This is a genomic window from uncultured Jannaschia sp. (genome assembly GCF_947494025.1).
GTDB lineage: Bacteria > Pseudomonadota > Alphaproteobacteria > Rhodobacterales > Rhodobacteraceae > Jannaschia.
This window is the reverse complement of the sequence record NZ_CANLTQ010000001.1, coordinates 610,750-664,643: the sequence shown is the minus strand read 5'-3', so window position 1 is coordinate 664,643 and position 53,894 is coordinate 610,750. Positions and strand designations below refer to the sequence as shown.

56 protein-coding genes (1 of these 56 running past the window's edge) are annotated in these 53,894 nt (G+C 69.7%); 26 read left to right on the top strand and 30 right to left on the bottom strand.

Features of this window, described 5'->3' with window-relative positions; translation table 11 throughout:
* The first annotated feature begins 164 nt into the window (after positions 1-164).
* The 3 genes from Q1B08_RS03325 to Q1B08_RS03315 all read left to right on the top strand — a co-directional run bounded on the left by Q1B08_RS03325 (position 165) and on the right by Q1B08_RS03315 (position 2,539).
* The gene (locus tag Q1B08_RS03325; protein ID WP_299814921.1) at positions 165-494 is read left to right on the top strand and encodes a DUF2794 domain-containing protein; all 330 of its coding nucleotides are present in this window, start codon (positions 165-167) and stop codon (positions 492-494) included.
* 111 nt (positions 495-605) lie between these two features.
* Positions 606-890 carry a peptidase gene (locus Q1B08_RS03320; protein WP_299814630.1) on the top strand — a complete coding sequence of 95 codons (285 nt, stop codon included), beginning with the start codon at positions 606-608 and terminating at the stop codon, positions 888-890.
* Positions 891-919: 29 nt separating this feature from the next.
* Positions 920-2,539 carry a DUF4139 domain-containing protein gene (locus tag Q1B08_RS03315; RefSeq protein WP_299814627.1) on the top strand — a complete coding sequence of 540 codons (1,620 nt, stop codon included), beginning with the start codon at positions 920-922 and terminating at the stop codon, positions 2,537-2,539.
* A gap of 13 nt (positions 2,540-2,552) precedes the next feature.
* Here the strand turns inward: Q1B08_RS03315 and Q1B08_RS03310 are convergent, their stop codons facing one another.
* Complete coding sequence (locus Q1B08_RS03310) at positions 2,553-3,203, bottom strand: carbonic anhydrase (RefSeq protein WP_299814624.1); 651 nt, start codon at positions 3,201-3,203, stop codon at positions 2,553-2,555.
* A 147-nt stretch (positions 3,204-3,350) separates the two neighbouring features.
* On the opposite strand from Q1B08_RS03310, the gene Q1B08_RS03305 reads away from it, so the two are divergent.
* The 3 genes from Q1B08_RS03305 to Q1B08_RS03295 all read left to right on the top strand — a co-directional run bounded on the left by Q1B08_RS03305 (position 3,351) and on the right by Q1B08_RS03295 (position 6,060).
* Positions 3,351-3,737, top strand: a complete 387-nt coding sequence (locus Q1B08_RS03305; protein ID WP_299814621.1) for a hypothetical protein — start codon at positions 3,351-3,353, stop codon at positions 3,735-3,737.
* Between the two features lie 83 nt (positions 3,738-3,820).
* Complete coding sequence (locus Q1B08_RS03300) at positions 3,821-5,215, top strand: leucyl aminopeptidase family protein (RefSeq protein WP_299814618.1); 1,395 nt, start codon at positions 3,821-3,823, stop codon at positions 5,213-5,215.
* Positions 5,212-6,060, top strand: coding sequence for a C40 family peptidase (locus tag Q1B08_RS03295; protein WP_299814615.1), 849 nt, complete (start codon positions 5,212-5,214; stop codon positions 6,058-6,060). Before Q1B08_RS03300 ends, Q1B08_RS03295 begins: the two co-directional genes overlap by 4 nt.
* A gap of 191 nt (positions 6,061-6,251) precedes the next feature.
* Here Q1B08_RS03295 and Q1B08_RS03290 read toward each other — a convergent pair whose 3' ends face one another.
* On the bottom strand, positions 6,252-7,274 hold the full coding sequence (locus Q1B08_RS03290; protein ID WP_299814613.1) for an aspartate-semialdehyde dehydrogenase: 1,023 nt from the start codon (positions 7,272-7,274) through the stop codon (positions 6,252-6,254).
* A gap of 106 nt (positions 7,275-7,380) precedes the next feature.
* Here Q1B08_RS03290 and Q1B08_RS03285 point away from each other — a divergent pair, with 106 nt between their 5' ends.
* Positions 7,381-8,205, top strand: coding sequence for a VPLPA-CTERM sorting domain-containing protein (locus tag Q1B08_RS03285; RefSeq protein WP_299814610.1), 825 nt, complete (start codon positions 7,381-7,383; stop codon positions 8,203-8,205).
* Positions 8,206-8,263: 58 nt separating this feature from the next.
* Here the strand turns inward: Q1B08_RS03285 and Q1B08_RS03280 are convergent, their stop codons facing one another.
* Together Q1B08_RS03280 and Q1B08_RS03275 are read right to left on the bottom strand one after the other, a co-directional pair.
* Positions 8,264-8,908, bottom strand: a complete 645-nt coding sequence (locus Q1B08_RS03280) for a Rho termination factor N-terminal domain-containing protein (RefSeq protein ID WP_299814607.1) — start codon at positions 8,906-8,908, stop codon at positions 8,264-8,266.
* Positions 8,909-8,983: 75 nt separating this feature from the next.
* Entirely contained in the window at positions 8,984-10,144 is a 1,161-nt protein-coding gene (locus tag Q1B08_RS03275; RefSeq protein WP_299814604.1) for an MFS transporter, read from the bottom strand.
* A 107-nt stretch (positions 10,145-10,251) separates the two neighbouring features.
* Between Q1B08_RS03275 and Q1B08_RS03270 the strand changes: the two genes are divergently transcribed.
* Positions 10,252-11,325, top strand: coding sequence for a glycosyltransferase family 4 protein (locus Q1B08_RS03270; RefSeq protein ID WP_299814601.1), 1,074 nt, complete (start codon positions 10,252-10,254; stop codon positions 11,323-11,325).
* Here Q1B08_RS03270 and Q1B08_RS03265 read toward each other — a convergent pair.
* The 5 genes from Q1B08_RS03265 to Q1B08_RS03245 form a co-directional block, all read right to left on the bottom strand.
* On the bottom strand, positions 11,271-11,978 hold the full coding sequence (locus tag Q1B08_RS03265; protein WP_299814598.1) for an HAD family hydrolase: 708 nt from the start codon (positions 11,976-11,978) through the stop codon (positions 11,271-11,273). The two genes, Q1B08_RS03270 and Q1B08_RS03265, sit on opposite strands and share 55 nt — an antisense overlap.
* 133 nt (positions 11,979-12,111) lie before the next feature.
* Complete coding sequence (locus tag Q1B08_RS03260) at positions 12,112-13,008, bottom strand: esterase-like activity of phytase family protein (RefSeq protein ID WP_299814595.1); 897 nt, start codon at positions 13,006-13,008, stop codon at positions 12,112-12,114.
* Positions 12,981-13,841, bottom strand: a complete 861-nt coding sequence (mepA, locus tag Q1B08_RS03255) for a penicillin-insensitive murein endopeptidase (protein WP_299814592.1) — start codon at positions 13,839-13,841, stop codon at positions 12,981-12,983. The genes Q1B08_RS03260 and mepA overlap by 28 nt, the downstream gene beginning before the upstream one ends.
* Entirely contained in the window at positions 13,838-15,172 is a 1,335-nt protein-coding gene (locus Q1B08_RS03250; RefSeq protein ID WP_299814589.1) for an MFS transporter, read from the bottom strand. The genes mepA and Q1B08_RS03250 overlap by 4 nt, the downstream gene beginning before the upstream one ends.
* Before the next feature lie 59 nt (positions 15,173-15,231).
* Positions 15,232-15,789 (bottom strand): acyl-CoA thioesterase, encoded by a 558-nt coding sequence (locus Q1B08_RS03245; RefSeq protein ID WP_299814918.1) that lies wholly within the window; start codon positions 15,787-15,789, stop codon positions 15,232-15,234.
* 149 nt (positions 15,790-15,938) lie between these two features.
* Between Q1B08_RS03245 and Q1B08_RS03240 the strand changes: the two genes are divergently transcribed.
* The 3 genes from Q1B08_RS03240 (at position 15,939) to Q1B08_RS03230 (ending at position 18,077) form a co-directional block, all read left to right on the top strand.
* The gene (locus Q1B08_RS03240) at positions 15,939-16,232 is read left to right on the top strand and encodes a YggT family protein (protein ID WP_299814587.1); all 294 of its coding nucleotides are present in this window, start codon (positions 15,939-15,941) and stop codon (positions 16,230-16,232) included.
* 50 nt (positions 16,233-16,282) lie between these two features.
* On the top strand, positions 16,283-17,191 hold the full coding sequence (locus Q1B08_RS03235) for a D-amino acid aminotransferase (protein ID WP_299814585.1): 909 nt from the start codon (positions 16,283-16,285) through the stop codon (positions 17,189-17,191).
* A gap of 175 nt (positions 17,192-17,366) precedes the next feature.
* Entirely contained in the window at positions 17,367-18,077 is a 711-nt protein-coding gene (locus Q1B08_RS03230; protein ID WP_299814584.1) for a Crp/Fnr family transcriptional regulator, read from the top strand.
* Here Q1B08_RS03230 and Q1B08_RS03225 read toward each other — a convergent pair.
* Entirely contained in the window at positions 18,074-18,691 is a 618-nt protein-coding gene (locus tag Q1B08_RS03225; protein WP_299814582.1) for a sensor histidine kinase, read from the bottom strand. The genes Q1B08_RS03230 and Q1B08_RS03225 overlap by 4 nt on opposite strands.
* Before the next feature lie 481 nt (positions 18,692-19,172).
* Between Q1B08_RS03225 and Q1B08_RS03220 the strand changes: the two genes are divergently transcribed.
* A complete protein-coding gene (locus Q1B08_RS03220; RefSeq protein WP_299814580.1) occupies positions 19,173-19,844 on the top strand; it encodes an SDR family oxidoreductase in 672 nt (223 codons plus the stop codon).
* Positions 19,845-19,938: 94 nt separating this feature from the next.
* Here Q1B08_RS03220 and Q1B08_RS03215 read toward each other — a convergent pair whose 3' ends face one another.
* The 3 genes from Q1B08_RS03215 to Q1B08_RS03205 all read right to left on the bottom strand — a co-directional run bounded on the left by Q1B08_RS03215 (position 19,939) and on the right by Q1B08_RS03205 (position 23,077).
* Positions 19,939-20,742 carry a lytic murein transglycosylase gene (locus tag Q1B08_RS03215; RefSeq protein WP_299814577.1) on the bottom strand — a complete coding sequence of 268 codons (804 nt, stop codon included), beginning with the start codon at positions 20,740-20,742 and terminating at the stop codon, positions 19,939-19,941.
* Between the two features lie 77 nt (positions 20,743-20,819).
* Positions 20,820-22,274, bottom strand: coding sequence for a cobyric acid synthase (locus Q1B08_RS03210; protein ID WP_299814574.1), 1,455 nt, complete (start codon positions 22,272-22,274; stop codon positions 20,820-20,822).
* 17 nt (positions 22,275-22,291) lie between these two features.
* Positions 22,292-23,077, bottom strand: coding sequence for a lysophospholipid acyltransferase family protein (locus Q1B08_RS03205; protein ID WP_299814571.1), 786 nt, complete (start codon positions 23,075-23,077; stop codon positions 22,292-22,294).
* A gap of 149 nt (positions 23,078-23,226) precedes the next feature.
* On the opposite strand from Q1B08_RS03205, the gene Q1B08_RS03200 reads away from it, so the two are divergent.
* A complete protein-coding gene (locus tag Q1B08_RS03200) occupies positions 23,227-24,132 on the top strand; it encodes a zinc-ribbon domain-containing protein (protein ID WP_299814568.1) in 906 nt (301 codons plus the stop codon).
* 70 nt (positions 24,133-24,202) lie between these two features.
* Here Q1B08_RS03200 and Q1B08_RS03195 read toward each other — a convergent pair whose 3' ends face one another.
* Both Q1B08_RS03195 and lysA read right to left on the bottom strand, forming a co-directional pair.
* Positions 24,203-26,722 (bottom strand): TIGR02302 family protein, encoded by a 2,520-nt coding sequence (locus Q1B08_RS03195; protein ID WP_299814565.1) that lies wholly within the window; start codon positions 26,720-26,722, stop codon positions 24,203-24,205.
* 33 nt (positions 26,723-26,755) lie between these two features.
* The gene (lysA, locus tag Q1B08_RS03190; RefSeq protein ID WP_299814562.1) at positions 26,756-28,030 is read right to left on the bottom strand and encodes a diaminopimelate decarboxylase; all 1,275 of its coding nucleotides are present in this window, start codon (positions 28,028-28,030) and stop codon (positions 26,756-26,758) included.
* 212 nt (positions 28,031-28,242) lie between these two features.
* On the opposite strand from lysA, the gene Q1B08_RS03185 reads away from it, so the two are divergent.
* The 3 genes from Q1B08_RS03185 to Q1B08_RS03175 all read left to right on the top strand — a co-directional run bounded on the left by Q1B08_RS03185 (position 28,243) and on the right by Q1B08_RS03175 (position 32,460).
* Positions 28,243-29,889 carry an electron transfer flavoprotein-ubiquinone oxidoreductase gene (locus tag Q1B08_RS03185; RefSeq protein ID WP_299814560.1) on the top strand — a complete coding sequence of 549 codons (1,647 nt, stop codon included), beginning with the start codon at positions 28,243-28,245 and terminating at the stop codon, positions 29,887-29,889.
* A 92-nt stretch (positions 29,890-29,981) separates the two neighbouring features.
* Positions 29,982-31,664, top strand: a complete 1,683-nt coding sequence (locus Q1B08_RS03180) for a tetratricopeptide repeat protein (protein ID WP_299814557.1) — start codon at positions 29,982-29,984, stop codon at positions 31,662-31,664.
* A 1-nt stretch (position 31,665) separates the two neighbouring features.
* On the top strand, positions 31,666-32,460 hold the full coding sequence (locus tag Q1B08_RS03175; RefSeq protein ID WP_299814554.1) for a 4-(cytidine 5'-diphospho)-2-C-methyl-D-erythritol kinase: 795 nt from the start codon (positions 31,666-31,668) through the stop codon (positions 32,458-32,460).
* Positions 32,461-32,464: 4 nt separating this feature from the next.
* Here Q1B08_RS03175 and Q1B08_RS03170 read toward each other — a convergent pair whose 3' ends face one another.
* The gene (locus tag Q1B08_RS03170) at positions 32,465-33,457 is read right to left on the bottom strand and encodes a polyprenyl synthetase family protein (protein WP_299814551.1); all 993 of its coding nucleotides are present in this window, start codon (positions 33,455-33,457) and stop codon (positions 32,465-32,467) included.
* A gap of 66 nt (positions 33,458-33,523) precedes the next feature.
* Here Q1B08_RS03170 and Q1B08_RS03165 point away from each other — a divergent pair, with 66 nt between their 5' ends.
* Positions 33,524-33,739: a DUF2007 domain-containing protein gene (locus tag Q1B08_RS03165; protein ID WP_299814548.1), complete on the top strand. Its 216-nt coding sequence runs from the start codon at positions 33,524-33,526 to the stop codon at positions 33,737-33,739.
* Positions 33,740-33,872: 133 nt separating this feature from the next.
* The gene (locus tag Q1B08_RS03160; protein WP_299814545.1) at positions 33,873-34,046 is read left to right on the top strand and encodes a DUF465 domain-containing protein; all 174 of its coding nucleotides are present in this window, start codon (positions 33,873-33,875) and stop codon (positions 34,044-34,046) included.
* 91 nt (positions 34,047-34,137) lie between these two features.
* Here Q1B08_RS03160 and phbB read toward each other — a convergent pair whose 3' ends face one another.
* The 5 genes from phbB to Q1B08_RS03135 all read right to left on the bottom strand — a co-directional run bounded on the left by phbB (position 34,138) and on the right by Q1B08_RS03135 (position 38,375).
* On the bottom strand, positions 34,138-34,863 hold the full coding sequence (gene phbB, locus Q1B08_RS03155; protein ID WP_299814542.1) for an acetoacetyl-CoA reductase: 726 nt from the start codon (positions 34,861-34,863) through the stop codon (positions 34,138-34,140).
* A gap of 17 nt (positions 34,864-34,880) precedes the next feature.
* Positions 34,881-35,732 carry a patatin-like phospholipase family protein gene (locus Q1B08_RS03150; protein WP_299814539.1) on the bottom strand — a complete coding sequence of 284 codons (852 nt, stop codon included), beginning with the start codon at positions 35,730-35,732 and terminating at the stop codon, positions 34,881-34,883.
* 38 nt (positions 35,733-35,770) lie between these two features.
* Positions 35,771-36,946 carry an acetyl-CoA C-acetyltransferase gene (locus Q1B08_RS03145; protein ID WP_299814536.1) on the bottom strand — a complete coding sequence of 392 codons (1,176 nt, stop codon included), beginning with the start codon at positions 36,944-36,946 and terminating at the stop codon, positions 35,771-35,773.
* A gap of 167 nt (positions 36,947-37,113) precedes the next feature.
* Positions 37,114-37,947: an EAL domain-containing protein gene (locus tag Q1B08_RS03140; protein ID WP_299814533.1), complete on the bottom strand. Its 834-nt coding sequence runs from the start codon at positions 37,945-37,947 to the stop codon at positions 37,114-37,116.
* 149 nt (positions 37,948-38,096) lie between these two features.
* A complete protein-coding gene (locus tag Q1B08_RS03135; protein ID WP_299814915.1) occupies positions 38,097-38,375 on the bottom strand; it encodes a DUF6476 family protein in 279 nt (92 codons plus the stop codon).
* Here Q1B08_RS03135 and Q1B08_RS03130 point away from each other — a divergent pair.
* From Q1B08_RS03130 to Q1B08_RS03115, 4 genes are all read left to right on the top strand, one after another.
* Positions 38,374-39,378 (top strand): RluA family pseudouridine synthase, encoded by a 1,005-nt coding sequence (locus tag Q1B08_RS03130; protein ID WP_299814531.1) that lies wholly within the window; start codon positions 38,374-38,376, stop codon positions 39,376-39,378. The genes Q1B08_RS03135 and Q1B08_RS03130 overlap by 2 nt on opposite strands.
* Positions 39,379-39,611: 233 nt before the next feature.
* Complete coding sequence (gene rpoH / locus Q1B08_RS03125; protein WP_299814528.1) at positions 39,612-40,508, top strand: RNA polymerase sigma factor RpoH; 897 nt, start codon at positions 39,612-39,614, stop codon at positions 40,506-40,508.
* A 22-nt stretch (positions 40,509-40,530) separates the two neighbouring features.
* Positions 40,531-40,800 (top strand): DksA/TraR family C4-type zinc finger protein, encoded by a 270-nt coding sequence (locus Q1B08_RS03120; protein WP_299814525.1) that lies wholly within the window; start codon positions 40,531-40,533, stop codon positions 40,798-40,800.
* 70 nt (positions 40,801-40,870) lie between these two features.
* Positions 40,871-41,848 (top strand): Gfo/Idh/MocA family oxidoreductase, encoded by a 978-nt coding sequence (locus Q1B08_RS03115; RefSeq protein ID WP_299814522.1) that lies wholly within the window; start codon positions 40,871-40,873, stop codon positions 41,846-41,848.
* Positions 41,849-42,149: 301 nt separating this feature from the next.
* Here Q1B08_RS03115 and Q1B08_RS03110 read toward each other — a convergent pair whose 3' ends face one another.
* Complete coding sequence (locus Q1B08_RS03110; protein ID WP_299814520.1) at positions 42,150-42,797, bottom strand: 50S ribosomal protein L25/general stress protein Ctc; 648 nt, start codon at positions 42,795-42,797, stop codon at positions 42,150-42,152.
* 156 nt (positions 42,798-42,953) lie between these two features.
* On the opposite strand from Q1B08_RS03110, the gene sseA reads away from it, so the two are divergent.
* The 3 genes from sseA to Q1B08_RS03095 are packed head-to-tail and all read left to right on the top strand — an operon-like array spanning position 42,954 to position 46,645.
* Positions 42,954-43,805, top strand: coding sequence for a 3-mercaptopyruvate sulfurtransferase (gene sseA, locus Q1B08_RS03105; RefSeq protein WP_299814517.1), 852 nt, complete (start codon positions 42,954-42,956; stop codon positions 43,803-43,805).
* A complete protein-coding gene (locus Q1B08_RS03100) occupies positions 43,805-44,989 on the top strand; it encodes an amino acid aminotransferase (protein ID WP_299814514.1) in 1,185 nt (394 codons plus the stop codon). Before sseA ends, Q1B08_RS03100 begins: the two co-directional genes overlap by 1 nt.
* A 24-nt stretch (positions 44,990-45,013) precedes the next feature.
* Entirely contained in the window at positions 45,014-46,645 is a 1,632-nt protein-coding gene (locus tag Q1B08_RS03095; RefSeq protein WP_299814510.1) for a thiamine pyrophosphate-binding protein, read from the top strand.
* A gap of 304 nt (positions 46,646-46,949) precedes the next feature.
* Here Q1B08_RS03095 and pgeF read toward each other — a convergent pair whose 3' ends face one another.
* Genes pgeF through lgt form a run of 3 tightly spaced genes read right to left on the bottom strand, consistent with a single transcriptional unit; the run spans position 46,950 to position 49,632 of the window.
* Positions 46,950-47,690 carry a peptidoglycan editing factor PgeF gene (gene pgeF, locus Q1B08_RS03090; protein WP_299814507.1) on the bottom strand — a complete coding sequence of 247 codons (741 nt, stop codon included), beginning with the start codon at positions 47,688-47,690 and terminating at the stop codon, positions 46,950-46,952.
* Complete coding sequence (locus Q1B08_RS03085) at positions 47,687-48,736, bottom strand: SAM-dependent methyltransferase (RefSeq protein ID WP_299814505.1); 1,050 nt, start codon at positions 48,734-48,736, stop codon at positions 47,687-47,689. The genes pgeF and Q1B08_RS03085 overlap by 4 nt, the downstream gene beginning before the upstream one ends.
* Positions 48,733-49,632, bottom strand: a complete 900-nt coding sequence (gene lgt, locus Q1B08_RS03080; protein ID WP_299814503.1) for a prolipoprotein diacylglyceryl transferase — start codon at positions 49,630-49,632, stop codon at positions 48,733-48,735. Before lgt ends, Q1B08_RS03085 begins: the two co-directional genes overlap by 4 nt.
* A 95-nt stretch (positions 49,633-49,727) precedes the next feature.
* Between lgt and Q1B08_RS03075 the strand changes: the two genes are divergently transcribed.
* A complete protein-coding gene (locus Q1B08_RS03075; protein ID WP_299814501.1) occupies positions 49,728-49,982 on the top strand; it encodes an accessory factor UbiK family protein in 255 nt (84 codons plus the stop codon).
* Between the two features lie 35 nt (positions 49,983-50,017).
* On the opposite strand, the gene Q1B08_RS03070 is transcribed toward Q1B08_RS03075, so the two are convergent.
* The 5 genes from Q1B08_RS03070 to Q1B08_RS03050 form a co-directional block, all read right to left on the bottom strand.
* A complete protein-coding gene (locus tag Q1B08_RS03070) occupies positions 50,018-51,037 on the bottom strand; it encodes a beta-eliminating lyase-related protein (protein WP_299814498.1) in 1,020 nt (339 codons plus the stop codon).
* A complete protein-coding gene (locus tag Q1B08_RS03065) occupies positions 51,037-51,516 on the bottom strand; it encodes a YcgN family cysteine cluster protein (RefSeq protein ID WP_299814495.1) in 480 nt (159 codons plus the stop codon). Before Q1B08_RS03065 ends, Q1B08_RS03070 begins: the two co-directional genes overlap by 1 nt.
* On the bottom strand, positions 51,506-52,423 hold the full coding sequence (locus tag Q1B08_RS03060; protein WP_299814492.1) for a bifunctional riboflavin kinase/FAD synthetase: 918 nt from the start codon (positions 52,421-52,423) through the stop codon (positions 51,506-51,508). Before Q1B08_RS03060 ends, Q1B08_RS03065 begins: the two co-directional genes overlap by 11 nt.
* 73 nt (positions 52,424-52,496) lie before the next feature.
* On the bottom strand, positions 52,497-53,369 hold the full coding sequence (locus tag Q1B08_RS03055; protein ID WP_299814489.1) for a TIGR01459 family HAD-type hydrolase: 873 nt from the start codon (positions 53,367-53,369) through the stop codon (positions 52,497-52,499).
* Positions 53,370-53,448: 79 nt separating this feature from the next.
* Positions 53,449-53,894, bottom strand: partial view of a Hint domain-containing protein gene (locus tag Q1B08_RS03050; RefSeq protein ID WP_299814486.1) — the 3' portion only. It continues 301 nt past the right edge of the window; 446 of the gene's 747 nt are visible here — the last part of the coding sequence; the start codon falls outside the window, past its right edge; it ends in the stop codon at positions 53,449-53,451.

Here is a 53,894-nt window from a genome sequence, read left to right as displayed (position 1 = left end):
GATCTGACGTGCCGGAATGGCGAATCCGGGGAGGGACCGCGGTCGGGTCCGGATCATTTCGGGGCCGGATCGCGGCAGGGTGAACGTCGCGCTAACGGGGCCGCGGCCGGATCGGGGCGAATGGACGCTTGAATCGCCTTCCCGCCCGCGCCACCTTCGTCGGGATGAACGCACCGACGCCCTTTCCGCAGGTCGAGACCATCTACTTCCACCGCTCCGAGCTTTCGGTGATCCTGTCGCTCTACGGCCGGTTCGTCGCCGCGGGCGAATGGCGCGATTACGGGATCTCCTCCCTGAAGGAGGTCGCGGTCTTTTCCGTGTTCCGCCGCACCGCCGAGCAGCCGATGTACCGCATCGAGAAGCGGCCGAAGATGGCCGCGCGACAGGGCGTCTATTCCGTGATCGGCATGGACGGGCGCGTCCTGCGTCGGGGGCACGACCTGAAGACCGTCCTGCGCGTGCTCGAGCGCAAGCTGATCCGCGCGGTGGACTGAACGCCGTGCCGCCTCTTGCCCGAACTGCGATTTGGCGATAAGGGCAGAACGGAGCGGATGGCAGGGATGATCCGTTCCTTTCAGGCATTTGAACAGACGGGGCGGCCACGAATGGGCGCATCACGGTCCTTTGCCGGCGGCTTCGAGCCGTGGCTGACCCGGCACGAACAGAAACTGAAATGGCTGGCCGTCTATCTCGGCATCGCCAGCACGATCGCCATCGTCCAGGACTGGGATCCGTGGCCCATGCTTCTGGGCCTGCCCTTCTGCGTCATCTGGATGCTGTGCGCCTGGCTCCACGGGGAGCGGCAGCTCAAGTACCTCAACGTCCTTTTCACCGGCCTGTATCTCTACGGCCTCGTCCGCTGGGTGATGCTGGCGGGTCCGGGCGTCTGATCGAAACCCGCCATTCGGAATCCTGCTCCATGCGTCTCGCACTCTTGCTCCTGTGTCTGCCCGGCTCCGCGCTGGCCGACGACATCCTTCTGGCCGCGCCCGCGACGGAGGCGGTGATCTTCGCGAACGGCGCCTCGGTCACGCGCGTGGCCGAGGCGGACCTGCCCGCCGGCGCGCACCGGCTTCTCATGCCGGTCCTGCCGGTCCTGCCGGGCGCGGACGGGCCGCCGCGGATCGAGCTGTCGGGCGCGACCCTTGGCCCGCAGGGCACCGCCGTCGCCGGGTGGATCGACGGGCGGGACTTCTTCACCCCGAGGCAGCGCGCCGCCTACGACGGCTGGATCGCCGCCCGCGACGCCGCCGAACGGGCCTCCGACGAACGGGTGGGCGCGGCCGCCGGGGTGGAAGCGGCCGAGACCCGGCTCGACTTTCTCCGCTCGATCTCGGGCGCGAACGTGACCCGGCTCGAGGCGTGGTCCGTCACCGAAACCGCGCAGACCATCGGCGAGGCGGTCGCCGGCGCGCAGCGCGACCTCGCCGCGGCGCGCGACGCCGAGCGAAACGCCCGCCGCGACCTCGAGGATGCCGATCGTGCCGAGGATCAGGCCCGCCGGGATTTCGAGGCGACCGGCGCGAATCTCGGCCCTGTCTCGCTCCTGTCGGTTGCGGTCACACTGGACGTGCCCGGCACGGTCGAGGCGACCCTCACGCAGTTCGCGCCACAGGCCGGCTGGACGCCGCGCTACGACGCCACGCTGGACGAGGGGATGGGCCGCGTGACGCTCGCGCGCAAGGTCGAGCTGTTCTCGAATGTCGGCCTGCCGCTCGCGGACGTGACGCTGCGCCTGTCGACGGCCGATCCGTTCGCGCAGACCGCGCCGCAGGAGGTCCTGCCGGACCTCGTCGTCACCGGCGATTTCCCCGTGCCCGAGCCGCGCGGGATGGCGCCCGAAGGCGCGGCGCTCGACGCGATGCGGCTCGCCGAGCCGGCCGCGGAACCGCTGCGCGCGGCGGCCGATACCGACGGGCCGATCGTCGCCTACGATTACCCCGGGCCCGTGGACATTCCCGTCGAAGGTCAGCGCGTCACGCTGCTTCTCGACACGATCGACTTCGACGCGCGCATGTTCAACCGCGCGGCCCCGCGCACCGACCGGACCGCCTTCCTGATGGCCGGGTTCGACAACAACACCGAGGAGCCGCTGCTGGCCGGACCCGTCGCGCTTTACCGCGGCGCGGAAAAGGTGGGCGAGGCGTATCTGCCGCCCGTTCCTGCGGGCGACGGGGCCGAACTCGCCTTCGGCCCGCAGGAGCATCTGCCGCTCGAATTCGTCCGCGCCGGGAACGAGGTCGGCGATCGGGGCGTGTTCCAGACCTCGGGCTACCGGCAGCAGGATCTGCTCTTTCGCATCCGGAACCTTTCGGGCGAGAGCGAGACGGTGGAGGCGCGCTACGCGCTGCCCCATGACGAGGCCGAGGACATCGAGATCGTCGTCGATGCCAGGCCGGAGCCCGCCGCCACCGGCGTCGAGGATCGTCGGGGCGTCGCGGAATGGACGCTCGACGTGCCGGCGCGCGGCGAGGTCGAGGTCGAGATCGACGTGAGCATCGAGTGGCCGGAAGGCAAGACGCTGATCTGGCGTCCCTGACGGGCCCCGGGCGTCACACCTCCACGAAGCGGTCGGCCCGGGCGTCGTAGACCTCGAGCGCGCCGCTGGTGATGTCGTTCCACATGCCGTGCAGGGCCAGGTCCCCGGCCTCGACCGCGCTTGCGACGAACGGGAACGTCATCAGGTTGTCGAGCGAGGTGAGCACCGCCCGCCGCTCCAGCGCGCGCAGCCGCTCCTCCCGGTCGGCGATGTCCCTGACCTCCTCCCAGCCGGGACGCAGAAGGTCCATCCAGCGCCCGACGAAGCTGCCGGGTTTCTCGAGATCGGGGGCATGGCCCGAGCACATCGCCTCGCAGCCCTGCACGCCGCCGCATTGCGAATGGCCGAGCACCATGATCTGCGAGACCTTGAGCGCCGTCACCGCGTATTCGATCGCCGCCGAGGTGCCGTGGCGCAGCCCGTCCGGCTCGCAGGGCGGGACGAGATTGGCGATGTTGCGATGGATGAAGAACTCGCCCTGTTCCGCTCCGAAGATCGAGGTGACGTGGACCCGGCTGTCGCAGCAGCTGATCACCATGGCCCGTGGGCGCTGTCCCTCGGTGGCGAGGCGGCGATACCACGCGGCATTCTCCGCGAAGGTGGTGGCCTTCCAGCCGTGGTAGCGTTGGACGAGCGATCCGGGCAGGGGCCGAACGGGTCTCATGGGGCCTCCGAAGCTGAGATTTCTCTCGCAATTACTCTGAAATACGGAAGGAGTTCGAGCGATTTCTCGCGTGCTTCTCCTTGGAGGGGTCACGCTTTTGCCCCGGTTCGCGGCGACCTAGGGGCCAACCGAGATACGGAGTCCGCCATGCCCGCCGCCATCGCCCTGAACCCCGCCGAGCACATCACCTTCGATCGCGATCGCCTGTTCCGTGTCTGCGACGACAAGGGGATCGATGCGGAACACTACCTGATGAACGCCCTGACCGAGATCGAGTCGCTGGTCGAGGTCGCCGAAACGCAGGCGAACGACGCCGAGGGACTGGCCCGCACCTGTTCCCGCCTTATGCGTCGGGCGGGCGAAATCGGCATGGTCACGGTGGAAGATGTCGCCCGGTCGGTGATCGACTGCCTCCTCGAGGGCAACCAGTACGGGCTGCGCGCCTGCCATGCGCGGCTCGTCCGGCTCGGCCGTCCCGGCGCGATCGCGGACTGGAGCTTCGCCCGCGCGATGCAGCCGGACGGCGCCGCCTGAATTCCCGCGATTCCGGCGGACCTTGCGGCAAGCGGTGTGGCCGCTAGAGTGGCCGGCGCCGCTGACCCGCATGCCGAGGACCGATGCTCTCCGATGACCTTCCCCGTTTCGCCGATCCCGACACGCGCGCGATCCCCCTTCGCATCCTGACCTCCACCGCCCTCGACGGCTGGCTCGCCCGTCAGGAGGGGGCCGTCCGGGACTGGGTCGCGGCGAATGGGTTCGAGGCCAGGGCGGGGCAGATATTGCGGATGCCCGCGCCCGACATGAGCGTGGCCCGCGTCCTCTTCGGCATCGGCGGCGCGAAGGACCGGGCGCGCAAGCGGTTCCTCGTTGCCGAAGCGGCCGCGAAGCTCGACGCGGGCACCTATGCGCTCGATGGTGAGATGACCGCCAACCAGATGGAGGAGGCCGCGCTCGGCTGGCTCCTCGCGTCCTACAGGTTTACCCGGTACGCCGGAAAACCACGCGGAGCGGCCCGTCTGAAGGCGCCCAAGGGCGTCGACGCCGCACAGGTGGAGGCGATCGCGGCGGGCGAAATCCTGACCCGCGACCTCATCAACACCCCCGCGAACGACATGGGCCCGGACGAACTCGAGGTTTCCGCCCGCGCCCTTGCCGACCTGCACGACGCGCGGATCGAGGTGACCAAGGGCGACGAGCTGCGCGCCGGGTTTCCGCTCATCCACGCGGTCGGCCGCGCTTCCACCCGCGCGCCGCGTCTCATCGACATGCGCTGGGGGGACGAGGGGCCGGCGCTGACGCTCGTGGGCAAGGGCGTGTGCTTCGACACGGGCGGGCTCAATCTCAAGCCCGGCGCGTCGATGGGGTTGATGAAGAAGGACATGGGCGGCGCGGCCACCGTGCTGGGCCTCGCTCACATGATCATGGCGACCGGCATGAAGCTACGCCTGCGCGTCCTGATCCCGGCGGTCGAGAACGCCGTCTCCGGCGACGCGTTCCGCCCGGGCGACATCCTCACGGCACGCAACGGCCTGACGGTGGAGATCAACAACACCGACGCGGAGGGGCGGCTGGTGCTCGCCGACGCGCTCGCCCTCGCCGCCGAGACGCCGCCCGACCTCATGATCTCGATGGCGACGCTGACGGGCGCCGCGCGGGTCGCGGTCGGCCCGGACCTCGCCCCCTACTACACCGATGACGACGCGCTCGCGATGGCGCTCAACCATGCCGGGCACCGGGTGCGCGATCCGCTCTGGCGGATGCCGTTCCACCGCCCATACGAGGCGATGATCGAGCCGGGGATCGCCGATCTCGACAACGCGCCCTCGGGCGGGTTCGGGGGCTCCATCACCGCAGCCCTGTTCCTCGACCGCTTCGTGCCCGACACGATCCGCTACGCGCATTTCGACATCTACGGCTGGAACCCCGCCGCCGCGCCGGCCCGGCCGAAGGGCGGCGTCGGGCAGGGGGCGCGCGCGATCTTCGACTCGCTCACGGACGTGCTCGCTTCATGAGCGAAGCCGATCCGCGCATGATCCCGGCAAACGGTCATGCCGCGGCGAGCGAGCTGCGCGGCAAGGTCGAGGCGGCCCGCTACGTCAAGGGTACGATCCGCACCGTGCAGCAGCCGCTCGTCAACCTGGCGGCCAGTCCGCGTAGCGACCGGACGAGTCAGCTTCTCTTCGGCGAGGCGTTCCGGGTCATCGACGAGCGCGACGGCTACGCCTTCGGGCAATCGGCGCGCGACGGCTATTGCGGCTGGGTCATCTCCGGCGCGCTCGCCCGGCAGGAGGCGGCGACGCACTGGGTCGCGGCGCCGGCCACGCATCTCTATCCCAAGGCGCGGCTGAAGGCCCCGGCAGAGGTGGCGATCTTCTTCGGCAGCCAGGTTCGCGTCTCCGCCGATCTGGGCGACTTCCAGCGGATCACGACCGGCCATTTTGTGCCCACGGGCCATCTCCAGCCGCTCCGCGCGCGGTTCGGCGACCCGGTGGGCGTGGGCGACACGTTTCTCGGCACGCCCTATCTCTGGGGCGGATGCTCCCGCTGGGGGATCGATTGCTCCGGCTTGGTGCAGCAGGCGCTCATCGCCTGCGGCATCGACTGCCCCCGCGACAGCGACCAGCAGCAGGCGATCGGGCGCGCCCTCGACGCGGAGGAGCCGCTGCGGCGCGGCGACCTCGTCTTCTGGCAGGGCCATGTCGGCATGATGTCCGACGGCGCGACCCTGCTTCACGCCAACGCGCACCACATGGCCGTCGCCTACGAACCGCTGGCGGAAGCCTGCGCCCGCATTCGCGAGAACGACCCGACGGGACGCGGCGACATCATCGCGCGCCGCCGCCCGGAGGCGCGCTGAAGCTGAACGGAGACACCAGGTCCGGCAAGGAAGCGGTCGCTTCGGAGAGGGCAGGCCTCGTCCGGATCTGGGGGCCGTCCGGTCCTGTATCCGGTTTGATCGGTCGGCGGACGTGAGCGATGGAGGCATCCGCCGCCGCGACCCGAATGCTCGGACCCGCTTCGACGATCCCGGGACGCTGCCGCCCTGCCTCAGCCCTTCCGAAGAACGCGCGTGCCGAGCGTTTCGGCGATCTGCACCGCGTTCAGCGCGGCGCCCTTGCGGAGGTTGTCGCTGACCACCCAGAGGTTGAGGCCGTTCTCGACGGTGGAATCCTGCCGGATGCGGCTGACGAAGGTGGCGAAGTCGCCGACGCATTCGACCGGCGTGACGTAGCCGCCATCCTCGCGCTTGTCGACAACGAGCACGCCCGGCGCGGTGCGCAGGATGTCGCGCGCCTCGTCCTCGTCGAGGAAATCCTCGAACTCGATGTTGATCGCCTCGGAATGGCCAACAAAGACCGGCACGCGGACGCAGGTCGCGGTCACCTTGATGCTCTTGTCGATGATCTTCTTCGTTTCCACGACCATCTTCCACTCCTCGCGGGTGGAGCCGTCCTCCATGAAGCTGTCGATATGGGGAATGACGTTGAAGGCGATCTGCTTGGTGTAGACGCTCGGCGCCCGCTCCTGGCCGGGCACGTACATGCCCTTGGTCTGGTCCCAGAGCTCGTCGATCGCGTCCTTGCCGGTGCCGGAGACGGATTGGTAGGTGGAGACGACGACGCGCTTGATCCGCGCCCGGTCGTGCAGCGGCTTCAACGCCACCACCATCTGCGCGGTGGAGCAGTTCGGGTTGGCGATGATGTTCTTCCTGGAATAGCCCTCGACAGCCTCCGGGTTCACCTCCGGCACGACGAGCGGCACATCGGGATCGTAGCGGTAGAGCGAGGAATTGTCGATCACGACGCAGCCGGCCTTCGCGGCCCGTGGCGCGTGGATCTTGGTCGCCTCCGAGCCCACGGCGAAGAAAGCGATGTCCCAGCCGGCGAAGTCGAACTGTTCGAGGTCCTTGGTCCTGAGGGTCGCGTCGCCGAAGCTCACCTCGGTTCCCATGGACTTGCGCGAGGCCAGCGCCGCGATCTCGTCCACCGGGAACTGGCGCTCGGCCAGGATGTTCAACATTTCACGGCCCACATTGCCCGTGGCGCCGCAAACGACGACCTTGTAACCCATTTCTACGTCCTTCGCTTGGTGCGCGGTCCCTAGACCACGGGCATGGCGAACGGAAGGCCACGCAGAATCATCCTCACGCTTGACTGAGACTGGTTCGGATCACAGAATGGTTAACGAAGTGCTTGATCGCTTCGTGTTTGTTTTTGTGTTCGGGAATGGTCTCATGAAATTGTCACCTGTACTTTACCTCTTTGCCGGGGCGTCCTTTGCCGTAGCCGCGTCTGTTGCGAACGCCGCAGTCGTTCGGATCGAGGAATCAAGCTTTCTTTCGGGCGCGGGCCTCATCACCTTTTCAGAGTTTGGCCTCGACACCGTGAACCCGACCTATGCGCCGGCCGATTATGGCGGCGATAGTGCGTCGCCGACCGTCGGAACGGGCGGGTATTTCGTCGGACAGTCGCTCAGCGCCGACGCAGCGACGGATTGCCCCGGCGCGGCCGCGACCGCCTGCATTGTCGGCACGCCGTCCGGCCCCCTTGCGCTCGACGGGGACGCGCCGACTACGTTCATCGCCGAGGACGGCGCGACACCCACCAGCCCGACCCTGAGCGGGCGGCCGTTGTTCAACGGTCCGATCGCCCTCCTCTTCAGCGAGGACCAGTACGGCGTCGGCTTTACAGCCGGCTTCTTCGACGCGGCTATGTCAACCGGAATCACCGCCTTCGGCCGGGACGGCACTCTGCTCGGGACGGTCCTGAACGAGGGCCGAGGGATCGAGTTCCTGGGCTTGGTCTCCGAAGATGCCGACATCGCCGGTGTGTTTCTCGACCTCGTCGGCTCGGAGCCTGCGGGCTTCGTTATCGACAACCTCCGCTTCGGGAATCGTGGGGACGTGGATCCGGGTCCGAGCCCGGTGCCCCTTCCGGCAGGCTTCCCGCTCATGCTCGCAGGCTTGGCCGCGATCGGCGTCGCGGGGCGCAAGCGTCACTGAATCCACCTGGGACAGGGGGCCGGCGGCGTCGAGGTCGGCGGCCGGTTCCCTCCCGACGTCAAACTTTCTTGGCCAGCGCCTCGACGAGATCGTCTTTCGACATGTCGGACCGGCCTTCGAGGTCGCGGGCGCGGGCCATCTTCATCAGCTCCTCCTTGGTCCGGTGGGACAAGGCGGCCTCCGAGCCGTGGCCGCGCCCGTTCTCGTCGGTGGCGTTCTCGATGGCATCCAGCAGCTCGTCCTTCGACATCGCGCTGCGACCCTCGATGTCTAGGTCGCGGGCGCGCGCTCCCAGCATCTCCTTCGTGGGGCCGTGCGCCTTGATATGCGCGACCTTCTCCCGCACGTCGTCGGGCTGGTCCACGAACTGGTCGTCGCTGCCCTGTTTCTTCCGGGTCGAGCGAGCATATTCCTCGTCGGTCAGGAGCATCCGCACCTTCTTCGGCAGGTAGCGCTCGCCCGTGTTGCCGCTTTCACCGCCGGATTTGGTGCCCCAATCCTCTTTGGTCCATTCATGGAGGCTGGTGTCGTCCTGGTCCGGCCCGTCGTCGTCGTAGCCGCCGCCGCGTTTCTTGTATTCCTGCACCGCCATCTGCGCCTTGTGCGCGGACCATTGCCCGGACTCGCCACCCTTGTCGCCTTCGGTGATCTCCGTCTTGACCTTCTCCCAAAGCTCGGGGTCGGTCCGCTTCGCATCGGTCATGACATCCTCCGTATCTCGAAAGGAGAACGAGGCGGGAGACGATCCGGTTCGCGGCTGCGGCGGGGCGACGCGGGGTCAGTCGCGGCTGTCGGGGGCGAAGGCGTAGACGGCGCAACCCGCCACGAGCGCGAGCGCGAAGGTCGCGAACAGGACGCGGTAGGCCGCCGCCCCGCCGCCCGCCGCCTCGAAGAGCGGGCCGGTCGCGAACTGCATGATGCCGACGCCGCCGATGGAGCAGAGGTTCAGGAAGGTCACGCCCCGTCCCACGAGATGCGGCGGGAAGAACGCCCGTCCGTGCGCCATCGACATCGCGTAGCTCGACCCGAACGCGCCGATCGCGGCGAAGAGCGCGACGGTCGCGGCAAGGGGCGGCACCGGAACGAGCCACAGCGCGGCGCAGGCGGCGGCACCAAGGAGGTTGCCGCCGATCACCACCCATTTTCGCGTGCCGAGCAGCCGGTCGAGGGGGCCGTAGAGCAGGTTGCCGAGGATCATCGCGACCCCCATGGCGAGCGTCACCGGACCCACCAGCGCCGCCCCGTGGAACTCCGCGATGTAGGGTCCGGCCCAGAGCCCGCGAAGCCCCGCGGCGGGGGCGTAGTTCACGAGGAGCATCGGCGCGACGAACCACATCGCCGGGATCCGCAGGACGTCGAGGAGCGAGCCGCGCGCCGGTCCCGTGAGCGCGTCGGGGTCGCGAACGAAGACCCAGCAGCCGAGAGCGGTCAGGATCGTGATCCCCGCCAGGCCCCAGAGCGCCCCGCGCCAGCCGATCGCCTCCGCGGCGAGGCTCAGCGGAACGGACGCGGCGATGTTGCCGAGAGATCCCAGACCCACGAGGACCGAGGCCAGTGTGGCGAAGACGGCGGGACGATAGACGCGGGCGAAGATGTAGTAGCTCGCCATCAGCACCGGCGCGCAGCCCGCGCCGATCAGGGCCATCGCCACCGTGATCTGCCAGGCGGCCCCGGCCGTCGCGAAGATCACCGCGCCGCCGCCACCCGCCACGCCCAGCATCGCGGCCGACGTCTGGCGCGGCCCGAGCCGGTCGAGCGCCATTCCCACGGGGATCTGCATCGCCGCGAAGGACAGGAACCAGATGCCCGAGGCGAGGCTCAGATCGGTCGGCGTCAGGCCGAGATCCGTGAGCAGGTCGGGCGCCAGGACCGCGAGAAAGGCCCGGTAGAACTGACTGAGGATGTAGGCCAGAAGCAGAAGGGCGAGACCGCGTTTCATGGCCGGCCCGTGGCACGGGGGCCGGAGGGTCGCAAGCGGGATCGACAGGGCGGTTTGCCGGGGGGGCGGAACCTGCTTTAAGCGCGGAATCTGATCGGGAGGCCCGTATGACCGAGGTCGTCGTCACCAACCTGAACCCGCGCTTCACCGGCGTCTCCTCGACGGCCGCCCGGCTGATCCCGATTCAGGCGGCGCAGTTCGATCTGGCGCTGGCGGGCCATCCGCTTCCCGGCTGTCCGAAGCCGGTCACGCTCGCGCGGGCGCGGGCGCTGACGCGGACCCCGCCTCCCGACCGGCCCTTCGCGATCTGGCACGTGCGGCGCAACAACGAGATGCGGGCGGCGCTCTGGGCGCGCGACGTGCTGCGCCTGCCGATCCGGATCGTCTTCACCTCCGCCGGCACGCACCGGCATTCGGCGCTCCCGCGCTGGCTGATGGGGCGGATGGACGCGCTGATCGCGACGATTCCGGCGGCGGCCCGGAACAAGCCGCATGTCCGGGCCGTGGTGCCGCACGGCGTCGACTGCCGCGTCTGGCATCCGGCGAAGGACCGCGCCGCCGCCTGGGCCGCGACCGGCTTTCCCGGCCGGCGTGGGGTGGCGGCCGTGGGCCGCGTGCGGGAGTCGAAGGGGACGGATCGTTTCGTGGAAACGATGCTGCGCGTGCTGCCCAAGCACCGCGACGTCACCGCGCTCGTCCTGGGCCTCGCACGCCCGCAGGACCGCGCGTGGCAGGACGACTTGCGGGCGAAGGCACGCGCGGCCGGTCTGGGCGACCGGCTGCTGTTTCCCGGCGAGATCCCCGCGCACGACATGCCCGCGCTGATCCGCGCCTGCTCGCTCACCGTGCCGCTGCCGCGCTATGAGCCCTACGGGATGACGCCGCTGGAAGGCATGGCCTCGGGCGTGCCCTTCGTCGGCTCGCCTACCGGCGCGTTCAGCACCTTCGCCGCCGACGGCACCGCCGGGATCGTCGTAGAGGAGGGGAACCTCGTCGATGACGCGGCGGCGGCGGTGGACACGCTGCTCGCCAATCCGGACTGGCTGGCCAAGATGGCCCGACGGGCGCGGGAGCGGGCGGTGGCCTTCCACTCGATTGAGACCGAGGCGGCCGGGATCGGCGCGGTCTACGAGACGCTCTGGGAGGAGGGCCGGAGCGCGCGGGCGCGCATCGCCTCGTAACACGGCAGCGCCGCGGCGAGGAGGTCGTCGCGCCGGACTTCGGGGAGCGGACCTTCCGGCCCGGCGAAACCCGTCGAGCGATGCACGGCGTTGTACCAATGCGCGGCCCAGACGCCGTCCGAGGCATGGCCGCCCGCGGGCCAGGCGAGCATCGCCTCGGAGAAGTCGAGGCCGATCTCCGCGCAAAGACGCCCCAGCATCCCCCGCGGATCGTCGCGCAGGTCCGCGGTGTCGAGCACTACGCCGCCCAGCCGGTCGTAGAGGCTGGCCTGCGCGGCGAAGCCGATCGCGTCCTCGTCGATCTCGTCGCGCTTCTCGTTGTAGCTCGCGATCACGCGGGCGGGATGGCGGATGAGGTGGACGATGGCCGCCCCCTCCGCCCAGTCGAGCGACATGCCGGGCATCATGTGGTGCGCCATGTGCTTCTGATACACATGGGGCGATCCCTCCCGCGCGCAAAGCTCCGCGACCTCGGCCGGATCGACGGGCTGGCTCGAAAGGATCGCGTCCCGCAGCGGATGCCGGAGGCCGGTGGCGGCGAGAAAGGCCGCATAGAACGGCTCGTCCATGACGTCGCAATCGGAACGGTTCCCGAAGGCGTACATCATGGCGGTAGACAGGTTCCGGGGGCCGGACCAGGCGACGATCCTCATGCGGGCCTCCTTTTCGAGACGTCGGCGTTCTGGAGTCGGCCCTAGAGGGTTTCGTCCGCCGGCGCCACGATCCTTTGCGCTCGAACGATCGGTGCAGACGGGGACGGAGGCGCGACCGTGGACCCCTCCGGGGTCAGCCGTCGTCCTGTCGGAGCAGGTAATCGACGAGCTCGGTCCGCTGAAAGCGTGGCATCTGGTTGTCGTCCGAGATCATCGTGACGCGCAGGCGGCCCTCCGCGTCCTGCCATACGTCGATTCCCTCGAGGTTGTCGTGCTGTCCCAAGTGGCTTTCGAGCTCCGTCCGCTCGTCGCCGCCATCGAGCTCCACGCTGCGGACCCGGGTCCGGAACCCGATAACGGCGAACTCGCGCTCGAGCACGTAGAGCCGTCCGTCCGGACCGATATCGGCGCCCGAGACGAGGTAGCCGCCCCGCCGGGGAAGGGCGAAGGGCGTCGTCCATTCCCCGTCGGCGAAGCGGAACACGGGGAACGGGCGGCGCAGGTCGCCCGTCTCCTCGGGGATCGCGTAGAGGGCGCCCGACGCGTCCGCGGCGAGCGCCTCGATGCCCGCATTGTTGTCGAACGATCCGAAGTCCGGCGGAACCGGCAACGGGACCGGCACGCCGTCCAGGCCGTCGAAGCGCATGATGCGGTGCCGTCCCTCGTAAGCGACGAAGAAGGCGCCTCCGGCCTCGGCGATCGATTCCGCGTCCCGTCCCCATTTTTCGGCCGCGCGACGCCGTCCCGCCTCGGGTGCGAGCGCGCCGCTCGACGTCACCGTCACGCCCGACACAACGCCGTCGACGTCCCGCGCGAGCGTGCCGCGGATCCAGCTGCCCCGGTCCGACAGCGTGACGAAGCCCGGCCCCTCCGGCGCGAGCCAGAGTGCGGAATAGCCGCCCGCGTCGCGGAACGGCGGGGTCCAGACATGGCTGCCGAGATGCTCGCCGCCCGCGACCGGCCCCGAAAGGAGCCAGGCAGCGATTCCGAGGGCGGTGCCGATCAACGCGACGACAGCACCGTGCGACATTGCGTCGGCAGATCAGCCAAGTCGAGGTCCCGCCGGGGCGTGGCGGGCGGCGCGTTCGGATCGGGCGGCGGCGGGTCGAGGATGTTGCTCACCCATTGCAGGGCGTCCGCGCATCCGTCGCCCGGCGGCGGCGGCGCCTGGTCCTCGCAGCTCGCCGCGCCCGGCGGGCAGGCGATGCGGACATGCATGTGGTAATGGTGCCCCCACCACGGGCGCACCTTCCGGAGCCAGGACCGGTCCCCCGTCTCGTCGGCGCACATCCGCACCTTCGCGCCGGGGAAAATGAAGATGCGTGCGGTGCGCGGATCCTGCGCGGCGCGCTTGACCAGTTCGTGCTGTCCCCGGGTCCAGTTGCCGTTCACATAGGCGCCCTCGCTCCGGCGCATCGACACGGCGGACAGATCCTCGCGCGCGCGCGGCGACAGGCTCATGTCGGTCGCGGGATAGAGCCAGATGTCGGCGTCGAGCCCGATCTGGTGGCTCGCATGGCCGGACGTCATCGGGCCGCCGCGCGGCTGGCTCATGTCGCCCACGTAGATGCCGCCCCAGCCGATCCGGTCCATGTGGCGGGCGACGTCCTGCACGAGGTCGACGAGGTCCGGATGGCCCCAGTTGCGGTTGCGCGACAGCCGCATCGCCTGCCAGGACGGCCCTGTCTCGGGCAGTGGCACGAGCCCCGCGGCGCAGCCTCGCGAATAGCCGCCGAACGGCTCCGCCGGTTGTTGCGAACCGGCCCGGACGGCGCCGAATGCGTTCTTGGCGAGCTGCGCGGCAGCGGGCGGTGCGGCAACGACGAGGCACAGGGCGAGGTAGCAGGCGAGGGACCGGATCATGCGGTGACTCCTTCGGGTTCGACCCAGACTAGCAGGATCAGGCCGGCGGTGAAGAGGGCCACGAGGGGCAGCACGCCGATTTGCTGCGACCCGGAGGCGAGCGTGGCCACGCCGATCAGGAACGGCGCGAGGAAGGACGTGGCCTTGCCCGCCAGCGCGTAAAGCCCGAACCCCTCGGTCATGCGCGCGGGGTCGGTCTGGCGCACCAGCATCGTCCGGCTCGCCGCCTGCAGCGCGCCGCCCGCCCCGCCGATCGCCGCGCCGAGGAGGTAGAACGCGATGTCGGGCAGGGGCGAGCCCTCCGGCACCGGCAGGAACAGCACGGCGTCCGGCGTCACCGTCACCACGAGAAGCGTCACGGCGAGGAGGACGGAGATGCAGGCCGCGATCACCGGCTTCGGCCCGCGCGCGCGGTCGGCCCGCCCGCCCGCCCAGGCGAAGATCGCGCCGGTGATCGCGGCGAGGATGCCGAAGACGCCGATATCCACGACCGACCAGCCGAGCACGCCCGCCGTGTAGATGCCGCCAAAGACGTAGAGCCCGTTCAGCGCGTCGCGGTAGAGCATGGAGGACAGCAGGAACGACGCGAAGCTGCGTCGGGCCGGCAGCGCCCGCACCGTGTCCCGGAGACCCCGCAGCGCCCGCCCGAGCGGCAACGCCTCGCCCGGGGGGCGCCGAACAGGGCGGACCCAGAGGAAGAAGGGCACCATGAACACGATGTACCAGAGCGCGGTGAACGGCCCGACGAAGCGCGTGCCTTCCCGCGTGTCGGGGTCGAGCCCGAACACGGGCGCGATGCCGATCAGCGTCGTGCCGGCTTCGGACTCGGCGAAAAGCGTCAGCATCACCAGAAGCGACAGCACGCCGCCGACATATCCCAGCGCCCAGCCGGAGCCCGAAATCCGGCCGATCTCCTCGCGCGGGCCGAGGCCGGGCAGCATCGCGTTGGTGAAGATCGTCGCGAACTCCATGCCGAGGAGCCCGAGGCCGAAGACCGCGAGGATGGGCCAGACCGTTTCCGCCCCCGGCGCCGCGAACCAGAGCGCCCCGGCGCCGAGGACGTAGAGACCGGAGAACAGCCAGATCCAGCCCAGATGCCGCCCCGACGCATCCGCGAGCGCGCCCAGCACCGGGGCCAGCACCGCGATCGCCGCCCCCGACAGGGCGATGGCGAAGCCCCAGGCGGATTGCGCCGCGACCGGGTCGTCCATCACCGCGCTGGCGAAGTAGGGACCGAAGACGAAGGTCAGCAGCAGCGTGTTGTAGGGTTGCGACGCGAAGTCGAACATCATCCAGCCGCGGACGCGACGCCTCGGCGCGATGTCGGTCATGGCCGCCCTCCGGATCCCGGCGCGACCATTCCCGCGAATGGCCGCGAGCGCAACGGGCCTCAGCCGATCCCGCGCGGAACGGGCGGGGCCGGTTCCGGCGGCCAGGGCCGGTCCCCGTCCGCCGCGATCCAGGCCGCGACCCAGGGTGGCAGCGATGGCGAGCCGCCCGCGACGCCCATCGCCTCGACCACACGGGCGGGCGCGACGATCCCCCCGGGCGAGGTCACCGCGGTCCGCAGCAGCGCCTGGGAGCAGCAGGTGCCGCGGACCCACATCGACTGCACCATGTAGACGAAGCGGTCGTCCCAGCCGACGCTGCGGGTGCGCATCTCGATCCGGTCGAAGACCCGCACGCGTCGGCGGTAGCGCACGCTCGACCCCGCCACGGTCAGGCCCCAGCCCCGCGCCTTCAGGACCGGCATGAGGCCGACCCGCGCCCCCGCGCTCAACCGCCCGAGATCGTAGAGGGTGAGCGTCCGGCCGTTGTTGAGCTCCATCCACGGGTCGATGTCCCAGGGCCAGCAGACATGATGGGAGACATGCTCCCCGGTCAGGCTCAGCGGCCCGTCCTTGCGGTGACGGAACATCTGCCAGGCGAGGCGTACGAACGGATACATGACCCCGCCCATCGCCCGGCCGGCCGGCATCGTCAAGCCGCGTGGCCGGCGGCCCCCGCTGGCAGGCGCGTGGCGTTTACGCTTTCCGCGTCCGACGCTTGAAGCACCCGGCCGGCGCCTCTAGATCGAGGCGAACCGAGGGAGACCGCATGGACCTGCTCATTCGCATCGCGTTGCTGCTGCTCGACGTGGCGTGGTTCTTCGCCATCGCGCACATCATCATGTCGTGGCTGATCAACTTCAACGTGCTGAACACGGGCCAGCCTATCGTGGCGTCGCTCTGGGACGGGCTGAACCGCATTCTGGAGCCGGCCTACAGCCGCATCCGTCAGGTGCTTCCGAGCACCGGCGCGCTCGACCTCGCGCCGCTCGTTTTCCTGCTCGCGATCATCATCATCCGCATGATCCTGCAGGAGGCCGCGATCAGCGCCGCCATGCGCTGAGGGTTCGCTTGCCCTTGCAAATGACGTCTCGCTGACGGCACCCTCGCGGCATGAACACCGAGACGGACCGGATCGGCACGCACGAGGCCGAGGAAGACGAGCGCAACGCGAACATCCTGATCTGGGTGAACGGCCGCCTGACCCCGCGGGCGGAGGCGACGGTCTCGGTCTACGATTCCGGCTTCATGCTGGGCGACGGCGTGTGGGAGGGGCTGCGGCTCTACGAAGGGCGCTGGACGTTCCTCGACGAGCATATCGCGCGCCTGTTCGAGGCGGCGAAGGCCATCGATCTCGATATCGGCATGACCCCCGATCAGGTGATGGACGCGCTGGAGGCGACGCGTGCGGCGAACGCGATGACGACCGACGCCCATGCCCGGCTGATGGTCACGCGGGGGGTGAAACGCCTGCCGTTCCAGCATCCGCGGCTTTCGACGCAAGGCCCGACGATGGTGATCATCATGGAACATTCGCGTCCGAGGATCCCACGGCCCGTCCGGCTCGCCACCGTGCCGCATCTTCGCGGCCTGCCGATGACGCAGGACCCGAAGCTGAACTCGCATTCCAAGCTCAACTGCATCCTCGCCTGCATCGCCGCCGAAAAGGCCGGCGCGGACGAGGCGCTGATGCTCGACGTGCACGGCTTCGTGAATACGACCAACGCCTGCAACTTCTTCATCGTGCGGCGCGGCGAGGTTTGGACCTCCACCGGCGATTACTGCATGAACGGCATCACCCGTCAGAAGGTGATCGACCTGTGCCGTGCCAACGGCATCCCGGTCTTCGAGCGCAACTTCTCGCTGGTGGATGCCTACGGGGCCGACGAGGCGTTCCTGACCGGCACGTTCGGCGCACAGACGCCGGTGGGCGAGATCGACGGCCGGGTGATCGGAACCGGCCGGATCGGCCCGGTGACGGAGCGATTGCGCGGATTCTACAAGACGCTCGTGATGCCCTGATCGAACCGCACGCAACCAAAAGGCGAAGCTTGTGCGATTTCGCACATAGTTACTTTAGATATCGCAATATCTGTTTATAAATAGTTTGGTCGGACACCGGACAGACGATCCCAGGGCGTGTCCGTTTGAGAGACCTCGCGTCGCGCTCTTGCCCCTTTCGGACCAAGAGCCTCCCATGACCAAGCTGCCGATCTGCCCGAACGGGCAGAACTGTCTTATCTACGCCATGTCCACGGAGGATCGCGACGCGATCGAGCCGCACCTGAAGATGACCGGGCTGGAGCAGCAGCAGGTGCTCGAAATCGCGAACGAGCCCATCGAGACGGTCTATTTCCCGACCTCGGGCATCGGCTCGATGATCGCGCTCGGCGGTCAGGGCCGCAAGATCGAGGTCGGCCTCTTCGGTCGCGACGGCATGTCCGGGACGGCCATCGTCATGGATACGGGTCAGTCGCCGCTGGAGATCGTCATGCAGGTCGGCGGGCAAGCTCTCGCGATCGAGGCCGAGCGGCTTCAGGAGCTGATGGAGGCGCGTTTCTCCATCCGTCGGACGTTTCTTCATTACGTCCAGATCCTGGCGACGCAAACGGCGCAGACGGCACTCTCGAACGGACAAAGCAAGCTGGAGGAGCGCCTCGCGCGCTGGCTGTTGATGTGCCACGACCGGATCGGCGGCGACCAACTGGAGCTGACCCACGACTTCCTGTCGATCATGCTGGGCGTCCGGCGGGCCGGGGTGACGGTCGGCACGCACCTGCTCGAGGGCAAGGGGCTGATCCGTGCGACCCGGGGCGTGATCCGGGTGCTCGACCGCGACGGCCTCGAGGAACTGGCCGAGGCGTCCTACGGCGTCCCGGAGCGGGAATACGAGCGGGTCATGGACTAGCGCCGCGATCCGTGAAGCGGCAGGTCGATCTCGAAGGTCGCGCCGGCGCCCGGTCGGACGCGGATCGTTCCGTCGAGCCGCTCGACCGTGGAGGTCACGATCGACATGCCCAGACCGGGATGACCGTCCAGCGCGAACCCTTCGGGCAGACCGGGGCCGTCGTCCCGGACGCGGAGGCGCAGGATCGTCGATCCGTCCCGAACCATGTCGACGGTAACCTCCACCGGCCCGTCGCCGTCATCGCCGTGCTTGACCGAATTGATCGCCAGCTCGGTCACGATGATGCCGATCTGCACCGCGGTCGCCGCGGGTGCCATTGCCTGAGCCGCATTGATCCGGATACGCGCGCCCGTCGTCGCCTCGATGTCGGATCGTATTCCCTCCAGATAAGTCGCCGCATCGACGTCCTCATCCGGCGCGAGGCGCGACAGCGCCCCGTGCAATCGTCCCATTGCCATCAACCGAAGCGACGCCGCCGTGAGCGCGGCCCGAGCGGAGGCCACGTCGTCGATCCTGCGGCTTTCGGCGCGCAACATCGCGGCCGCGAGTTGGAGGCTGTTGGCGAGGCGATGGTTCGACTCGGCCCGTTGCACCTCCTTGGAACGAGACGACATCGCGTCAGGCTTTTCAGATGCCCGACCGCCTTCACGAGCCGGGTCATGATCGGTCTCAAACATGGCAGGCGCACATCGCGGTAATGTCGAGGATGGCCTTACGGTATCAGAGAATTAACGCCCCAAAACGGTCTGTGCGTCACCGTACATTGGAAAGCCGTCGCGCACCGAGATCCGGTAAGACGATCAGGACGTCGTCGTGGGCAAACCCTTTGGGCCTTCGGCGAACGCGCAGGTCCCCGCGAGGGAGTCGGTAGGCCACGTGATGTGTTCGACGCGTCCGACGGGCCCTCGCCGGCGATGCGCCTACGATCCTGCGAGGCCCGTATCCGCGCGAAGAGACTGTCCAGGGCCCCGCAGGTTCTCGCGGATCCGTCGTCGTCGGACGCCGCCATTTGCCGACACGTCGCAACTTCGGTCGGGAACCCGCGTTGTCGCCACGTGGGCCGCGTGCGCCCGCGTCCCATGAGAAAGGCAATACATGACCGGCAAGACCATGTTCATCACCGGCGCCTCGAGCGGGATCGGCGCCGCGACCGCGCGGGCCGCCGTGAAGGCCGGCTGGAACGTCGGGCTTTTCGCGCGCAGCGCGGACAAGATAACGGCGCTGACCGAGGATTTGGGCGAGGCGGCGCTCGCCCTGCCCGGGGATGTCACCCGGCTCGACGAACAGCAGGACGCGTTGCAGCGCCTTGCGGACCGGTTCGGCGGCGTCGACGCCGCCTTCGCCAATGCCGGCACGGGACTGGAGGTGCCGGGCACCGAGAACGGCGACCCCGAGGCATGGCACCACCTCGTCCATATCAACATCCTGGGCGTGCTCTACACCGCCAAGGCCGCCCTGCCGCATCTGAAGCCGCGGAAGGGACACATGCTGATGACGGGGTCGGCCGCGGGCCGGCGCTCCATTGCCGGCTCCGTCTACGGCGCGTCGAAATGGTTCGTGCACGGCTACGGCGGCAACCTGGCGGAGGAGATGTCGGAATGGGGCGGCCGCTGCACGATCATCGCGCCGGGCATGGTCAACACGGGTTTCTTCGACGAGGAGAAACCCGACAAGATCCAGCCGGACGACATCGCGGAGGCGGTTCTCTACGCCGTCTCCACGAGCGACAAGGCTTCCGTGCGAGAGGTGTTCGTCATGCCCGCCTGACGCGCGGCGGGCGTTCCCGCCGCCCTCGGCCGGAATGCCCTCTTCGCCATGTATCCGAGCCAGGCGTCCTCCGGCCTGCAGGATCGTCGCAGCCTCAGCCGATGCGCGCCGCCGAAAGCGCGATGGCCTGCTGATAGACCGTCGCAGCGTTCCACTCATTCAGGATCCGGAAGTTCGTCGTGCCCTCCTGGAACGGCTGGCCGGGTTGCCAACCCTTCTGACGCAGGAAGTTCGCCGTCGAGGCGAGCGCGTCGGCCATGTCGTAGAAATCGACCCGCCCGTCGCCGTTGCCGTCCACCCCGTAGCGCAGCGCGTTGCCGGGCAGGAACTGCGTATGTCCGAGTTCCCCGTGCGCGGCGCCGTTCTGCTCGGGCGACAGCATGCCGCGATCGACCATCGACAGCGCGGCCAGCGCGTGCGGCGTGAAGAAGTCGCTGCGCCGGCAATCGTAGGCCACCGTCAGGATCGAGGAGACGACGTTCTCGGACCCCATGTTATTGCCGAAGCCCGTCTCCATCCCGTGGATCGCGAGCAGGATGCCGGCCGGCACGCCATAGCGCGCCTCGAGGTTCTGGAAGAAGGCACGATTCCGGTCGAGCCGCCGGTTCGCCTGCGCCGCGAACCCGTCGAGCGAGCCCAGACGGATGCGGATGAAGTCGTCCAGCGCGTAGTTCACGCCGGTCTGGTTACGGTCCGCCTTGATGGTCCGCGTGGCGTAGCGCGCGCCCGCGAGCGCCCGCAATCCGCGCTGGCCGATCCCGGCGGCGGCGGCCTCCTCACCGAATGCCCGCTTCCAGTTTTCCCATCCGCCGGCATCGTTGCCGCATTGAGCCGAAAGAGCTGGCGTGGCGGCGAAGGCAAGCAGGGCGGCGGCGCGGAAAAGCGGGGCGCGGAACATCGGGACGTCTCCTGGGAGGGGGGCAGGTCGGCGGGACCATAGGTCGCCCGCCCCCATACGGCAACAACGCCCCGGCGCTATCGGATAACGCGTGCAATCCGCTCGATCCTGTCCATGTCGAGCGAGCGGGCGAGGTGGTCGGCCAGCCGGTCGAGCGTGGCCTCGACCCCGGCGCCGTAATCGGTTGCGCGCATCGGGGCGCCCAGTCGGGCAAGAAAGGCTGCGCGGAACGCGTCGCCGGCGAAGAGCCCGTGGAGGTAGCAGCCCCGCACCCGTCCGTCCGGGCTCGAGGCGCCCACCCGTTCGCCCTCGACCTCGAGCCAGCCGCGCGCCGTGTCGGGGCCGGCGGTCTGCCCCATATGGATCTCGTAGCCGACGAGGTCGGCGCCGCTCGCCACATCGCGGGCGGCGACCCGCGCAAGGTGCTTCTTCGGGGCAAGCGCCGTGTCCACGTCGAGCAGGCCCAGCCCCAAGACCGTGGCGGGCGGCCCCTCGATGCCGTCCGGATCCGACAGGCTACGTCCGAGCATCTGGTAGCCGCCGCAGATGCCCAGCACGTGACCGCCGCGCCGGTGATGCGCCGTGAGGTCGATGTCCCAGCCGTTCGCGCGGAACGCTGCGAGATCCGCGATGGTCGATTTCGATCCGGGGATCAGGATCAGGTCGGCGACGGGCAGGGCGCGGCCGGGCGGGACGATCTCCACCGAAAGGGCGGGATCGGCGGAAAGCGGATCGAGGTCGTCGAAATTGGCGATCCGGCCCAGCTGGGGCACCGCGATGCGGAACGCGCCGTCGCGGGGGCGGGAGCGGATGTCCAGCACGTCCTCCGCCGGCAGGCGCCACGCCTCCTCGAACCACGGCACGATACCGAGTCCGGTCCAGCCGGTCCGCACGGTGATCTCCCGCATGCCGTCCGCGAAGAGCGTCGCGTCGCCGCGGAACTTGTTGACGAGGAATCCCTCGATCCGGGCGGCGTCGCCGGGGGCCAGGACCGCCTGCGTGCCGACGAGCTGCGCGATGACGCCGCCGCGGTCGATGTCGCCGGCGAGGATCACCGGCAGATCCGCCGCCCCGGCGAAGCCCATGTTCGCGATGTCGCCCGCGCGCAGGTTGATCTCCGCCGGGGAGCCGGCCCCCTCCACGATCACGAGGTCGCAATCCTCCGACAAGCGCCGGAAGCTCGCGAGACAAGCCTCCAGAAGGCGCGGCTTGAGCTTGGCGTAGTCCCGCGCCCGCACCGTCGCGAGCCGCTGGCCCTGCACCACGACCTGCGCGCCGATCTCGGTCTCGGGCTTCAGGAGGACAGGGTTCATGTCCACCCGCGGCTCCACCCCGCAGGCCAGCGCCTGCAACGCCTGCGCCCGGCCGATCTCCCCCCCGTCGGCGGTGACGGCGGCGTTGTTCGACATGTTCTGGGGCTTGAAGGGACGGACGCGCAGGCCCTGCCGGGCGAAGTGGCGGCAAAGACCCGCAACGAGCATCGACTTGCCCACGTTGGAGCCCGCGCCCTGAATCATCACCGCGCGCGTCACTCGCGACGTCCGGCCGGTCAGGTATCGGAGCGGGCGACGTCGCGCGCCGCCGTCGCGGCCGGATCACCGAGGGTCTGGGGCGCTTTCGCGACGGGAAAGCCCGCTTCTTCCATCAGCCGGTTCGAGGCGCGTTCGATCCGCTCCTCCAGCGTGCGCATGAAGGTTGTGCGGTTCAGTCCCGGCGGGATCGGCTCCAGAAACTCGACAACGGCCAGGCCGCGCTTCCGCAGCACGCCCCGCTTGGGCCAGAACAGCCCGACATTCGTCGCGACCGGCACGCAGGGCTGGCCGAGCTGCTCGTAGAGGACGAAGGTGCCGATCTTGTAGGGCGCGATCACCCCGGGGGCGACGCGCGTGCCCTGGGGATAGATCAGGAGCTGGCCGCGTTCCCGCCGCCCGGAGGTCACGTCGACCAGCATGCGCTTGATCGCCTCGGCCCGCTTGCCGCGATGGACGGGGATGCAGCCCAGGCGGATCGCGTACTGGCCCAGGACCGGCGCGTAGCGCAGGATCGACTTCATCACGAAGAAGCCGCGGGACAGCGCGTCCCACAGGACGAGGATGTCGAGGAAGCTCTGATGCTTCGCGGCCACGAGGACGGCGCCTTCGGGGGGGGTGCCGCGGACTTCGGTGCGCAGGCCGACGATGTGGTGCAGCATCCGGCGGACATGGCGGGCATAGGCGTCGCAGGCCGCCCGCGCGCCCCTCGGCGAGACGATCGCCCAAGGCGCGTAGACGATTCCGAGGATTGCCATCCAGACGTAGATCGCGAGGTTGAAGACGAGGGAGCGGATCAGCTGCATCCGCTTCCCTTACGCGAAGCGGCGGGATGCGCGAAAGACCGAGTTCGCGCCGAAGCCGCGTGGAAGCGACGGCGCGACATCCCGACGGGCGGTCAGGGTTGACACGACGGAGCCGATGAGGCGCGTTGGCGCAACGCTCGAGGTCCCCAATGCACATCATCTGCCCCAATTGCAGCGTCCAATACGAGATTGCCGACGATCTGATCCCGTCGAACGGCCGGGAGGTGCAATGCTCCAATTGCGGGCGGACGTGGTATCAGGACGGCGCCCCGATCGCGCGCACCGTTGCCGTCGGGGCCGCCCGGTCGCGCGACGCGGAAACCGAAGACCCGGATGTCGGGGCCTATTCCGACGACGGCGCGGAGGACGAGGATCAGCCCGAAGACGCGGACGCATTCGAGGACGAGGATCCGCCGGAAGAAGATGCGGCGGAGCGCGGGGGCGAGATGCCGCCCCCGGTGGCGCGTCCTTCGTCCAACGAGGCGATCTTGCGGGTCCTGCGGGAGGAGCGCGACCACGAGACGCAGCTTCGCCGGACGGGCGAAGGCCCGACGCGACCGGTGGCCGAGCCGACCGCCCCCGCGGTGGACGCGGCGCGCGAGCGGGCGGCCGCGGAACGGCGCCGCATGGCCGCCGCGGCCGAGCGCGCACGGGCGCGGGAGGGCGGCGGGCCGGCTCCGAAGGTTCGGCCGGAACCGCCACGCGCCCCCCGGCCCGACGCCGAGCCGCCCCGCATCATGCGGCGCGAGCTCCTGCCGGATATCGAGGAGATCAACTCGTCGCTGCGTCCGGACACTGCGGATGCAAATGCCGCGCGCGACGAGGGCGACGCCGGCACCGCCGGCGGATCGACCGGATTCTGGGGCGGTTTCCTTGCGGCCTGCGCCGTCGTCGGCCTGTTCGTGCTCGCCTATGCTTTCGCCGAGGACATCGCCGCGGCGCTTCCGGCCGCATCCGGCCCGCTTGCGGATTACGCCGCCTGGATCGATACGAAGCGGGCGGCCCTCGCGGACTGGGTGGAGGCGCTGACCGAACGGATCCTGTCGGAAACGTGAGCCGGTGCAGGCCGAAGGCCTTTCACGGCGGACACCGGATGAATGATCCGCCGCTGGCCTGCCTGGCGGCTTAGAATCGCTCGAGCAGACGGCGCAGGTAGTCGAGTTCCACTTGCGGGCGTTCGCGTTCGCCGGAGCGGCGGCGGATTTCGTCCATCAGGTCCTGCGCGCGGCGGGCCGCCTCGGGGCCCGTCAGGAAGCTTTCGTCGGTGCCGAGCTGCCCGCCCTCGCCGGACCTTCGGCCGAGCGGATCGCGGTCCGTGGCTTGGCCGTTCCGCGTCCCCCCCTGTCCCCGGCCCTCGCCGGGGTCTTCCTGCCGCTCGCCGGCCATCGCGCGACCGAGTTCCTGCATCCCGTCGCGCAGGGCGTCCATCGCCTGCGCCTGGTCGTCGAGCGCGCCGCCGAGGTTGTCCTGGGTCAGATCGCGCTCGGCATCCTCCATCGCATCCTCAGCCCGGCGGAGGGCCTCGCGCGCCGCGTCGCCGGCTTCCGTGCCCGCGCCGGGCAGGCCGTCGCGCAGCGTCTCGAGCCCTTCGCCGAGCGCGCGCTGCCGTTCGGCCAGCGAGCGGGCATCGGGTGCGTCGCCCTGTTCGCCATTCGCGCCGGGCTCCTCGGCCTGCTGGTCGCCGCCCGGCTGCCCCGGCTGCCCCTGACCGGGTTCACCCTGACCCTGCCGGCCCGGCTGGCCGTTCGAGCCGAACTGCTCCTGCAACTCGCGGAAGGCCTCGTCCGACAGGTCCTGCTGTTCGCGCAGCTGTTCGCGAAGCTGGTCCATCGCCTGTTCCCCCTGACCCTGACCCCCTTCGCCCTGACCTTGGCCCTGGGCGACCTGCATGTTCTCCATCATCTCCTGCAGCTGTCGCAGAAGCTCCTGCGCCTCGGCGGTGCGGCCCTGCTGCATCAGCTCCTCGATCCGCTGCATCATCTGGTCGAGCATGTCGGGCGTGACCTCCTGCATCTCGCCCCGCGCCTGCTGCTGTCCCTGCTCGCCTTGCTGCCCCGGCTGGGCGAGCTGCCGGGTGTAGTCGTCCATCGCCTGTCGCATCTCGGCCATCAGGCGCTCGATCTCCTCGGGGCCGGCGCCCTGACGGATGGCCTCGGACAGCCGGTCCTGCGCCTGCCGCAGCCGCTCGAGCGCGGAATCGAGCGAGTTCTCCTCGATGCGCAGGGCGGCCTGCCACAGCATCTCCGCGATCTCGTCCCGCGCCTCGACGGTGAGCTCGCCCCTGTCGAGGCGGCGGATCGCCATGCGGACGATGAGATAGGCGCTCGGATTGTCCCACGCGCCGTCTGCGCGCCACGTGATCGCGCGCAGGAGGCGCGCCGCGCGGGCGCGGTTCTCGCGCGTCCAGAGCAGGTCGCGGCGCTGCTCGATCAGGGCGGCGGCGACGGGGCTGTAGAACGGCCGGGCGGGGAGGATCATCGCCGCGACCGCCTTTCCGACCTGCCCGGCGCCGTCCCGCGCCCGCAGCGTGACCTCGACCGGCAGGCCGGCCAGCGGGTGCTTCGCGAGCTCGCCACGGAAGGTCTCGGCGAAGCCGGTCCGGTCCCCGGCGATGGGCAGCGACATCTCGAGCGTCAGCGGCTGGCGCGGCTCGGGCGCGGCGGCGAGCCCGTGTTCCAGATCGGGGGCGCCGGGGTCGAGCGCGATGGTCACATCGGCTCCGGTCACGCCGTAATCGTCCGAGGCACGCCAGGGCAGGGTGGTGACGTCGGGATGTTCGAACGCGACCGCGCCGTCGAGCGCGATTTCCGGCGGGGCATCCGGCGTCGCCGTCAGCGTCCAGACCGGCGCATCGTCGGGGCCGTCGATCGCGATCGTTCCCGACTGCGCGACGGTGAATTCCTGCAGCGGCTCGCTCGGTTGCGTCATGCTGCGCCCCGAGACCGTTTCCGACACCCCTAGCGCCCCGGCCTCGCCGTAAAGACGCAAGGTCACGCGCGTCCCCTCCGGCGCGGTGACCTCGCCCGGCTCAATGTCGTTCAGATAGAGCGTCGGCAATCCGGTATGGCGCGGCGGCTCGAGCCAGCCCTCCCAGGCGGGGCCTGTCGCGACCTGCCCGCCGACACCGGGCAGGTCCGGCAGGACCGGCGCCCGCCACAGGGTGCCGAAACCGACCGCGAGGGCGAGCAGGAGGATCGCCATGTAGCGCAGCGCGTAGGGATCGCGCCGCGCGACGCGCAGGTCTGGCGCCACCGCCCTCGCCCCGGTGAGACGCGCCGCCATGCGGGCCCGGTGCGCCGACCAGACCGCGGAAGCGCCGGCATCGCTGCCGCCCACCGCCATGCGGTCGGCGAGCGTCGACAGCGGCCGGCCGGGCAGCGTGGCGTCGAGCCGGGCGCGGGCCTCCTCGGCGGTGGGCGCGCGGAAGCCGCGCAGGCCCAGGATGACGAGCACGAGCGCGGCCAGGACAAGCGCCGCGATCAGGCTGAATTCCCACAGGTCGGGGACGAGGCCCGAAGTCCAGACCGCCGCCGCGAGCGTCGCCGCCGTCCAGGCGGGCCAGAAGGCATGGGTGATGCGTTCGGCCCAAAGGCCGAGGCGGGTCAGTCGGAGCTGACGTTGAACGGGTCGCAGATCTTCGGCCACGGGTGAGCCTCCGCCGGTGGTCGTCGCATCAATCTAGCCGTCCGGAAGCCACTGGGGAATGGCCTCGCGCGAAATCATCTCCTCGTAGCTCGGTCGCGGACGGATCACGGCCCAATCGGAGCCTTGCACGAGGACCTCCGGCACGAGCGGGCGGGCGTTGTATTCGCTGGCCATAACCGCGCCGTAGGCCCCCGCGCTGCGGAACGCGACGAGGTCGCGCGCCTTGATCTGCGGCATTTCGCGCGCCCGTGCGAAAGTGTCCCCCGTCTCGCAGACGGGGCCGACGATGTCGTAGGGGTGCGTCCCCACGCCGGGCTCGGGCTGGACAACCGTCACGATGTCGTGATGAGCACCATACATGGCCGGGCGGATCAGGTCGTTCATCGCCGCGTCGAGGATCAGGAAGTCCCGGCCCTCGCCTTCCTTCACGTAGATCGTGGAGGCGAGGAGCAGGCCGGCATTGCCCGCGATCAGGCGGCCCGGCTCGATCTCGATCTCGCAGCCGAGATGGCCGACCTCCTCGCGGATCACGGCGCCGTATTCCTGCGGGACCGGCGGGGCGAGGTTGGAACGGGCATAGGGGATGCCGAGGCCGCCGCCGAGATCGAGCCGGACGATGTCGTGGCCCTCCGCGCGCAAGGCCTCGGTCAGTCCGGCGACCTTGCGGTAGGCCTGCCGGAACGGGTCGAGATCGGTCAGCTGGCTGCCGATATGGACGTCGATGCCGACGGCACGCAGGCCGGGCAGGCGGGCGATCTCGGCATAGACCTCACGCGCGCGGCCGATGGGGATCCCGAACTTGTTCTCGGCGCGCCCCGTCGCGATCTTTTCGTGGGTTTTCGCGTCCACGTCCGGATTGACGCGCACGGTCACGGGAACCTCCACCCCCATCTCCGAAGCGACGCGGGAGAGGAGACGCATTTCCGGCTCGCTCTCGAGATTGATCTGCCGCACGCCGTCCGCGAGGACGTGGCGCATCTCGGCCTCCGTCTTGCCGACGCCCGAGAACACGATGCGTTCGCCCGGCACGCCCGCGGCCCGTGCGCGGCGGTATTCGCCCTCCGACACGACGTCCATGCCGGCGCCGGCATCCCCGAGCAGCTTCAGGATCGCCACGTTGCTCGCCGCCTTCACGGCGTAGCAGACGAGATGCGGCCCCCAGGCCAGCGCCTCGTCGAAGAGCCGGTAGTGCCGCAGGAGCGTCGCGGTCGAATAGACGTAGACCGGCGTGCCGACGGCGGCGGCGATCTCGGAAAGGGGCACGTCCTCGGCGTGAAGCATGCCGTCGCGGTAAAGGAAGTGGTCCATCGGCGGACGCTCCGGAATAGGGGCGGGTTCCTGTCGTTCGGTTGCGCCGTCTTAGCCAATGTCCCGCCCGGTGGGAACGGCGGGGGGGCGGCGGGCGTGTCTTCGGCCGGGAAGAAGGGGCGCGGCTCCCGCGACATGATGTGGCGACGCGATTGACGCATGCCGGGACGATCCCCATACCCGTTTTCGACCGAAGAACGGGAGAACGGGCGATGGCCGAGCAGATCGAACGCGAAGCGATGGATTACGACGTCGTGATCGTCGGCGCGGGACCGGCGGGGCTATCGGCGGCGATACGGCTGAAACAGCTCGACGCCGATCTGTCGGTGGTCGTGCTCGAGAAGGGTTCGGAAGTCGGCGCGCATATCCTGTCGGGCGCCGTGCTCGACCCGGTGGGGCTCGACGCGCTGATCCCGGACTGGAAGGCGAAGGGCGCGCCGCTCGACGTGCCGGTAAGCTCGGACAACTTCTACGTGCTGGGACACGAGGGGAAGGTCCGGGTGCCGAATCTGGCGATGCCGCCCCTGATGAACAATCACGGCAACTACGTCGTGTCGCTCGGCAACGTCTGCCGCTGGATGGCGGAAGAGGCCGAGGCGCTCGGCGTCGAGATCTTCCCCGGCATGTCCTGCACCGAGCTCGTCTGGGACGGCGACCGGGTGAAGGGCGTCGTGGCCGGCGAGTTCGGCCGCGCGTCCGACGGCACGCCGGGGCCGGGCTACGAGCCGGGGATGGAGCTCAACGGCAAGTACGTGATGCTGGGCGAGGGTGTGCGCGGGTCACTCTCGAAGCAGGCGATCGCACGCTTCGGCCTCGACGCCGATGCGGAGCCGCAGAAATACGGGCTCGGCATGAAGGAGATCTGGGAGATCGACCCGGCGAAGCACCGGCCGGGCCGGGTCGTGCACACGATGGGCTGGCCGCTGGGGCGAAATGCCGGGGGCGGGTCGTTCATCTACCACCTCGACAACAATCAGGTCTATGTCGGGTTCGTCGTCCACCTGAACTACCGGAACCCCTACGTGAACCCCTACCTCTCGTTCCAGCAGTTCAAGCACCATCCGATGGTGGCCGAGCTTCTGGAGGGCGGCAAGCGCGTGGCTTACGGGGCGCGGGCGATCTCCGAGGGGGGGTGGCAGTCGCTGCCGAAGACGGCGTTCCCCGGGGGCGTGCTGCTCGGGTGCGCGGCGGGCATGGTCAATGTGCCGCGCATCAAGGGCAATCACAACGCCATGCTCTCGGGCAAGGCGGCGGCGGAAGCCGCGCATGCGGCGATCGGCGCCGGGCGGTCGGGAGATGTGCTGGAGGAGTACGACACCGAGGTGCGGACCGGGCCGATCGGTCGCGACCTGAAGCGGGTGCGCAACGTGAAGCCGCTCTGGTCGAATTACGGCCTCGCCGCGTCGATGGCCGTGGGCGGCGCGTCGATGTGGATGAACAACGTCCTCGGGCGGTCCTTCTACACCCACAAGCATGGCAAGTCCGACGCGGAAAGCACGGAGCCCGCCGCGAAGCACAAGCCGATCGACTATCCCAAGCCCGACGGCAAGCTGAGCTTCGACCGGCTCACCAACGTCGCCTTCTCCTTCACCAACCACGAGGAGAGCCAGCCGTCGCACCTGAAGCTGAAGGACCCGGACGTGCCGGTGGCGGTCGACCTCGGGACTTATGCCGGGCCGAGCAGCCGCTACTGCCCGGCCGGGGTCTACGAGTTCGTGGGCGAGGGGGACGACGCGCGCTTCGTGATCAACTTCCAGAACTGCGTCCACTGCAAGACCTGCGACATCAAGGATCCGGCGCAGAACATCGTCTGGACCCCGCCGCAGGGCGGCGACGGGCCGAACTACCCGAACATGTGACCGGATCCCGCGGCGGCGGCGGCGGGGCCGTCGTTGCATCCACGGGCGGCGCGCCCTAGCTTCCGTGGAACCGCGTTTCGGGAGTCCGCCTCATGCTTCGTCCGCTTCTTCTGTCCGCCGCAATCCTCGTGCCGTTCGGCGCGCAGGCGCAGGGTGTGGCCGGGCCGTATCTCGCGGCGCGGATCGCCGGCTTCACGAACGACTACGTCGCGGCGAGCGAGTATTACGCGCAGTTGATCCGGCGCGACGACAGCAACGCGCAGGCGCTCGAGAACGCGATCATCATCAATTCCGTTCTCGGCGAGTTCGGCGAAGCGGCGGAGATCGCCGAGGATCTCGAGGCGCTGGACCAGCGCAGCCAGTTCGCATCCGGTGCGAAGCTGGTGCAGGCGCTTCTGGAGGAGCGTTTCGACGACGCGCAAACCCTGCTTGATCAGGAGGAGGGGGTCGGCGGTGCGCTGCTCGACGGGCTTCTCCGCGCATGGATCGCGATCGCGGCGGGCGAGACGACGGCCGGCCTGGCGCAGTTCGACACGCTTGCGGAGACCGAGAGCTTCGCACCCTTCGCCTGGACGCAGAAGGCCTACGCGCTGGCCATGGCGGGCGACTTCGAGGGGGCCGACGAGATCCTGTCGGGGCGCGCGCGTGGGCCCCTGCCGGCGAACGTGCGGGTGATCGAGGCGCACGCGCAGGTTCTGGTGCAGCTCGACCGGCAGGCGGACGCGCTCGACCTTCTCGAACAGGCGAACGATGCGGCGAACGCGCCGGTGCTGCAGGACCTGCAGGCGCGGATCGAGGCGGAGGAGGACGTGGCCTACGACGTCGTGACCTCGCCCCGCGAGGGCTTGGCGGCGGCATATTTCACGCTGGCACTCTTGCTGGCTGAGGACTCGTCGACGACCTTCACGCTTCTGAACGCCCGCGCCGCGACCGCGCTGCGGCCGAACGAATCCGACGCGCTGATCCTGACGGCGGAACTGCTCGAGAGCCAGGGCCAGCACGATCTGGCCGCGTCGGTCCTGACCGGTGTGCCGCGCGACGACCCGGCCTTCTTCGGAGCGGAGATCGCGCGGGCCGACATCCTGCTCGCCTCCGATCAGGAGGATGCGGCGATCGAGGTGCTCCGCGCGCTTTCACGCTCGAACGCGGATCGGAAGGAGGTCTGGTCGGCCTATGCCGACGCCCTCCGCCGCGTCGAGCGGCCCGCCGACGCGGTCGCGGCCTACGACCGGGCGATCGAGCTCGATGGCGGCGACGCCTCGGAGAACTGGTTCCTGTTCTTCGCCCGAGGCACGGCACGCGAGCAGTTGGGTGGCTGGGATGCGGCGGAGGCGGACTTCCGCCGCGCCCTCGAACTCAACCCCGAGCAGCCGAACGTGCTCAACTATCTCGGCTACGGTCTGGTGGAGCAGCGGACCGATCTCGACGAGGCGCTGACGCTGATCGAGCAGGCCGTGGAGGCGCGGCCGAACGATGGCTACATCACGGACTCGCTCGGCTGGGCCCTGTACCGGCTCGGCCGGTTCGATGAGGCGGTGGAGCCAATGGAACGCGCGGCCATGCTGGAACCGCTCGATCCGTTGATCAACGATCATCTCGGCGACGTGCTTTGGGTCGTGGACCGCAAGCGCGAGGCGGAGTTTCAGTGGCGCCGGGCCCTGAGCCTCGATCCCGAGGAGGAGGTCGACCGTATCCGGCGCAAGCTGGAGGTCGGTCTGGACCGGGTCGTCGAGGAAGAAGGCCGTGCGGATGCCGTCGAGGCCGCCCGGGATTGACGTGCCGGTCCGGGGACTGGCGCCCGCGAAGGTCAACCTGACGCTGCATGTCACCGGCCGCCGTGCGGACGGCTACCATCTTCTCGACAGTCTGGTGGCGTTCGCCGATATCGGCGACCTCGTCACGGTGGCGGCGGGCGACGGGCTCGTGGTGACCGGACCCTTCGCGGCGGGCGTGCCCACCGACGACGGCAACCTGATCCGCCGCGCCCTGCAACTGGGCGGTCTGCGGCGGGCGGTGACGCTGGAGAAGCGCCTGCCGCATCCGGCGGGTCTCGGTGGCGGCTCCTCGGATGCGGCGACCGTCCTGTCGCTGGCCGGCGCCACGCTCTTGATCGCCGATCTCCTGTCGCTCGGGGCGGACGTGCCCGTCTGCGCGACGGCGCGCGCGGCGCGGATGCGCGGGGTGGGGGAGGATGTCGTTCCGCTCGTCCTGCCACCTCTGCCGGCGGTGCTCGTCAATCCGTGCTTCGCGGTCTCCACCCCGTCGGTCTTTCGTGCCCTCGATCACGTCGGGAATGCCGGGCATGGCGCGGTGCCACCCTTTTCGGACACGGACGCCGCCCTGAGCTGGCTTGCGGCGCAGCGGAACGACCTGGAGACCGCCGCGATGAGGGTCGCCCCCGGTATCGGCGGCGTTCTCGACGCGATCCGGGAAACCGGGGCGCAGGTGACGCGGATGTCCGGATCCGGCGCGACGTGCTTCGGCCTTTATTCCACGCAGGCCGCGGCGGGCACGGCCGCTGCGGCGCTGGAGCGCGACGGATGGTGGGTGCGGGCCTGTACCCTGCGCTGACGCGTCAGCTTGCCCGCTCGACCACGAAATCGGCCAGGTCGGCCAGCATTCCGCGCAGTTCGCTATCGGGCAGTGCCGCCAGCGCGTCCTTCGCGCGGTCGCGCCACGTCAACGCTTCGAGACGCGTCGCCTCCAGCGTGCCATGTCTCTCGACGATGGCCTGCGCGCGAGCAAAATCGTCCGATCGGCCACGCTCGATCGCGTCACGCCAGAAAGCGCGCTCCGCCTCGTCGGCCAGCGGCAGGGCACGGATCACGGGGAGCGTCAGCTTGCCCTCGCGGAAATCGTCGCCGAGATTCTTGCCCGTTCCCTCGCCCGCACCGCCGTAATCGAGCCAGTCGTCGAGGATCTGGAACGCGATGCCGAGCGCGTCGCCATAGGCCGCGAGTGCCCGGACCTCGGTTTCCGTCGCACCGGCCAGGACGCCGCCGACCTCGCAGGCCGCCTCGAACAGGGCGGCGGTCTTGCCACGCACGACCGTCAGATAGGTCGCCTCGGTCGTCTCGAGATTGCGCGCCGCCGAAAGCTGCAGCACTTCGCCCTCCGCGATCGTCGCGGCCGCACCCGACAGGATGTCGAGGACGCGCAGGCTCCCTGTCTCGACCATGAGCTGAAAGCTGCGTGCGAAGAGATAGTCGCCGACAAGCACGCTCGACTGGTTGTCCCAGAGCAGGTTCGCGGTCGGCCGGCCCCGGCGCTGCGCGCTCTCGTCGACCACGTCGTCGTGCAGGAGGGTGGCGGTATGAATGAACTCGACCGTCGCGGCGAGCTTGACGTGATCGTCGCCCCCGTAACCGCAAAGCCGCGCCGCCGCGAGGGTCAGAAGCGGCCGCACCCGCTTGCCCCCCGCCCCGACCAGATGGGCGGTGACCTCCGGGATGCGGGGCGCGTTCTCCGACGCCATGCGCACACGGATCAGCCGGTCCACGCCGGCCAGATCGTCGGCGAGGCGTGCAGAAAGCCGCTCGAGCGGGTTGAGATGGATATCGTCTGCCATCGACCCCTCCAATGGCGAATCCCGCAAGGCTCGACAAGCCCGTGTGCCGTGCCTAGCTGTCGCGCGATGAAGGAACTGCTGCGCACCAACGATCCGACGATCCTCGCCTTCGCGTCGGCGTTGCTCGAAGGGGAGGGGATCGACTGCTTCGTGCTCGACGCGAACATATCGGTTCTCGAAGGGTCGATCGGAATCCTGCCTCGCCGGATGATGGTGGCCGGGCGGGATCTGTTCGTTGCGCGGGCGGTCATGCGGGACAACGGCGTTTCGGTTTCCGCCTGAAATCAGTCTACTCACGCATTTTTCATTAAGTTTATTCAAAAATTCTGCAACATTCCGCCGGTCTCAGGGATTTGTGATGACAGCGCCACGGATCCTGTGGTGCTGTTCGAGTATCCAATCCCAGGAGAATGCCATGTCGCTCACGTCACACCTCTCGGCGCTGCAGAAGAAGCATGAGATCCTTTCCCAGCAGGTGGAGGCGGAAGCCCGAAGCCCGGCTGTCGACAGCGTCGCTCTGACGGAGATGAAGAAGCGAAAACTCGCGATCAAGCAGGAGATCGCGAAGCTGAACGCGATGGCGCATTAAGGCGACGAAGGAACGGTCCGATGGAAGGGAAGGCCCGCCCCTTGGGCGGGCCTTCCGCGTTTTCCGGGCGCCGACAAGGCGACCGCTCGATTCAGTGCAGGTATTGTCCGCCGTTGGCCGAAAGCGTCGAGCCGGTGATGAAGCCCGCCTGATCGGAGGTGAGGAACGCGACGGCGCGGGCGATCTCCTCGGGTTCGCCCAATCGGCCCACGGGAATCTGCGGCAGGATCACTTCGTTCATGACCTTGTCGGGAATCGTGCTCATCATCTCGGTGTTGATGTAGCCCGGCGCGACCACGTTCACGGTGATCCCGGCCCGCGCCCCCTCCTGGGCGAGCGCCTTGGTGAAGCCGATGTCGCCGGCCTTGGCGGCGGCATAGTTGGCCTGTGCGAACTGGCCCTTCTGTCCGTTGATCGAGCTGATCGTGACGATGCGCCCGAACTTGCGCTCGCGCATTCCGGTCCAGACGTTGTGGGTCATGTTGAAGACACCCGAAAGGTTCGTGTCGATGACCTCGGACCATTGCTCCGGCGTCATCTTGTGGAACGGGGCGTCGCGGGTGATCCCGGCATTGTTGACGAGGATCTCGACGGGTCCGAGATCGGCCGTCACCTGCGCGACGCCGTCCTTGCAGGCGGCATAGTCGGCGACGTTCCACTTGTAGGTCCGGATGCCGGTCTCCTCGGTGAAGGCCTGGGCCTTCTCGTCGTTGCCGGCGTAGGTCGCGGCCACCGTGCAGCCGGCCTCCTGCAGGGCTCGGCTCACGGCGGCGCCGATGCCGCGAGAGCCGCCTGTGACGATTGCGATACGGGACATGATGTTCTCCTCCTCTATCAGATCCGGGTGTAAGCGTCGCGCCAGGCGAGGCCGTCCTCGCGTCCCTGCGTCCAGGCGCGGGCGGGCAGGTCGGGATCGGTGAAGTCGAGCTTGGCGCCCGGCAACACATCCTCGGTCGGTTCGACATAGGTGATGCGGCCGTCCTCGTCGTTGGGCAACGCGTGGAACCGCTTCGTCAGGAGGACGAGCGTCGGGCCGCGGTCGGGATGGGGCAGGGGCGCCTTGTCGACCATTCCCCCGTCGAAGACGGACTCGCCCTCCCATTCGTCGGGACGGAAGGCCGGGGGAACCGTGGCGGCCATGCGGATGAGATCGACGAGCGTGCCGTCGCGCGCCGCCCGGTTCGCGTCGATCAGACGCTTCTCCATGCCGGTAATGGCCGACAGGCGGGGGCGCGGGATCGGCGCGAACATCTGTTCGACCTCGTAGATCGCCCCGCTGGCGAGCGCCCGCAGGACCGGCGCCGCCGCGCCGCCGGGCGTGGAGACCGAGATCTGGAAGGCGGGTCCGTCGGCGATGCGGTCCCGGGCGTCCCGATCGATCACGTCGGAGACGATGGATTCGTATATCCGCTGATGGGGGGTCAGGCCGTGATCGTCGTCCAGGTCGTCCAGCGCGACGTTCGCGGCCTGCCCGTGCAACGCGCGTGTGAAGCGCTCGAGCAGCGCCTTCTCCCGGTCGGCGAGCCAGACCGCCGCCGAAAGCGCCCCGCCCGAACTGCCGGTGACCCGGGCGGGCTTGAGGGTGAAGCTCTCCTTCACCGCCGCCATCCAGCCGCCGTGCCAGAAACACCGCAGGCCGCCGCCGGAGAAGACGACCTGCTCGAAGGGGAGGGACGCGTCGGACATGTGCACGGACCGGGCGCGCGCCCGGTCCCTCCGTCGGATCAGGGACGCTCGACGCACATGGCGACGCCCATGCCGCCGCCGATGCAGAGCGTGGCGAGACCCTTCTTCGCGCCGCGACGCTTCATCTCGAAGAGCAGCGTGTTGAGCACGCGGGCGCCCGAGGCGCCGATCGGGTGGCCGATGGCGATGGCGCCGCCGTTCACGTTCACGATCGACGGGTCCCAGCCCATGTCCTTGTTCACGGCGCAGGCCTGCGCGGCGAAAGCCTCGTTGGCCTCGACGAGGTCGAGGTCGTCGACCTTCCAGCCCGCCTTGTCGAGCGCCCGGCGCGATGCGTAGATCGGACCCACGCCCATCACCTTCGGGTCGAGCCCGGCGGTCGCGTAGCTCACGATGCGGGCGAGCGGCTCGATGCCACGTTTCTCCGCCTCCTCGACCGACATCAGGAGCGTGGCGGCCGCCCCGTCGTTGAGGCCGGAGGCGTTCGCGGCCGTGACCGAGCCGTCCTTGCTGAAGGCCGGGCGCAGTTTCTGCATCGCCTCCATGTTCGCGCCGTGGCGGATGTATTCGTCCTGATCCACCACCGTCTCGCCCTTGCGGGTCTTGACGGTGAAGCCCACGATCTCGTCCTTGAAGCGGCCGTCCTTCTGGGCGGCCTCGGCCTTGTTCTGGCTCGCGACGGCGAACTCGTCCTGCTGATCGCGGCTGATCTGCCACTTCTCGGCGACGTTCTCGGCGGTGCTGCCCATGTGGTAGTCGTTGAACGCGTCCCAGAGGCCGTCGGTGATCATCGTGTCGACGAGCTTCATGTTGCCCATCTTCTGGCCCTGACGGATGGTCTGGGCGTGCGGGGCGAGCGACATGCTTTCCTGCCCGCCCGCGACGATGATCGCGGCGTCGCCGAGTTGGATATGCTGGGCGCCGAGCGCGACGGCCTTGAGGCCCGAGCCGCAGACCTGGTTGATGCCCCAGGCGGCGGATTCCTCGGGCAGGCCGGCCAGGATATGCGCCTGCCGCGCCGGGTTCTGGCCCTGCGCGGCGGTCAGGACCTGACCCAGGATGGTTTCCGACACCTCGGACTTGTCGACGCCGGCGCGGGCGACGACCTCCTCGATCACGGCGGCGCCGAGCTCGTGGGCGGGGGTGTTGGCGAAGGCGCCGAGGAACGAACCGACGGGGGTGCGGGCGGCCGAGGCGATCACGACATTGGTCATGGCAGACATCCTTTCACGGGTGCCGCCGGTGCGCGGAACGGGCCTCCCCAACCTGCGCCCGTGCGGCGATCCCGTCCTGCCTAGCGCGAGCGGGTGGAAAGGGTAAACAGCGAAGATGGCGGAGACGTGCCGAAAGCGCCGCCCGTCCCGGCGCCCCGCGGGTGGCTTCAGCCGGCCTGCCCCGCGCGGCGCGCCTTCACCGGCGGCAGCCAGGCGGGCTTCACCTCGGGCGCGCCGTAGTAATAGCCCTGCATGCAGTCGATCCCCGCATTGACGAGGAACGCCGCCTCGGCCTGCGTTTCGACCGCCTCGGCGACGGTGAACATGTCGAACTGCTCGCCGATGGAAATAAGCGCGCCGAGGATGCACTGGTTGTCGGCATCGGTATCGCAATCGCGTACGAAGCATCGATCGATCTTGATGACGTCGAAGCAGAACTCCTTGAGGTGCCGGAACGAGGTCTGGCCCGCCCCGAAATTGTCGAGGGCGAAGGTGATCCCCTTCGGCTGCAGCTCGTTCATGAACGTCTTGACCAGTTCGGGCACCTGCATGACCGATCCCTCGTTCATCTCGAGGATCAGCCGCTCTGAAACGGTCTCGTCCTCTTTAAGCCACCGCTTCAGGGTCTGGAGCCATTTCGGGTAGCCGATCGAACGCGCCGACATGTTGATCGACAGGCGCAGGTCCGGGGTCCGGGCCAGCGCGCCGAGGCCGCAGCGCAGGGTGGCGCAATCAATCTCGCGGCCGAGCTCCTGCGTCTCGACGACGTCCATGAACTGCCCCGCCGGGATGATCCGGTCCTTTTCGTCGAGCACGCGGATCAGCCCCTCGTAGAAGGCGGGCTTGCCGTTCGCCGCGCCGATCACCGGCTGGTAGGCGAGCAGGACGTTGCTGTCCTCGAGCGCCTCGCGCACCATCTGCAGGGTGGACTTGTCCCGCTCGCGGACGGCGAAGGTCAGCGGGTCTTCCAGACCGGGCTCGGAAACAACGGATTGCGGCATGGCTCTACCTCCGGGAACGGTCCGGCAGGTCGCATGACCGACGTTACGGCGCCGTTAAACGCCCCCGCGGCCGCCCGCGGAATACGCGGCGCTTTTGCCGACAAGGCCGTTCAAAGGTGACGGGATCGGGACGCGTCCGATCCGGAGGCTCACTCGATCGCGATCTCGCGCCGGAACGATCCGTCCGGCCCGAACAGGAGGGCGCGGCCGTCCGTCGTCGTCACGAGCCAGAAACCGGGCGCCTGCGTCACCGCGAGGATCGACGCGTCGCCAGGCATGTCGAGCGCCTCCGGCACCTGAACCGTCGCACCGGGCAGGCGCGTGACAAGGAGCGCGACGACGGTTATCAACCCCGCGATCATCACCGCCGTCAGGATCGTGACGAGAAGCCTGAGAAACCGCAGGTTCGGCGGCTCCGGGGGGTTCATGTCAGACACGATCGTCACCTTCGCCATCGCGGCCGATCCGCCGCCGCGCCTCGATAAGGCAATCGCGCGCGACGTGCCAGCCGAGGCGCATCTGAGCCGTTCGCGGCTCGCCCGCCTCCTCGCTGACGGGGTCGTGACCGTGAACGGCATGCCGGCCTCCGCCCGCGACCGGGTAAGCCCGGGCGACGCGATCGAGGTCCGGATCCCCGTCGCGGACGACCCCGAAACGCGGCCCGAGGCGATCCCCCTGCGCATCCTGCACGAGGACGCAGACCTCATCGTCATCGACAAGCCCGCCGGCATGGTCGTCCATCCCGCGCCGGGCAGCCCCGGTGGGACGCTGGTCAACGCGCTGCTTCATCATTTCGGCGGCGATCTGTCGGGCGTGGGGGGCGAACGTCGGCCCGGGATCGTGCATCGGATCGACAAGGACACGAGCGGACTTCTGGTCGTCGCCAAGTCCGACGCGGCGCATCACGGGCTGGCCGCGCAATTCGAGACGCACAGCGTCGAGCGGCGATACCTCGCCATTTGCCACGGCGTTCCCGAGGCCGGCGATCCGCGCCTGCGGGGCACGCGGGGCGTCAGCTGGGAAGCGGGCGACACGCTGAAGATCACGACCCGGCTCGCGCGGCACCGGACCGACCGGCAGCGGCAGGCGGTGACCTGGGACGGTGGGCGCCATGCGGTGACGCGCGCCCGCGTCCTGTGTTCGATGGAGCGCGCCGCGCTTCTCGAATGCCGGTTGGAGACCGGGCGGACGCATCAGATCCGCGTGCATCTGGCCCATGTCGGCCACGCCCTGATCGGCGACCCCGTCTATGGCGGTCACCGGCGGCTGCCGCGCGGCCATCCAGCGGCGCATGCCGTGGAAGCGTTCCCGCGACAGGCGCTCCACGCGGCCACGCTGGGGTTCGTCCACCCGATTTCCGGCGACACCACGCGATTCGAATCGCCGATGCCCGATGATATGGAGGCTTTGCTGGCCGCGCTTGCAGCGTAATCTCGTGCAACCGGCCGCATCCCAAGGGCGTTAGAATCTCGTCAGGAACTTCTGTGCATGGTCACACATTCGGCCCGCCCTCTTGGGCCTGTCCGAGCGCCGGTAAGCAGGATATGTAGGTCTGAACTTTGAAGGAGATTGGGGCAAGGGCCTCAATATCTTGATTTTCATGCCGCTTGCACCCATCTGCGGGCGGAAAGGTGTTAAAACCGTTAACATGAGGGAGCGCAAATATGGCTGCGACCTATGCGAATCTGCCGGCCCCCAACCCCGAAGCGGGGCTGAACCGTTACCTGCAGGAAATCCGCAAGTTTCCGATGCTGGAACCGGAAGAGGAGTACATGCTGGCCAAGCGCTGGGTCGAGGAGGGCGATACCGAGGCCGCGCACAAGATGGTCACCTCCCACCTGCGCCTCGCCGCTAAGATCGCGATGGGCTATCGCGGCTACGGTCTGCCGCAGGCCGAGGTCATCTCCGAGGCGAATGTGGGCCTGATGCAGGCCGTCAAGAAGTTCGACCCGGAGAAGGGCTTTCGGCTGGCGACCTACGCGATGTGGTGGATCCGCGCCGCGATTCAGGAATACGTCCTGCGGTCCTGGTCGATGGTCAAGCTCGGCACGACGAGCGCGCAGAAGAAGCTGTTCTTCAACCTTCGCAAGGCGAAGAACCGGATCGGCGCGCTCGAGGAGGGCGATCTGCGTCCCGAGAATGTGCAGCGCATCGCCACCGATCTCGGCGTGACCGAGGATGAAGTGACGTCGATGAACCGGCGGATGTCGGGCGGCGACGCCTCGCTCAACGTCATGGTCGGCTCGGACGGGGACTCGACGACGCAGTGGCAGGACTGGCTGGCCGACGATGGTGCGGACCAGGCGAGCGATTATGCCGAGCGCGACGAGTACGAGAACCGGATCGGCCTCATGGCCGAGGCGATGGCGGTCCTCAACGATCGTGAAAAGGACATCCTGACCCAGCGGCGCCTGAACGAGGAGACGGTGACGCTCGAGGATCTGTCCGCCAAGTATGGCGTCAGCCGCGAGCGCATCCGGCAGATCGAGGTCCGGGCGTTCGAAAAGCTGTCGAAACGCGTGCGCGAGCTTGCGCGTCAGAACGGCGTCGTTCCGGCCTGACGCAAGACGAGGGGGATCGAGGATGGCCGGTGGCTGGACGCGCGACGGGGCGGTGAGCGAGCAGATCGAGGCGTCGATCGCCGACGAGCTCGCGCGCCTCAAGGCCCGGCGCGGCCCGCTGGGCGAAAGCCTGACGCATTGCGCCGAATGCGAGGAGCCGATCCCCGAGGCGCGGCGACAGGCCATTCCGGGCGTGAAGCTCTGCGTCGATTGCGCGGGGCAGCGCGACACCCGCGCGGGGCCTCGCGGCGGGATCAACCGCCGCGGCAGCAAGGACAGCCAGCTCAAGTAGGGCTGGCGGCGGGCCTTGCTTCCCGAGGGTGGCGTCACCAGTGTGGCGCCGACCAACGGGGGACGAGCGCATGACGATCAGATGGGGCATACTGGGCGCGTCGAACTTCGCGCGGCGGGAGATGGGACCGGCGATCCATGCGTCGCAGGGCCATGTTCTCGCCGCGCTCGCGACGCGGAGCCCCGACAAGGCCGCGCCCTTCGAGGCGCTCGTTCCGGGTCTCGGGATCCACGACAGCTACGACGCCCTGCTGGCCGACCCGGAGATCGACGCGGTCTACGTGCCGCTGCCTCACACGATGCACGTCGAGTGGGGCGTCAAGGCGCTCGAGGCGGGCAAGCATGTTCTGGTGGAGAAGCCGGTGGCGATGCGGGCCGAGGACATCGCGCCGCTGATCGAGGCACGCGACCGGACCGGGCTCGTGGCGTCCGAGGGCTACATGATCGTCCACCATCCGCAATGGCAGCTCGCCCGGCAGCTCCTCGACGACGGCGCGGTCGGGCGTCTGCGCCATGTCGAAGGCGTGTTCAGTTACGACAATTCGGGCGACCCGCAGAACATCCGCAACCTCGCCGCGACGGGCGGCGGCGCGCTGCCCGATATCGGCGTCTACACCTACGGTTCGACCCGCTGGGCCACGCGGTCGGAGCCGATCCGGATCACCCATGCCGATATCGAGTGGGAGGATGGATGCGACGTGCTCGCGCGGGTTTCCGCGCGCTTCGAGGGGTTCACGGCGCATTGGGTCAATTCGATGCGTCTGCTGCCGGAGCAGTTCATGCTGTTCCACGGCGACAAGGGCCTGATCCGCCTGACCGCGCCCTTCAACGCCGGACGTTTCAAGGAGGCGGCGGTGGAATGGCGCGGCACGGACGGCGTGATCCACCACCGTGCCTGGCCGGGCGAGAACCAGTACGTGCGCCAAGTCGAGGCGTTCGGGGCGGCGATCCGGGGCGAGGCCGCGTTTCCGTGGGCGCTGGAGGACGCGCGCGGAACACAGGCGGTCATCGACGCCGCCTACGCGGCCGCCGGCGGCCGCCCCGGCTGAGGATGGCGCGAGCCGCCGCCCCGGGTCGGACAGGCCCGCTCCAATGGATCCGTGGACAACGCCAGCGGATCAGCGCGACGCGAGGGGACAGGTGGTCCCGGCCGTGGGTGGGGGCGTTAGGTATGACGCAGGGCGGAACACAGGTTCGAAGCGCCCTGACCTCATCCCTGTATCTTTCGGGATCGACCGGCGTGGGTCGCCGGACGGCACCTCCCTGCCAGACGGTGTCGTCCGCCATACGAAAAAAGGGCGCGGGTTGGATGCCCGCGCCCCTCTCCTGTTCGATCCATCGTCGCGGGGATCAGCCCTCGACGGTGTCGTCCGTCTGGTTGATGACCTCGGTTTCGGTCGTCTCGTCGTCGTCCTTCATCGAGGCGAGACCCGAGGGCGCCTGCATGTTGGCGAGGACGAAGTCGCGCTCGATCGTCGGCTTCGCGCCTTCGGGCAAGGTCACGTCGGAGATGTGCAGCGTGTCGCCGATCTCCATCTTCGAGCAATCCACCGAGATGTGGTCGGGGATGTCGCCCGCGGTCACGCGCAGCTCCACCTCGGGGCGGACCACGGTCAGCACGCCGCCCTGCTTGTCGCCGGGGCAGCCGTCGACGTTCTCGAAGACGACCGGAATGAAGAGGTTCACCTTCGAAGTCCGACGCAGGCGCATCAGGTCGAGATGGGTGGGCAGGTCCTTGACCACGTCGCGCTGCACGTCGCGGGCGATGACGCGGACGTCTTCCTGACCCTCGACCTTCAGGTTCCACAGCGTCGCGCGGAACCGGCCCGCCTTCAGCTTGGCCACCAGGTCGTTGAACGGCACCTCGATCGGCAGCGGATCGCCGCCGCCGCCATAGACGACGCCCGGAACCATCCCGTTCCGGCGCGATTGACGAGCGGCCCCCTTGCCTGTCCCCGTCCGGGCATGAGCCACGAGATCCGGAATCTCTCCAGCCATGTTGATCTCCAATTCAAGTGTGAGGGGCAGCCTCCAAGGGTGTCCGCCCGGTTCGAAGGCCGCCCCTTAAAGCTCGCGAGGGTGTCGTGCAAGTCCTCTTCGCGTTGCGCGCCGGCGCGGCCGGGTCTAAGCCCGACACGACGTCCAGGAGACCCGATGGCCGACGATCCCGCAACACTCGTCTCGACAAGGTGGTTGGCCGAACGGCTCGCCTCGCCCGACCTGCGCGTGATCGATGCGTCGTGGCATCTGCCCGACACGGGCCGCGACGGGCGCGAGGAATACGGCGCGCGGCACATTCCCGGCGCGCGGTTCCTCGATCTCGACGAGGTCAGCGACGCGCGCTCCACCCTGCCGCACATGGCGCCCCCGGCCGGGAAGTTCCTGTCGCGGATGCGCCGGCTGGGGGTGGGCGACGGGCATGTCGTGGTGATCTACGACGGGGCCGGCATCTTCTCGGCGGCACGGATCTGGTGGCTGTTCCGGCTTTTTGGAAAGACGGCGGCGGTGCTCGACGGGGGGCTGCCCAAATGGCTCGCCGAGGGGCGCCCGGTAACCTCGGATCTGCCCGCGATCCGCGATCGGCCCATGAATGTCGCGGCCCGCCCCGAACTCATGCGCAACGTCACGCAGGTGGCGCAGGCCGCCAAGCTCGGCCATGCCCAGATCGTCGACGCTCGCGGCGCGGCGCGCTTCCGGGGCGAGGCGGCGGAGCCCCGGCCGGGCCTGCGTGCCGGCCACATCCCCGGCGCCCGCAACGTCCCCTACGCCGCGCTCCTCGAACCCGACGGCACGATGAAGGACGGGGCGGACCTCGCGAAAGCCTTCATCGCGGCGGGGGTCGACCTGAAGCGCCCGGTCATCACCACGTGCGGCAGCGGGGTGACGGCGGCGATCCTGAATCTTGGCCTCGCCCGGCTAGGCCACGACGACCATGCGCTCTATGACGGCAGCTGGGCCGAATGGGGCATGTATCCCGATCTGAAGATCGCGCGAGGAGACGCCTGATGCTGACCGACCTGAAGCCGCAGGCGCCCGACAAGATCCTGGCGCTCATGGCCGCCTACCGGGAGGATCCGCGCGACGCGAAGATCGACCTCGGCGTGGGCGTCTACCGCGACGCCTCCGGTCGCACGCCGGTCATGCGCGCGGTCAAGGCGGCGGAGCGGCAGCTCGTGGAGGAGCAGGACACCAAGGTCTATACCGGGCTGGCCGGCGATCCGGCCTTCGCGGACGCGGTCTCGACGCTGGTGCTGGGCGCTGACAAGCCCGCCGACCGGCTTGCCGCCGTGGCGACGCCCGGCGGGACCGGCGCGATCCGGCAGGGGCTCGAGCTTGTGCGCATGGCGGCCCCCGGCGCAAAGGTCTGGCTGTCCGACCCGACCTGGCCGAACCATATCGCGATCGCGACCTATCTCGGCATGGAGGTCGCAACCTACCGCTACTTCGACGCGGAGAGCGGCGGCGTCGACTTCGAGGGGATGCAGACCGACCTCGCCGCGGCCGCGCCCGGCGACACGGTGATCCTGCACGGCTGCTGCCACAACCCGACCGGCGCGAACCTGACGGGGGACCAGTGGGACAGGACCGCCGCGATCCTGTCCGAGCGGGGTGCGGTGCCCTTCGTGGACATCGCCTATCAGGGCTTCGGCGACGGGCTCGAGGCCGATGCCGACGGCGTCCGCCGCCTCGTCGCCGCCGTTCCCGAGGCGCTGATCGCGGCGTCCTGCTCCAAGAACTTCGGCATCTACCGGGAACGGACGGGCCTTCTGATGGCCGTCGCGCCCGCGCCGGACGCGCTCGAGACGACGCAGGGGGCGATGGCGGCGCTGAACCGGTTCAACTTCTCCTTTCCGCCCGATCACGGCGCGCGCGTGGTGACGATGATCCTCGGCGACGAAACGCTCCGCGCCGACTGGATGGCTGAGCTGGAGGAGGTGCGCGGGCACATGCTGTCGCTGCGCGAGCAGCTGGCGCGCGAACTGCGCGAGCGCACGGGCTCCGACCGGTTCGGGTTCCTCGCCGCCCATCGCGGCATGTTCTCGCTGATCGGCGCGACGCCGGAGCAGGTCGAGACGATGCGGCGGGATCACGGCGTCTACATGGTCGGCGACAGTCGCATCAACGTCGCCGGCCTCAACGCCGGGACCGTGCCGCGCCTCGCTGACGCCATCGTCGCCGCCGGCATCTAACCCCCGACAAGCAGGAGAGCGGATATGCGGCACGGCGGACGGATCCTCGTCGATCAACTGAAGGCGCAAGGGGTGGAGCGGGTGTTCTCCGTGCCCGGCGAGAGTTTCCTCGCGGCGCTCGACGGCCTGCACGAGAGCGGGATCGCCAATGTCGTCTGCCGGCAGGAGGGCGGGGCCGCGATGATGGCGGAGGCCAGCGGAAAGCTCGGCGGCGGGCCGGGCGTTCTTTTCGTGACGCGGGGGCCGGGGGCAACCAACGCCAGCGCCGGGCTTCACGTCGCGATGCAGGATTCGACGCCGGTGGTCGCCTTCGTCGGCCAGATCGCCCGTGGTCACCGCGACCGCGAGGCGTTCCAGGAGGTCGATTATCGCGCCATGTTCGGCCCGCTCGTCAAATGGGTGGCGGAGATCGACCGGACGGAGCGCATCCCCGAATACGTCGCTCGCGCCTTCTCGGTCGCGCAGTCCGGCCGGCCCGGACCGGTGGTGCTCGCGCTGCCCGAGGATATGCTCTCGGCCGAGGCGGAGGTGCCCGACCGCCCCCGCGCCGTGATTCCGCGTCCGGCCGTGCCCGATCTCGGTCCGGTGATCGAACGGCTGGCGCGGGCGGAGCGCCCGCTCGTCGTCGCGGGCGGGCCCGGCTGGACCGGGGCGGCGGGCCGCGACCTCGCCGCCTGGGCGGAGCGGCACGGCCTGGCGGTCGCGGTGTCCTTCCGCCGGCAGGACGTGATCGACAACCGCTCGCCGGCCTATGCGGGCGATCTGAACGTCGGGCCGAACCCGAAACTCATGGAGCGGCTTGGGGCGGCCGACCTGATCCTCGCGCTCGGTACGCGGCTGGGCGATATCTCCACCGGCGGCTACGAGGTGCTGGACCCGCAGGGCGCGCTCCCGGCGCTGATCCACGTCCACGCCGATCCGGACGAGATCAACCGCGTCTGGCCCGCCGAGATCGCCATTGCCGCGCGCGGCCCGGACGTCGCGCGGGCGCTGGCCGCGCGCGACGACGACCTGCCGGGCTGGCACACGGCGCAGGCGGTGGCGCGGGCGGAATACGAGGGCTGGCTCCGCCCGAAGCCCACGCCGGGCGCCGTCCGGCTGGAGGAGGTCATCGCCCATCTCGACGCGACGCTCGCCGAGGACGCGATCGTGACCAACGGGGCGGGGAACTATGCCGGGTTCCTGCATCGCTACTACCGCTGGAAGCGGCAGGGCACGCAGCTCGCGCCGACCTCCGGCAGCATGGGCTACGGCTTTCCGGCGGCAGTCGCGGCGAGCCTCGCCCATCCGGGGCGACAGGTCGTCTGCCTCGCCGGGGACGGCTGCTTCCAGATGACGCTCAACGAGATGTCGACGGCGATGCAGCACGGCGCGACGCCGGTGGTGATCGTCGCCAACAACGGCCGCTACGGCACGATCCGCATGCATCAGGAGCGGCACTATCCCGGCCGCGTCTCCGGCACCGACCTCGCCAATCCGGACTTCGCCGCGCTGGTGCGGGCCTATGGCGGGCAGGGCTGGACGGTGACGGAGCAGGCCGGATTCGCCCCCGCGCTCGACGCGGCGCTGGCTTCGGGGACGGTCGCGGTGATCGAGCTGCGCCTCGATCCGGACATGCTGACCACCGGCGCGTCGCTCTCCGACCTCGCCCGCTGAGGCGTCATCGGACGCGGCCACCGTGGCAGCGGGACCGCGTCCGGCCCGCCCGGCGCCTGGCAGATGGCCCCGGACGTATCTCGGCCCTTCGCGGGCCGCTCCGCCGCGGCGACCATCCGCATTAGGGCAAACGCAGTCCGCCTTTAGGGGCGGCGTCGGCGGTCCGGTGCATCCAGACGGCTCGCGACATCGATCCGATCTCCACCTGCGCTTCGTCCGCAGGATCGCCCGCCAGCGCGGCGGGCGCGGGGCCGGATCGGGGAAGTTCGGCGGCGTCAATATGGCGTTCGGATGGCAGCCGGCCTCAAAGCACGATGGCCGAGATCAGGCGCCCGTAATCCGCCTCGCCCGCATGGGTCGTCCGACGGTACGAATAGAACCGCGCGGGGTCCGAATAGGTGCAGTGCCCGGTCCATTCCGCGTCAACGCCCGCGCGGCGCAGGCGTTGCAGGGCGAAGCCGGGCAAGTCGAACCGATACCGGCCGTTCGCACCGTTCGCGAAGAAGCGCATCGCCTCGGGCGCCTCCGCCTCGAACGTATCGAGGAATTCGGGGCCGACCTCGTAGGCGCGCTGGCTGATCGTCGGGCCGATCGCCGCGCGCATCGCGCCGGCGGATGCGCCGAGCGTTTCCATCGCCGCGATCGCGGCCTCGATCACCCCGCCGAGCGCGCCGCGCCAGCCGGCATGCGCCGCGCCGATCACGCCGGCCTCCGCATCGCAAAACAGGACCGGCGCGCAGTCGGCCGTCAAGATCGACAGCACGCAGCCGGGCCGGTCGGTGACGATTGCGTCGGCCCGCGAACGCGCCGCCGCGTCCGTGGCGACGACAGCCTCGGCGGAATGAACCTGATGCACGCCGTGGAGCGGTCCGCCCATCGCCTCGGCCACGCGGGCGCGGTTGGTGGTGACGATGTCGTTCTGGTCGCTCGACCCGCTGCCGCAGTTCAAACCCGAGAACACGCCGGAGGAGGCGCCGCCGCAGCGGGTGAAGAAGCCGTGGCGCACTTGGCCAAGGTGGTCCGAGGTCAGGATCTCCAGCGTCATTCGTCGAATCCCGGCGGCAGGGCCGCCCCCGCGGGGACGAGGGCGATCGCCTTGAACAAGTCGCCCATCTCCCCCGGATGGGTCAAGCGGCGATGCGCGGCGACATGGGCTTCCAGCGCCGCGCCCTCGAGCGTCCGCGCCAGCGCCTGCGCCCGCGCCGTGATCCCGAGGCGTTCGAGCAGCACACCCTGGGTAATCATGGCGGAGGCGCGGGCGGGGGGCGCGGCGCGAGCCACGGCCTCGAAATCGACATGCGCGGTCAGGTCGGCCGTCCCCGGCGCGTCGAGCGGCGCGACGGGCGCATGGTCGCGCAGCGCTTGGAGCGTATCGCCCCGGCTGCGCCAGTGGCCGTAATCGACGAAGATCGCGGCGCCGCCCCGGACGACGCGCTCGGCCACGGCCGAGACTACATGCGGAAGCGCGGGGCAGCGCTCGACCAAGGTGCCTTCGGGGACGTCGTGGTGATCGAGCTCGGGCACCGGCACGACGGGGCCGAGCGCGAAGGCCAGCGCATCGTCCCGCACCGTCACCAGACGCTCGCGCCAGCCCGCCTCCGCACGGACGAACTGACGGATCGGCAACGCGTCGAGGAACTCGTTGGCGACGAGGAGCATCGGCCCCTCGGGCAGGTCGTCCGCGCTGGCGTGCCAGACCGGATCGTGGTCCTTCAGCGCTTCAGCCTGCGTGGCGCGAAGCGTCGGCGACGCCTCGACCAGATGCACGGAAACCGCTTCCGCGAAGCCGGGCACCGCGCGGGCCGCGCGAAGCATGTCGGCCATCAGCGTCCCCCGGCCGGGGCCGAGCTCGGCAATCGTGACCGACCCGCCGCCTCCATCCCTCCAGACCTGCGCGAAGCAAAGGCCCAGCATCTCGCCGAACATCTGGCTGATCTCGGGCGCGGTGGTGAAGTCGCCCGCCGCGCCGAAGGGGTCGCGCGTCGTGTAGTAGCCGAGCTTCGGGTGCAGCAGCGCCTCGGTCATGTAGTCCGCGACGGTCATCGGCCCGGTCGCCGCGATGCGCGCGATCAGGTCGTCCGCGAGGTTCACCGCCGCGCCGCGCGGACCGCCAGCCAGGCGCCGCCGAGGCCCACGATCAGCATCGGAACCGAGAGGACCTGACCCATCGACAGGCCGAACTCGCCCCAGCCGATCACATGGCCCATCGGGTTGTCGGGCGTGATGTATTGCGCGTCGGCCTGCCGGAAATGCTCCACGAAGATGCGCGCCGCGCCGTAGCCCGCGAGGAACAGGCCGCAGACGAGGCCCCGTGCCTTCAGGCCGCCCCGCAGCGCGACGATCCAGAGCACGACGAGGAGGACGAGCCCCTCGAGCGCCGCCTCGTAGAGCTGGCTCGGATGGCGGGCGCAGAACTCACCCAGATTCGCGCAATCCTGCGCTGCGCCGCCGGGGAAGACGACGGCCCAGGGCAGGGTCGAGGGCCGGCCCCAGAGCTCCGCGTTGACGAAGTTCGCGAGCCGGCCGAGTCCGAGCCCCAGCGGCGTGCAGAGCGCGGCGAGGTCGAGGAGCGAGCGGATCGGGATGCCGTGCTTCATCGCGTAGACGATCACGAGAAGGCCGGTCGCGATCATGCCGCCGTGGAACGACATGCCCCCTTCCCAGAGGTAAAGGATCTCTACCGGGTGGGTCAGGTAGTATTGCGGCTGATAGAACAGCACGTAGCCCAGCCGCCCGCCCAGCACGATGCCGAGCGTGATCCAGGTCATGATGTCCTCGATCTGCGTGCGGCTGGCGAGTGGCGTGTTCCCGGGCCAGAGCGCGGCTCGCGGTGCGGCCCAGCGGGCCATCAGCCAGCCGCCGAGGATGCCGAGGATGTAGGCGGCCGCGTACCATTTCGGCGCGACCGTGATGCCCCCCAGCGTGATGCGGAAGATGTCCGGAGAGATGTCCGGGAACGGGAGCACGAGGGCTGCGGCGGCGATCATGACGGTGCAATGCCCGCGCGCCCGGTGGCGGTCAACCTTGAGGTCGGGGCCGGAGCCCCCCATATCGGATGCGAACCAGCCCGGAGGCCCGACAGATGCAGACCCGCAGCCGCTTCATGGACGATATCGGCCAGCTCATGACCAACGCGATGGGCGTGGCGCAAGGCGCGCGGACAGAGGCGGAGACGGCGATGAAATCGCTGCTCGACCGCTGGATGGCCGACCGCGACTTCGTTACCCGCGAGGAGTTCGATGCCGTGCGCGCGATGGCGCAGAAGGCGCGCGAGGAGAACGAGGCCCTGAAGGCGCGGCTCGACGCGATGAGCGGTTCGGGCGGCGCGAATGGCTGAGGCTCCGGCGGGCGTATCCTCGTCAGGAAGAAGGCTCAGCCCGCCAGAAGCTCCAGCAGCCGGTCGACCTCCGCGTCGGTCTTCGTGAAGTCGCAGACCAGACGGCAGAGCGGCGTCTCGGTGTCGTCCATCACGTAGTACTGCGCTTCCGCCCGCGCACGGTCGTGCGCCGCGCGGGGCAGGCGGCAAAAGATCATGTTCGCCTCGGGCGGGTGCGCCATCTCCGCGCCCACCCCGCGCAGGCCTGTCGCGAGCCGCTTCCCGGCGGCATTGGCGCGGCGGGCGTTTTCGAGCCAGAGGTCGTCCTTCAGGTAGGCCGCCATTTGCGACGACAGGAAGCGGTGCTTGGACCAGAGCTGCGCGCCGCGCTTGCGGCGCAGCTGCATCTCCCAGTGCCGGGCCGGATCGCGCATCACGATCGCCTCGACTGCCATGCAGCCGTTCTTGGTGCCGCCGAAGCTCACCACGTCGAAGCCCGCGACCATCTCCGCCGCCGAGCAGCCGAGCGCGGCGCAGGCATTGGCGAAGCGCGCGCCGTCGAGATGCGTGGCGATGTCGTGCGCGCGGGCGAGGTCGGTCAGGGCGGCGAGCTCGTCCAGCGTGTGGACCGTGCCGACCTCGGTGACGTTGGTCACGCTCATCGCGCCGAGCTGCACGTTGTGGACGGACCTCGTCAGGCGCGCGATCTCTTCGGCCACGCGGTCGGGCGACATCTTGCCGTCCGGGCCTCCGATCGGGACCAGCTTCGCGCCGTCGGCGTAGAACTCGGGCGCGCCGCATTCGTCGCGCTCCACGTGGGAATCGCGATGGCACAGGATCGACCCCCAGGGCGCGACCAGCCCCGCAAGCGCCAGCGCGTTCGCCGCGGTCCCCGTGCCGACGAGCAGGACCTCCGCCTCGGGCCAGTCGAAGAGGTCGCGCAGCGCGTCCCGCACGCCCGGCATCCAGGGATCGGCGCCATAGGGCATCGCGCCGCCTTCGTTGGCGGCGACCATCGCTTCCATGATCGGTGCGGCGACGGGTCCGGTATTGTCGGAGGCGTAGTTGAGGTTCATCAGGCGTCTCCTGTGGGCTCTTCGATCACGAAATCCTCCCAATCCTCGTCCGCCACCATTGTCTCGTTCACCGTCTCGTCCATCAGGGACGCGCCGGCCAGATGCGGCGACATCGGGTCGCCGGTCAGGAGCGGGTGCCAGTGCGGCAGGGGGCGGCCCTCGTGGAGGCGCCGATAGGCGCAGGTGTCGGGCATGAAATAGGCGGCGTCGGCCAGGGTTTTCGGCGTCAGCACGACGCATTCGGGCACGAAGCTGAGTCGCGTCGCGTAGCTCGAGCAGCGGCAGGTGCCGTCGTCGAACAGGCGGCAGGCGATACGGGTCAGCGCGACCTCGCCCGTTTCCTCGTCCTCGAGCTTGTTGAGGCAGCACTTGCCGCACCCGTCGCAGAGCGCCTCCCATTCCTTCGGATTGAGGCTCGCGAGCCCCCGCTCCCAGAAGCGCGGCCTGAGCCCGTCCCGGTCGATCGGATCAGAGGCCATTGAGAGCCGCCCGGGCCTCGGCGCTGTCGGCGTCCATCTGCGCGATCAGGGCGGGCAGGCCGTCGAACCGCGCCTCCGGCCGCAGGAACGCGACGAGCGCGACGGAGATGTGGTGGCCGTAGAGGTCGCCGTCGAAGTCGAAGAGGAAGGTCTCCAGGTTCGGCGCGTTGGTGCCGAACATCGGCCGCACGCCGAGCGACGCGACGCCGTGATGGCGGCCGGCACGGGGGCCGTCGAGCACGTCGACGAGCACGGCGTAGACCCCGAGGCGCGGCAGGTGCAGGCCCGCGACCGACAAATTGGCGGTCGGGTAGCCGAGTCCGCGCCCGCGCTTCTCGCCATGCAGCACCGGTCCCTCGATCCGGTGCCAATGTCCCAGCATCTCCGCCGCGTCGCCGGGCCGCCCGTCGCTGAGCGCCTGCCGGATGGCGGTGGAGGAGACCGGTGCGTCACCACCGAGAAGGTCGGTCAGCACCACGTCGAAGCCCAGTCGCGCGCCGCCTTCGCGCAGCGTGTCCGCATGCCCCGCACGGCCCTTGCCGAAGCGGAAGTCGGCGCCCACCACGACGCGCGCGAGGCCGAGGTCGCGGGCCAGCACGTCCGCCATGAAGACCTCCGCCGAAAGGGGGGCGATCTCGCGGAAGGGCAGCTGGAACAGCGTCTCCACACCCAGCTTCTCGAGCCGGTGCGCACGCGCCTCGGGCGACATCAGCCGGAAGGCCGGGGCGTCGGGGGCGAAGACGGTCCGGGGATGCGGCTCGAAGGTGACGACGGCGAGCGGCGCCGCGCCGCGCGCGAGGTCGATCACCGACTGGTGGCCGCGGTGGACTCCGTCGAAATTGCCCATCGCCGCCGACGCGCCCCGCGCCCCGGCCGGAACGGCCCTGTGATCCGTGATGATCCGCATGGAACGCGGGCTAGCCTGGGCCGGGCAGGGGCGCAAGGATGGGCGCGACGGCCGTGGCGTCCCGGGGCGACGGCTAGCGCAACCGCCCTATCGTGTAGGTGGGCGCGAGCCCCTCCGCGTCGAGGAACCGCTGCAGCCGGTCGGCGTCCGGACGTCCGCTCGGGCTGGTCCCCGTCTCCGTCGCCGCGAGCCCGCCGGAGATGAAGAGGAGGTCGAGCTTTTCCCCCATCGCGCCGGCGGCGTCCGTGCCCGGTCCGTCGCCGATGGCCAGGATTTCCGCGTCCGGCACCGCCTCGACCTTCGCGAGGCGCCGCCGGGCGAGGTCGTAGATCGGCGGGTGCGGCTTGCCGAAATAAAGGCTCTCGCCCCCCATGTCGGTGTAGAGCGCCGCGAGGGCGCCCGCGCACCATTCGCGGATCTCACCCCGGTCCACCACGATGTCCGGATTGGCGCAGAGGAGTTTCAGGCCGCCGGCGATGGCGGTCTGGAATTCCGGACGCAGGACGTCGGGATCGACCATCGGATCGAGCGGGCCGGTGCAGACGATCCCCTCCGCCGCGTCGAGGGCGACGCGCTCGATCGCGCGGGGGCGCTCGAGGATCGCGGGCGGCTCGAAGAAGGCGGCGTCGTGCGCCTGACCCAGATGCCAGACGCGCCCGCCGACCACGCCGTCGAACATCGCGACGCGGGCCGAGTCGCCGGAGGTGGCGATGTCGTCGTAGGCGGTGCCGGGCACGCCGAAATGCGCGATCTGCGCGGCCACGCCGGCGCGGGTGCGGGGCGAGTTCGTCACCAGAATGACGCGGCCGCCGCGCGCGCGATAGGCCTCCAGCGCCTCCACCGCGCCGGGCAAGGCACGCACCCCGTCATGGACGCAGCCCCACAGGTCGACGAAAAGGGCGCGGTACCTATCCGACACCTCCGCGAGCGCATCGATGATCTGCATGTGGTCCCTGCTCCGGCCGCTGTCGCGCCCCGTATCTACAGACATGGGCCCGCCGTCCACCCATGCGGCCGCGCGACCCTCAGACGGCCGAGAGCGCCACGGCGCGCGCTTCGGCCATCGTGATCGTGGGCAGGCGCGGCGCGCCGAACCCTGCCCCGGCCGCGCTCTGCGGGAACAGCCGGGCGAGATCGGCCAGCGCGTTTCGCGTCAGCCGCGCGCAGGTGGCGCGGGCGGGATGGTAGCTCGCCACGCCAAGGCCCCCGGCAAGGACGGCTTCCTCGCCCGCGCAGGCGATGCCCCAGGTCGCGACGTCCCCCTTCGGCGTGATGGCCGTGACGCCGAACCCGTCCTCGAACGCGGCGAGAGGGGCGAAGGCCGACGGGCCGCCGACCAGTTCCGCGCAGGCCGGATGCTCGATCAGGACCAGCGCGTGCGCGCCCAGCACCGTGTCCTGCGTCGGACCCAGCGCGCCGAAGGCATGGGCCGCCACGCGAAAGAGCGTCGGCTGCGCGTCGGGGCCGCCAT

Bases quoted from the DNA above. Each gene is read 5' to 3' on its own strand.
- Q1B08_RS03325 (WP_299814921.1), top strand. From the start codon at position 165: ATGAACGCACCGACGCCCTTTCCGCAGGTCGAGACCATCTACTTCCAC.
- Q1B08_RS03320 (WP_299814630.1), top strand. From the start codon at position 606: ATGGGCGCATCACGGTCCTTTGCCGGCGGCTTCGAGCCGTGGCTGACC.
- Q1B08_RS03315 (WP_299814627.1), top strand. From the start codon at position 920: ATGCGTCTCGCACTCTTGCTCCTGTGTCTGCCCGGCTCCGCGCTGGCC.
- Q1B08_RS03310 (WP_299814624.1), bottom strand. From the start codon at position 3,203: ATGAGACCCGTTCGGCCCCTGCCCGGATCGCTCGTCCAACGCTACCAC.
- Q1B08_RS03305 (WP_299814621.1), top strand. From the start codon at position 3,351: ATGCCCGCCGCCATCGCCCTGAACCCCGCCGAGCACATCACCTTCGAT.
- Q1B08_RS03300 (WP_299814618.1), top strand. From the start codon at position 3,821: ATGCTCTCCGATGACCTTCCCCGTTTCGCCGATCCCGACACGCGCGCG.
- Q1B08_RS03295 (WP_299814615.1), top strand. From the start codon at position 5,212: ATGAGCGAAGCCGATCCGCGCATGATCCCGGCAAACGGTCATGCCGCG.
- Q1B08_RS03290 (WP_299814613.1), bottom strand. From the start codon at position 7,274: ATGGGTTACAAGGTCGTCGTTTGCGGCGCCACGGGCAATGTGGGCCGT.
- Q1B08_RS03285 (WP_299814610.1), top strand. From the start codon at position 7,381: ATGGTTAACGAAGTGCTTGATCGCTTCGTGTTTGTTTTTGTGTTCGGG.
- Q1B08_RS03280 (WP_299814607.1), bottom strand. From the start codon at position 8,908: ATGACCGATGCGAAGCGGACCGACCCCGAGCTTTGGGAGAAGGTCAAG.
- Q1B08_RS03275 (WP_299814604.1), bottom strand. From the start codon at position 10,144: ATGAAACGCGGTCTCGCCCTTCTGCTTCTGGCCTACATCCTCAGTCAG.
- Q1B08_RS03270 (WP_299814601.1), top strand. From the start codon at position 10,252: ATGACCGAGGTCGTCGTCACCAACCTGAACCCGCGCTTCACCGGCGTC.
- Q1B08_RS03265 (WP_299814598.1), bottom strand. From the start codon at position 11,978: ATGAGGATCGTCGCCTGGTCCGGCCCCCGGAACCTGTCTACCGCCATG.
- Q1B08_RS03260 (WP_299814595.1), bottom strand. From the start codon at position 13,008: ATGTCGCACGGTGCTGTCGTCGCGTTGATCGGCACCGCCCTCGGAATC.
- mepA (WP_299814592.1), bottom strand. From the start codon at position 13,841: ATGATCCGGTCCCTCGCCTGCTACCTCGCCCTGTGCCTCGTCGTTGCC.
- Q1B08_RS03250 (WP_299814589.1), bottom strand. From the start codon at position 15,172: ATGACCGACATCGCGCCGAGGCGTCGCGTCCGCGGCTGGATGATGTTC.
- Q1B08_RS03245 (WP_299814918.1), bottom strand. From the start codon at position 15,789: ATGTATCCGTTCGTACGCCTCGCCTGGCAGATGTTCCGTCACCGCAAG.
- Q1B08_RS03240 (WP_299814587.1), top strand. From the start codon at position 15,939: ATGGACCTGCTCATTCGCATCGCGTTGCTGCTGCTCGACGTGGCGTGG.
- Q1B08_RS03235 (WP_299814585.1), top strand. From the start codon at position 16,283: ATGAACACCGAGACGGACCGGATCGGCACGCACGAGGCCGAGGAAGAC.
- Q1B08_RS03230 (WP_299814584.1), top strand. From the start codon at position 17,367: ATGACCAAGCTGCCGATCTGCCCGAACGGGCAGAACTGTCTTATCTAC.
- Q1B08_RS03225 (WP_299814582.1), bottom strand. From the start codon at position 18,691: ATGTCGTCTCGTTCCAAGGAGGTGCAACGGGCCGAGTCGAACCATCGC.
- Q1B08_RS03220 (WP_299814580.1), top strand. From the start codon at position 19,173: ATGACCGGCAAGACCATGTTCATCACCGGCGCCTCGAGCGGGATCGGC.
- Q1B08_RS03215 (WP_299814577.1), bottom strand. From the start codon at position 20,742: ATGTTCCGCGCCCCGCTTTTCCGCGCCGCCGCCCTGCTTGCCTTCGCC.
- Q1B08_RS03205 (WP_299814571.1), bottom strand. From the start codon at position 23,077: ATGCAGCTGATCCGCTCCCTCGTCTTCAACCTCGCGATCTACGTCTGG.
- Q1B08_RS03200 (WP_299814568.1), top strand. From the start codon at position 23,227: ATGCACATCATCTGCCCCAATTGCAGCGTCCAATACGAGATTGCCGAC.
- lysA (WP_299814562.1), bottom strand. From the start codon at position 28,030: ATGGACCACTTCCTTTACCGCGACGGCATGCTTCACGCCGAGGACGTG.
- Q1B08_RS03185 (WP_299814560.1), top strand. From the start codon at position 28,243: ATGGCCGAGCAGATCGAACGCGAAGCGATGGATTACGACGTCGTGATC.
- Q1B08_RS03180 (WP_299814557.1), top strand. From the start codon at position 29,982: ATGCTTCGTCCGCTTCTTCTGTCCGCCGCAATCCTCGTGCCGTTCGGC.
- Q1B08_RS03170 (WP_299814551.1), bottom strand. From the start codon at position 33,457: ATGGCAGACGATATCCATCTCAACCCGCTCGAGCGGCTTTCTGCACGC.
- Q1B08_RS03165 (WP_299814548.1), top strand. From the start codon at position 33,524: ATGAAGGAACTGCTGCGCACCAACGATCCGACGATCCTCGCCTTCGCG.
- Q1B08_RS03160 (WP_299814545.1), top strand. From the start codon at position 33,873: ATGTCGCTCACGTCACACCTCTCGGCGCTGCAGAAGAAGCATGAGATC.
- phbB (WP_299814542.1), bottom strand. From the start codon at position 34,863: ATGTCCCGTATCGCAATCGTCACAGGCGGCTCTCGCGGCATCGGCGCC.
- Q1B08_RS03150 (WP_299814539.1), bottom strand. From the start codon at position 35,732: ATGTCCGACGCGTCCCTCCCCTTCGAGCAGGTCGTCTTCTCCGGCGGC.
- Q1B08_RS03145 (WP_299814536.1), bottom strand. From the start codon at position 36,946: ATGACCAATGTCGTGATCGCCTCGGCCGCCCGCACCCCCGTCGGTTCG.
- Q1B08_RS03140 (WP_299814533.1), bottom strand. From the start codon at position 37,947: ATGCCGCAATCCGTTGTTTCCGAGCCCGGTCTGGAAGACCCGCTGACC.
- Q1B08_RS03130 (WP_299814531.1), top strand. From the start codon at position 38,374: ATGTCAGACACGATCGTCACCTTCGCCATCGCGGCCGATCCGCCGCCG.
- Q1B08_RS03135 (WP_299814915.1), bottom strand. From the start codon at position 38,375: ATGAACCCCCCGGAGCCGCCGAACCTGCGGTTTCTCAGGCTTCTCGTC.
- rpoH (WP_299814528.1), top strand. From the start codon at position 39,612: ATGGCTGCGACCTATGCGAATCTGCCGGCCCCCAACCCCGAAGCGGGG.
- Q1B08_RS03120 (WP_299814525.1), top strand. From the start codon at position 40,531: ATGGCCGGTGGCTGGACGCGCGACGGGGCGGTGAGCGAGCAGATCGAG.
- Q1B08_RS03115 (WP_299814522.1), top strand. From the start codon at position 40,871: ATGACGATCAGATGGGGCATACTGGGCGCGTCGAACTTCGCGCGGCGG.
- Q1B08_RS03110 (WP_299814520.1), bottom strand. From the start codon at position 42,797: ATGGCTGGAGAGATTCCGGATCTCGTGGCTCATGCCCGGACGGGGACA.
- sseA (WP_299814517.1), top strand. From the start codon at position 42,954: ATGGCCGACGATCCCGCAACACTCGTCTCGACAAGGTGGTTGGCCGAA.
- Q1B08_RS03100 (WP_299814514.1), top strand. From the start codon at position 43,805: ATGCTGACCGACCTGAAGCCGCAGGCGCCCGACAAGATCCTGGCGCTC.
- Q1B08_RS03095 (WP_299814510.1), top strand. From the start codon at position 45,014: ATGCGGCACGGCGGACGGATCCTCGTCGATCAACTGAAGGCGCAAGGG.
- pgeF (WP_299814507.1), bottom strand. From the start codon at position 47,690: ATGACGCTGGAGATCCTGACCTCGGACCACCTTGGCCAAGTGCGCCAC.
- lgt (WP_299814503.1), bottom strand. From the start codon at position 49,632: ATGATCGCCGCCGCAGCCCTCGTGCTCCCGTTCCCGGACATCTCTCCG.
- Q1B08_RS03075 (WP_299814501.1), top strand. From the start codon at position 49,728: ATGCAGACCCGCAGCCGCTTCATGGACGATATCGGCCAGCTCATGACC.
- Q1B08_RS03070 (WP_299814498.1), bottom strand. From the start codon at position 51,037: ATGAACCTCAACTACGCCTCCGACAATACCGGACCCGTCGCCGCACCG.
- Q1B08_RS03065 (WP_299814495.1), bottom strand. From the start codon at position 51,516: ATGGCCTCTGATCCGATCGACCGGGACGGGCTCAGGCCGCGCTTCTGG.
- Q1B08_RS03060 (WP_299814492.1), bottom strand. From the start codon at position 52,423: ATGCGGATCATCACGGATCACAGGGCCGTTCCGGCCGGGGCGCGGGGC.
- Q1B08_RS03055 (WP_299814489.1), bottom strand. From the start codon at position 53,369: ATGCAGATCATCGATGCGCTCGCGGAGGTGTCGGATAGGTACCGCGCC.